This window comes from Streptomyces sp. KM273126 (assembly GCF_004337435.2).
Classification (GTDB): Bacteria; Actinomycetota; Actinomycetes; order Streptomycetales; family Streptomycetaceae; genus Streptomyces; species Streptomyces acidicola.
Genome location: NZ_SJXB02000002.1, coordinates 2584363 through 2639900, shown reverse-complemented (window position 1 = coordinate 2639900; position 55538 = coordinate 2584363). Strand labels below are relative to the sequence as shown.

Sequence of the window (55538 nt, the reverse complement as noted above, 5' to 3'; positions counted from 1 at the left end):
CACCCCGTCACCGTCCTCGAACGCGATCCCGCCCCGACGCCCGCCCCCGGGCGGCACGCTGGACCTGCACGAAGGGCTCGGCCAGCGCGCGCTGGACAAGGCGGGGCTGCTGGCGGAGTTCCAGGCGCTGTCCCGTCCCGAGGGCCAGGCCATGCGCATCCTGGACACGGACGGGACCGTCCTGCGCGACTGGCGACCCCGTCCGGGTGACCGGGCCAATCCCGAGATCGACCGCGGGCAACTCCGTGACCTGCTGCTCGGCCCTCTCGACGTCCGGTGGGGGCGGGGCGTGACGCAGGTGGTGCCTGGGACCCGGGACGGCGTACGGGTCCGTTTCGCGGACGGGCGACAGGAGACGTTCGACCTCGTGGTCGGCGCGGACGGCGCCTGGTCCCGGACCCGTCCGGCGGTCTCGTCGGTGACGCCGCACTACACCGGCGTCACCCTGGTCGAGACCTCCCTGGACGATGTCGACACCCGCCACCCCCGCCTCGCCCGGTTGATCGGCGACGGTTCCGTGGCTGTGTACGGCGTGAACCGAGCCCTCGTCGCCCAGCGCAACAGCGGCGGCCACGTCAAGGTGTACGCCCAGTTCCGCGCGCCGCTGGACTGGCACACGAACCTGGACCTGGCCGACGTCGAGGCCGTGCGATCGAGTCTGCTGGCTCTGTTCGACGGCTGGGCCGCTCCCGTCCTCGACCTCCTGCGCCACGGCACCGCTTTCGTCCACCGCCCCCTCTACGTCCTGCCCGTGTCCCACACCTGGACCCACGCCTTCGGGGTGACGCTACTGGGCGACGCCGCCCATCTGATGCCCCCGCTGGGGGCGGGCGCGAACCTCGCGATGCTGGAAGGCTCCGAACTCGCCGAGTCCATCGCCACCGGCCCTGGAGATTTGGACGAGGCCGTCCGCGCCTTCGAGGAACAGATGTGGGCACGGGCCGGCAGGTGGGCGAAGATCACGACGGCCGGTCTGGAACGCCTCGTGAGCCCGGACCCCGCCGAAGCCCTGGCCCTCTTCGACCAGGTCCAGCACTCCTGACTGCCAAGCGCGAGAGCACCAGCACCAACGGCTCGCCACGGCTTCACGGGACAGTACGGCACTGCCACGGTCCCTTCCGGCAAAACCACCGTCAGACGAACGCACGGACGCCTGCACCGAACGCAGCCCTCAGCCCGCTACCGCCAAAATACGGTCCGATCTTCCTCGCCGGCCGGTACAGGCCGAGTGCCTCACGGCGTGGTCCCGGCTGATGGCGGCGCTGCTGGCCGAGCGCCGCCCCGACCGGCCGGTACCGCCGATGGCCGGTACCGCCGCGACCGGGGCGGTTGTGCATCTGCCGGCCGCCACATCGAGGAGGGCCGGGACCTGTCCTCGACAAGCGGCATCCTGGCCTGCACCGCCTAGCGTCTGCTGCCGGCCTGACGGCTCAGCCTCACTTCAGGTGCCGGCCGAAGAACCGGTCCCCGTCCTCCACCTCGAACCACGGGGTGCCGGTGTGCCCGCCCATATTGGCGTGCAGCGTCTTCTCCTTGGTGCCGAAGGCGTCGAACAGGTCCAGGGCCCGCTGCCGGGGGTTCCCTTCGTCGTCCCACTGCAGCAGGAACAGCAGCGGGATGGTGACCCGCCGGGCCTCCTCGCGCTGGGCGCGGGGCACGTAACCCCCGGCGAAGAAACCGGCGGCCGCGATGCGCGGCTCGGCCACCGCCAGCCGAATGCCGACGGCGGTCCACCCCGAGTAACCGACCCCGCCGCCGATCTCGGGCAGCGACATGAGGGCGTCCAGGGTGGTCCGCCATTCCGGGACCGCCTTTTCGACCAGCGGGCCGATGAAGGACTCGAAGATCTCGTCGACCGGCTCGCCGGCCTGCATCGCCCGGCGGAGGTCGGCCCGGGCCTGCTCGTCGGCGGCGGAACGGGGCCGGTCACCGCACCCGGGGGCGTCGATGGCGGCCACCGCGTAGCCGTACGCCGCGGACTGCCGGGCCCGGGACACCAGCCGGGGTTCCCTCTTGGGCAGGCCGTTGTTGTGGGCCATCAGGATCAGCGGGGCCGGTGCGGCGGATCCGGGCGTCCAGAGGGTGCCGGGAATCTCGCCGAGGGTGAATTCGCGTTCGAGGACGCTGTCGTCGAGGCGCTGTTCGGAAGTGAATTGCATGGTCGTGCCTTTCGGGAGTGCTCTTGAACGGCGCTCCCGGACGACCTATCGCCCGACCATGACCCCGGAGGGGAGCACCCATGTCGATACGTTCACGGGTACCACCTCCTCGTTCTCTCGCACGGCCTCCGGAAACGTAGCAGCGGTCGCCGTGGTCCGCCAACAGGTTTTTGCGGAGGCTCTGGGGCGCGCCGCGAAGGCGGTCACGCTCAGCCGGCAAGATCCAACGGATTCACCGCCACTCGCTCGACAAGTGCAGAGAATCCATGGAGACGCCACTGGTTTGCCGACAGCCGCTGACGCGCTGCCGCCTGTAGTTCAGAGCAGGACGGTGTACATCTTCGTCGTCAACTGCCCGCCGCAGCCGCCCGACAACAGCCCGCACCAGAACGTAACCCCCGGTGCCGCTGCGGGAAGACATCCACCTCGATCGCCTCCAACGGCAACAGCAGCGGCACCTCCGACTCCGCACCCCCCAACACCGCCGTCTGAACACACCTCGTATCCCCTGCAACGAGACCCCCAACTCCTCAGCACGGAAGCCCTGTTCATCCATCGTGCCACCGACCCAGCACCGATAGGCCCGCTCGGTTCCAGGCAGCCACCGAAGCGCCCCGCCAAGGTTTGGGAACCATCCCCGTGCCTGCGGGGATGGTCCCGTCCTGGTCATCATCGACCTGAAGAAGATCGAGTGCTCCTCGCGGACGCGGGGATGATCCCGCGTGCCGCGCGTGGCCTGCTCCTCGCGGACGCGGGGATGATCCCGCGTGCCGCGCGTGGCCTGCTCCTCGCGCGAGCGGGGATGGTCCAGGACCGATCGACCTGCCGAACCTGCCGCAGGTTGGTTCTCCAGTACGCCGCTACCAGCAGGATGCGGTCCTCCAGAGGCAGGCTCCACGGCCGGCCTCGACGGCCTCGTGACCGGTGTGGTCGTGGCCTGGCGCATGCCCGCCCCCGCTCCCGCAGCGGACATGCAGAAACAGACCGGGTGACCTTCGCCCCGCCCGGGGTCTGCCGCCCCGACTGCTGAGGCGGCACACCCCGGCGGGGATTGCTGGTCAACGCCCTCTACAGCCGAGCGAAGGTCACGTGCCCGTCCTGCCCTGGGCCTACGACGAGGCCATCGGCCTGGACCTCGAGAACCTCGTGGTGGACGGTTGCCTGGTGAAAGCCCCTGGCAGCGGCCAGAACACCGGGAACAGCCCGGTGGACCGAGGCAAGAGCGGTCTGAAGCGCTCGGTACCGGTCGACGGTGGAGGCTTGCCACCGGGGTGGGTACTGGCCGGCGCGAACCGCAACGACTCACCGCTACTGCGCCCCACCCTGGAGCCCCTGCGCCTGTTCGGGTTCCGTCTGCCACCGGCGATCACGGTGCACCTGGACGCCGACTACGACTCACAGCCCAACCGGGCGCTGCTGGAAGAACTGGGCTGCACTGGGCGGATCACCCCGAAGGGGCAGTTCGTACCGATGAATTACACCCACCGGTGGGTGATCGAGCGGACCAACTCCTGGCTCAACAACCGGGAGTTCAAGGCTTTCGCGATCGTGATCGACCGGCGCGCGGTGGTGCAGGACGCGTGGATGGCGTTGGCCAGTGCGGTCACCGTTATCCGCAGACTGCTACGCCAGGCCTGGACGACCTACCGATGGGATACCCGCCTGAGCCGACGGCGTCCCCACGACGCCACGACGGCCCGCACCGCATGAGTTCTCGTACGCGGCCGCGGTTGGGAGCCGGGCTGACGGAAAAATGTTCTTCGGCACACCGAACCTCCCCCGGACATTGCACATCTTCAGGTGCGTAGGCGCGCACTGACCTCGTGCGCCGATTCTTATTCGAGGGGAACCCGAAACTTCATGAAGAGCAAGCTGACCGCCGTGGCTCTTGCGGCGATCGTCGTCGCCGGCACTGCCGCTGCCGCCATCCCGGCCTCGGCCGCCCCCAAGGCCGAGCCGACCCGCTGCCACACCGCTGACCTGAAGGCCGGCTTCGCCATGGGGGATGACGCGAAGCCGGAGATGGAGCAGACCGAGAAGCAGACCCAGGCGTACATCTGGTTCACCAACCAGAGCGAGCGCACCTGTACCCTGTCCGGCTTCGCCGGTGTCGACATGATCGGCGCTCAGGAGACCGACGGCACCTGGTCGCTGGCGCGTTCCTCCAAGACGCCCGGAAAGTTGGTCCTGGAGCAGGGGGACACGGTGGACTTCAGCATCACCCTGCTCCCGGTGGCCAAGTCCACGCCGCAGAAGGAGAAGTTCGTTCCCGCGAAGTTCCTGGTCACCCCGCCGAACGAGACGGAGCACTTCACCCTGAAGTGGCCGTTCGGCGGCCAGATCCTCAAGCAGGACGGCGCCACCCGCCCGGCCACCTACCTCAACCCGATCGGGCTGTAACCAACTGGACAGCCGCTGAGCTTCCCTTCAGCGTCGCTGGTGGCCACCGCAGGACTCCCGGAATGAGTTGAAGCCTCCGGGTGGTGCGGTGGCCACGTCTGACACGCGGCATGCACCGCCACCTGCAATTCCTGGTCATGGAGCACGTCGAGGGCACCAGCCTCGCCCACTACCTGCACTGTCAAGGCCCCCTGAACCTTGACCGGGCCCAGGAGATTGCCCAGGAGATCTGTGCCGCCCTCGTCGCCGCACACGAGGCGAATGTCGTCCACTACGACATCAGGCCCTCCTACTTCATGCTCACCGCCAACGGCTCCATCAGGGTCGTGGACTTCGGCATCGCAGGCTTCACGCACACCTTCACCGTTGCGCCAACAACCGCTCTCTGCCCGGTCGGACCCGCCCAGTACGGAGCGCCGGAACAGTGAGCGGTACATCAACGCCTCACCAACCTCCGTACGGAAGCTACCGGCCACGAGGCTGAGACCAAGCCCGTGCCGCCGCCTGCGTCGACGCGCAAGCTCGACCCTCTGCGTCCGCCAGTTCCCGACACAGCTGACAGTGCGAACGCCGGGCCGGGATCCCAGTGCCCGTCGGGCGGACCACTTGGGGCAGACGGGTGAGTTCAGCGGGGCAGGGTCTGTTTGGGCAGGGACGGTTCCTCGCACCGTTTCAAGCCAGACTGAAACACGGGAGGCGTGATTGCGTCGCAGTCTGCTGACGGGAGTGAAGGGCACCCCACGCATGAGTTACAGTCAAACTGAAACGTTCGTGACCGAGTGAGGTGCCGTGACCGTCCCGCCCCAGCCCACTGGTGCCACCTTCCTGCTCGCCGCACCAGGGCCCTTCTGATGGATCTCTGCGGGAGAAGAAGCGGCGTCCGGTGTGTGCTCTCGGCGTGCCAGGCGGAAGCCACGGCCCATCCATGTCATGGCGGGCATCGTCTCCAATCCTGTGCCGAGCGGGCCACTCACGGTGACCGCGTACGACGGGAGGCACGGAGCGCATGAGTCTCCGGCACTATTTCCGACGGCCGCCGGCCGTCACCGCCGCCGAGGCGGTCCGCCTTGTCGCGGACGGCGCGCTCGTCGTCGACGTCCGCCGCACGTTCGAGTGGAACCGTGTGCACATCCCGGGTGCCGTGCACATGCCGCTCGAAGTGCTGCCCGAACGCTGCCTGGAGCTGCCCGACGACTGCCTGCTCATCACCTTCTGCACCGGCGGTATCCGCTCCGCCGGTGCGGCGAACCTACTGGTGGAGAACGGCTTCGACGCGGTCAACATGAGCCGCGGCCTCGTCGACTGGCGCACCGTCGGCGGACCCCTCATCACCGGTGAGGGGCATCCGCCTCCGTGAACTTCTTCAAGCGACCGCATGCCGGTCGATACCAGCAAGGTTGGCAAGAGTCCCGTATGAGTGGCCAGGCCCTGCTGGGCGATCACATGCGAAGCCGGATGACCGGGGCTGCCGCCTGGGCGGTGCCGAGGAAGACGTAGCCGCGCTGGTCGTAACACAGGGCGCTCATAGTCGTCGTATGACGAATTGCGCACGCCGCCCGTCGGCCTACGTATGGGGTCGGCGTCGGTTCACCATCGCCGCTGCCTGCACCCTGGCAGCGGTTGCACTGCTCACCGCCCGCCTTCCGCAGGCTCGGACAGCAGCGAGGGGGACGGCGCCGGACGGCACCCCGAAGCGATGACGTGACCTCTGTGACCAGATCCGGACGGGCAGAGCAAGAAGGAGTCTCAGGCTCCGCAGGACGCCTGGGGGCGCCGCTCGTGCGGACAGGACCCTGCGATGTCGTCGTCGGCGAGGGGGAAGACCTTGCCGCAGGCGTCCGGGACGGATGGCGGGCAGCAAGGTCGGTCGCGGGATACAGCAGCCACTGCCCCGCCGGGACCGGGCCGTTCTCTCGCTCCGCAGCGCGGCGGACGGTCACGGCGGCGAGCATGGCCCCGCACTGTCGCCGCCGACCACGATCCTGTGCGGATCGATGCCGAACTCCTCGGCCGTGTGACAGCGTTGCCGAACGCGGACAGCGCGTCGTTCGCCCCGGCAGGGAACGGGGCATCGGGGGCGAGCCGGTAGTCCACCGACAGCACGCGGTGACCCGAGTGCTCGGTGAGAAAGCGTCCCACGTGGCCGTATCCGCTGCGGCTGCCTGTCACCCGGCCTCCGTTGTGGGGGAACAGCAACGCACCCGATGTCCCGGGCGGGAGACCGGCACACAGGAGGTTGCCTCCAGGGCGTTCGGTCCACTTTTCAGGCATGTCGGACGCCGTCACGGCCCGCGTCGGCCGCCTTCCGGCACGCAGCTTCGGCGTATTGTGCTCCAGCGTCGCGCGGTACAGCTCCGGTGGGTCGTCGACGACCAGTGCCGAATCGCGGCCTCCAGGGAGCGGATCGGCAGCCGCGTGTCGACGTGAGTGACTCACCGTCGACAACGGCCTCCGGTCGTGCCATTGCCGACCGCATCAGATCCGGCAACCGGCCAGGCACGGCAAGCGGCACCGGCATCAGGCGGGCTGAGAAGTCCCGCAGCAGGCGCACCGGAGGCAGCGGCCTCGACCTGTCCATCGTCCGGCGGCTCGTCGAGGCCCACAAGGGAACGGTCTCCGTGACGAGCGCGCCCGGCACGCAGACGGTGTTCACCCTGCGGCTGCCCGCTGATCGGTAGGCGGGGGTGGCCGCGGGTTGCGCCGAACCGGCAACTCGTTGAGTGGCGTTATGCAGTTCCACCTGTCGAGGAACGCGAGCAGGGTGCCGGTGAGCCGACGCTGTCCCACTCGCTGCCTGGCGGCTGGTGTCTGAGCTATGACTTTGGGGCCATATCGGACTGGCCGCCACAATCATCGCCCTGCCACTGACCACTTTGTTCCCCCTTTCCGAGGTTGAAGTTTGACTGCAACCAAGTTTCATGCAGACTGTAACCCGTCAGGAGATAACCACGTCGGTAAATGCCCACACGCCCAGGCCACGCCGCCTGCACCGAACCACGCGCCCGGGGCGTCGACGCGCGAGGTGGCACTCAACCGTGTCCACCACAGCGAGGACCACGATGTGACACGCCATCACCATGCGCTGCACCGTTCCCACGGGCCGATCGCACGAGGGCCCCGACGTGCCACAGAAGGTCACCGAGCACAGCTTGTTGCATCCCGGAGTGTGCCCCGTCGTAGCGACAGGGAGAAAGAGGAACAATGAACCGGCGCGCGCTCGTCACAGCGGGAACTGGCGGAATCGGTCTGGAGACCGCGGTGGGCCTCGCCGCGGCCGGATACGCGGTGACCGTGGTCGGCCGCGATGCGGTACGGGGCGGCAGCGCCGTCGAGCGCATCAACGCCGTCGGCACCGCCACGGAGGCCCGGTTCGTCACCGCCGATCTCACATCCCTGTCGGAGGTACGGGATCTTGCCGACCGCGTGGCGGCGGACGGTGCCCTGAGCGTGCTGGTCAACAATGTCGGAGCGATGTTCGACGACCGGCGCGTGACGCCGGACGGCATCGAGGCGAGCTTCGCGCTCAACCATCTCAGCCCCTACCTGCTGACGGAGTTGCTGCTCCCCGCCCTGCGCGCCGGCGCTCCCAGCCGCGTCGTGAACGTCACCTCCGGCTCGGTCCGCATCCCCACTGGCCGCATCGACACCGCCGAGCAGCAAGGCGGGTACTACGGCCTCCACGCGTACGGCCGCGCAAAGCTCGCCAACCTCGCCTACACGCTGGACCTGGCGCAGCGTCTGAAGGGCGACGGCATCTCCGTGTTCGCCGCCGATCCCGGCGGCGCGGTCACCACCATGACCACCCGGACCATGTCCTCGTCCCGAGTCGTCGCCCCCTGGCTGCGGCCCTTCTGGCCGCTGGTCCACAAGGCCTTCCAGCGCACCACGTCCGGGACACCGGCGCAGGCCGCCCGCTCGTCGGTCGCAGCTGCGACCGACCCCGCCCTCGCCGGCCGGCCGGGACTCGTCGTCGGCCCTGACGGCCTGCCGCTCTCACCACCGCGCCGTGCGACCGACCCCCGCCTGGCCGAGGCCGTCCGCACACTCAGCCAACGCCTCGCGCCGCCGACGGACGGAGACTGATGGCAGCCCCGGCCCGCTGACACGTGGCCGTGGCTGGCACACGTCAGCGGGCACCACGTCCCCGTCTCGCCGTGGAGCTGACCCACCACGTCCGCAACACCATCTCTTGAAGTGCTCTCCCGGCTGAAGCCGGGAGATTCCCTCCTACCTTGCGGTGGTGGGCTTGACGCCTCGTGGGCGCCTGACGACTGCCCTTCCGGCAGCCGGGACACCGGTCGGCGTGTGAGGCCCCTCGGTCGGATCTTTATGTCACAAGACCGTTCCTACCAGGGGCCTTACGGCTGTGCGGGCTTGGAGACAGTGGGGGCGCGGCATAGCCCATCGATCACAGCGAACGACGACCAATTACCGGGAAAGGCTCAATGCCGGCCGACGGTCGCCCAGGCATCTGCCGCAGGGGGGATCCCCCGGCCGATGAGTTCTTTCGAGCCGGGAGATGCCCTGCCGATCACGCAACCTCAGACCGCGCCCCACCGGGACACGAAGCTCAGGTCGAACCCGTGAACGGAACGGTAGAAGTAGTCCGCGGTCGACAGATGCGGCGCCTTGACGGGGCGGTTGCGCTCGGCCTGTTCGATGATCAACTGGCCGATGGCCGTGTTGATGTCCAGACGGGGGAACGCTTCATTGATCACAGCGGCCTCCTCGTCGGAGAGGAAGTCGGACTCGTATCCGAAGTCGACCCCGGTGCCGGCGCTTGCGAGGTCGCAGACGATACTGCGGCGCTGTGTGATGCCAGGGCTGGTGTGGAGCGCGATCGCGTCCCAGACGACGTCCCTCACCTCGGACGGAACCCCATGGCGGGCCAGGAGTTCCACGGCCATGTCGGCGCCGGCGACCTCGAAACGGTCCGGCCGGGCCTCGCCCTGGTCCGACAGGCCGAGGTCATGCAGCACCGCCGCGAAGAACAGCGCGTCGTCGTCGTAATCGACATCCCGGCGCAGTCGGCGGAAGTCGGCGACCTTGAGAGCGAAGACATAGCTGCGGAGGCTGTGATGCGCGATGGAGGGGGCCTCGAGCTCAAGGACATGCTCGACGACGGCTTGGCGGAGGGGCGAGGAGGCGAGGTCCGGAAGGGACAGCCCTGATGCGTTGCTGATGGTCATGCAGCCACAGTGGCTGACCCTGGCATGGCTCGACGACTGGCAGGACTGCCATTCAGCGATAGGTTCTTGACATGACAGGTCATCGCGTCTCGATCCTCGCTCTCGACGGGGTGCTCTCCTTCGAACTCGGTATGCCGCTCACGATCCTTCAGTCCCTGGGTGACCTCTACTCGGTGTCCGTGGCGACACCGACCGAAGCGGGTGTCACCACGGACAGCGGACTGCGACTCTCCTCGGCCGGTTCGCTGACGGAGTTGGCGACGGCAGACACCGTCATTGTCCCCGCCTACGCGTTCGAACGCGGCATCCCGGAGGACGTCGCCGAGGCGCTGCGCACCTGCCACGAGCGGTCCAAGCGGGTGGTCTCACTCTGCGTGGGCGCCTTCGCACTCGCCCAGTCCGGCCTCCTCACGGGACGGAGGGCGACGACCCACTGGATCCAGACGGAGCGCCTCGCCCGGGAACACCCGGACATCACCGTCGACCGCAACGTGCTCTTCGTCGACGAGGGGACCGTGCTCACCGCCGCCGGCACCTCCGCCGGAATCGACCTCTGCCTGCACCTGGTCCGCGAGGACTTCGGAGCGGCCACCGCCAACCAGGCCGCGCGCAACACGGTGGCCGCACCCCACCGCGTCGGCGGACAGGCACAGTTCATCGAGCATCATCTCCCCGCCGCCGTCGGTACGTCCCTTGCCGACACCCGCACCTGGGCGCTGAAGCACCTGGCCGAACCTCTCCTGATCCGCGACCTCGCCGACCACGCGCACCTGTCCCAGCGCACCTTCATCCGCCGCTTCATCGCCGAGACCGGGCTCCCCCCGATGAAGTGGCTCCAACTGGCGCGGATCGACCATGCCAAGCAACTCCTCGAACGCAGCGACGCAACAATCGACACGATCGCCCGTCTCAGCGGTCTCGGCACGGCAGCCAACTTCCGCACACACTTCACCCAGCACTGCGGACTGCCCCCTTCGGCATACCGCGGCATGTACTCCCGCGGCGGTGCCAGACCGGCGTCGCCGGAGCAGCCGACATCTCGTGGTCGTTGACGTTCATGAGCGAGTCGGCAGGTCAGGCCGCGCTGGGGATGAGGGTGATGTTGCGGCCGATGGTCTTGAGCCAGCCGACACGGGTGCGGGGCCAGGGCGTGACGATTCGCTCGTAGAGCTGAGGGAGGTATTGCCGCGGGCGGCGGACGGAGCGGCCGCGCCGAGGGCGCTTCTGAACCAGGGGTTTTCCCTTGCCAGTCGGCCGGGTGGTGATGATCGCCACCCAGCAGTCGGCCCTCGCCCTGGGCGGGGCCACCCTGGGCACCCCGTTCCTGTCCGGTCCTGTCCGTGGTCCCGGACATGGGCATGCGCGACGCCCTGGCCTGGCCACTCCTGGCCCAACTCGCGGGCGTGGCCGTAACCGCCCTCTGCCTGCGGCTGCCGCGCAGGATCGGCTGGGGCGGCGCGGCAGAAGTGGACCGTGATGGGGGCTAGTGAACCGCCGGGGAAGCCGTGCGTGCCGGGTCCGGGGCGAGCTCTCGCAGGAGGCCGGGGGAGAAATTGCCGCCGGTGAGGATCGTGGCCAGGGAAGCCGCACCGAGGTCGTGGCGCAGTGCGGCGGCGATGCCGACCGCGCCCGAGGGTTCCAGGATCAGGCCCAGGGTGTCCCGCACCAACCGCAGCGCCCGCCGGATGTCGTCCTCGTCGACGAGGAGGACCTCGTCGACGACCTCGCGCATCCAGGCCACCGCCGCGGGCACCGGCACCCGTACGGCGATGCCGTCCGCGATGGTGTCCACCGGGCCGGTGGCCTCGGGCACGCCGGTGCGCCAGCTCGCCGCCATGGCGGGGGCGCCCGCCGCGCACACCCCGATGATCCGGGTACGGGGTGAGCGGGCCTTCGTCCAGCAGCCGATGCCGCTGATGAGTGCACCGTTGCCGACCGGGACGACGATCGCGTCGAGAACGAGCGGGGCCAGTTCCACGGCGATGGTGCCGGCTCCCTCCGCGATGAGCGGCTCGTCGCCGTCCTCCACGAAGACGCACTCCGGGCGGGTGCCGGCATACTCCCGGGCCGCGTCCTTGGCGGCGTCGAAGTCGGCGCCCGACAGCAGGACTTCGGCGCCCAGTTCCCGCATCCGTGCCACCTTGTTGGGGTTGGCGTCATGGGCGGCGAACACCGTCACCGGGATATCGCGGGCCCGGCCGACATACGCCATGGCCTGGCCGAAGTTGCCGGCCGAGGCGCAGACGACATGCCGCGCGACCGCCGCTTGCCGCAGAAAGAGGTCCACTCCGCGGCCCTTGAAGGACCGGAGCGGGTTCAGTGTCTCCAGCTTGACCACGGTGTCCCGGCCGAGTGCGCGGGAGAGCGAGGTGTCCGAGAACTGGGGAGTGTGGAGGAAGGCGGGGTCGATGAGCCGGGCGGCCCTGTCGATGCCGTCAGGAGACAAACGCGTTACGGTCATGACTCACCCTAAGCCTTCACTCGACGTGTCGGAGGCGTGGTTCCACAAAGGGCGCCGCCGGCCGTTGAAGCCGACGAGACGCGAGGCCGGGCGGGCAATGGCGGCGGAGCGGGTCCGCTGCTTCTTCGACCGCTTTGGTAAGACGTGCGGCTCGTTGAGGATCACGTTGGAATCATGGGAGGAGGGTCGGCAGGTGTCGGCCTGCAGGGCGGCAAGCCGCCTCGTCGGCGCCGTCCGCTGACCCGTCCCGGTAAGCGGAAGATCACCCCTGACTGCGAAAGTGCCACCTTGGTGGGTGACCGGCACAGCTGGAACGCCAGATCACGGGTGGTCCGGTTGCGGCGGTCAGCAGGTGGCAGCGCCTCCGGTGCCGATGTAGATCGCGGCCCCGGTCGTAGGCCTGGCCCTGTCGCGCCCGTGCCCGCGCTGCGCCACCGCCATGTGGTGGCGAGCGGTCGGTCGACGCGGGCATTGACACGGACGGCAGGTGCGGTCCCCTGTGGGGCAGGCTTCCGCGGCCAGTGCGGGGCCCGTCCTCAGGGTTCTGTCTCCTCCGTCCCGTGTGCACTGTGCGTTCGGGCGAGGGGCGCCAGTCCCGCCAGTACCAGGCCGACGCCCGTGGTACATGCGAAGGCGACTCGCAGTCCGGTTGTGTCCGGAGCAGTACCGGCTGAGGCGAGGGTGGCGATCGTGACGGATGCGGCGGTGCCGAATCCGGCTGCGGCTTGTTGCAGGGTGTTGAGAATGGCGCTGCCATGGCTGTAGAGGTGCTCCGGCAGTGCTGACAGCGCTTCGGTGATCAGCGGCGTCATGAGGAAGGCGACTCCGGTCATGAACAGCACGTGGACGCCGATCGCCGCGGCCAGACCGGTGCCGTTGCCGAAGGTTGTGAACGCGGCCAGGGCTGTGGCGATCGTGATCGCCCCGGGAACCACGACGGAGCGAGCGCCGACGCGGTCATAGAGCGTTCCGGCGGGGCGGCCGAGGATGCCGAGCATCAGTCCGCCAGGCAACAGTGCCATCCCGGCGGCGAAGCTGGTGTGGCCCAGCACTGTCTGCAGGTAGAGCGGTAGCAGCACGGAACCAGCCACGATGAGTGTCAGGAACATCAACGCCGCGAGCACCAGAGCCACCGAGAATCGACGGAGTGCCAACGGGCGAAGGTCGAGCAGTGCACGATCGGTGCGTTGCAGGCTCCGTTGCCGCACCGCGAAGAACAGCAGCGCGCCTGCTCCGGCTGCCGCCGGCCCCCATACGTCGAACGGTATGGCTGTGCGTCGTTCTCCCAGGGCGGACAGACCGTAGAGGATCCCACCGAACCCGATCACGGACAGGGCGAGGCTGGGCAGATCCAGCGATACGACGCGCAGTGGGGAGGGCGCCCGCACGACGACGGCTCCCACCGCGAGGGCGGCCAGCGCGAGAGGGAGCGTGATCCAGAAGATCCAGCGCCAGCCGAAATTGTCGATCACCGCGCCGCCGAGTGCGGGGCCCAGGGCGGGTGCGACGGCGACGACGATCGACGTGGCGCCCATGGTCGCGCCACGGCGGTGCGCGGGCACGTATCGCATCACCGACGTCATCAAAAGGGGCACCATCGTCGCGGTTCCCCCCGCCTGCACGATCCGTGCGGTCAGGAGCAGACCGAATCCCTGGGCGAGCGCGCCGATCAGCGCTCCCGCGCTGAAGACGGTCAATGAGCCGATGAAGATACGCCGCACGGAAAACCGGTCAAGCAGGTATCCGGTGACGGGCAGCACGATCGCCATCGCCACGAGATACCCGCTGATCACCCACTGCACGGTTGCCGTGGTCAGGCGCAGGTCTCGGGTGAGCGCCGGCAACGCAACGCTGAAAACCGTCTCGTTGAGGAACATCACGAATGCTGCCACCACGAGCACACCGATGAGCAGTCCGGTTCGGTCCTCCTGTCGTGCAGGCGGTGTCGTAGCCGCGCTTATGCTGCTCACCACTGCGCCACCCGTTCGCGCAGGCCGTTCACGGCATGGCTGCATCGGAGTACCAGGTCCCCGGCGCTGCCCGGGGCGGCCTGAACAGCGTTCAGGCCGCGCGTATCGGTCACCTGTGCGCTGGGGCCGAAGCCCGCGCACGGCACGTACATGGAAATGAGTGAATCGCCGTCATGCCAGGGAAACCGGGGCGCCCGTGGCGCTCCAGACCGTGCCGCGCCGTTCATGCCTGATGAGTCCCGAGACGGCGTGGGCGATGCGGGGTCCGACCTCGCGTTCGACCAGGTACAGGGCGAGGTCGATGCCGGAGGTGACATTGCCGCAGCTGAGCAGGTTGCCGTCGTCGACCATGCGGGCCTCCACCGGGACAGCCTTCGTTCCGGCGAGGTCCTGGCCCCGCTCGTGAGTGACCAGCGGACGGCCGTCCGCCAGGCCGGCGTGGGCGAGGAGGATGGAACCCCCGCAGACGGTGGCAACGGTCATGTCCGGGCGGGCCAGCGCCTCGCTCAGCCGGCCCGGCAGATCCGTGGACCCCGCCTGGCTGAGAATCCAGCCGATGCCGCCGGCGACGCCGGGATCCAGCGAGAGGCCTCCCGCGGCGCCGGGGACGACGATCACGCTCTTCTTGTTCACGTCCACGGCGGAGGTCGCGGTGAGCTTGATCGACGGGAATCCACTGGGTACTTCCCGTGCGCCTTCGGCACTGACGAACTCGGTGGACACCGCTCCGCCGGAGAACTCGCCTGCGGAGTGGAAGACTTCGAAGGGTCCAAGGACATCGAGGGGGTCGAAGCCGTCGTAGAGCGCGATCTGTACGTGCATGTCACATGTCCTTTGGATAGTCATAGTCAGGAAGAGCGGTCGGTGAAACAGCGCCGGAGGTAACCGGAGTTAAAGGGGAAACCGGTCAGCCCAGCATCCGGCGCAGCGCATGAGCACTTGCGGTGACGGCCTCGTTGAACCGGGGGCCGAGATGGACGAACGGCAGGAAGCCGTGCGGCAGGTCTGCTTCGCGGACGGCTGTGACCGTGACACCCGCGGAGCGAAGCTTGTCGGCGTAGGACTCGCCCTCATCACGCAGCGGATCGAATCCCGCCGTGACGAGGTGCGCCCGCGGCGTGTCCGGGGCGACCTCGCCGTAGACGACCGACACATGCGGATCCGTGCGGTCCGCTCCAGGGGGAAGGTAGTGGTCCTGGAACCAGCGGATGTCGTCGTCGGTAAGCAGGAATCCCTTGCCGTATGTGTCCCGGGACGGGTGACGAGTGGCCAGGTCGGTGGCGGGATACAACAACCACTGCCCCGCCGGGACGGGGCCGTGCCCCCGCCCGGCGGCACGACGGGCGGTTACCGCGGCGAGCGTGGCCCCCGCGCTGTCCCCACCGACCACGATCCGGTTCGGGTCGATGCTGAATTCCTCTGCCCGCGAAACGGTGTCGTCGAATGCTGCCAGTGCATCGTCCACCGCAGCGGGGAACGGGTCCTCGGGGGCGAGCCGGTAGTCCACCGACAGCACTCGGTGGCCTGAGTGTTCGGCGAGAAAGCGTCCCACGTGGTCATATCCGGCGCGGCTGCCGATCACCCAGCCTCCGCCGTGGAAGAACACCAGCGCCCCGGACGTTCCGGGGCAGGACGCGGGTTCGTACAAGGTTGCTTCCAGAGCGTTCTGCCCGCTCTTCAGGCATACGTCGGACACCGTCACCGCCCGCGTCGGCCGCCGGCCGGCGCGGAGCATCGGTGCGTTGCGCTCCAGCGCCGCGCGGGACACCTCCGGTGAGTCCTCGACCACCAGAGCCGACTCCTTGTCGCCGAGGGAGCGGATCAGCAAGCGGGCATCGACGGCCAGCGTTTCACCATCCACGATGATCTCCGGTCCCGCCATCGCCGACCGCATCTGATCCGGCAGGCGGCCCAGCAGCCCGACCATCACCTCCTGCGCCCGCACCCCCATCGGCACCGAGGTATCCCTGGCCATGCCGGCTCCTCCCACTGAGTTACAGCTTGACTGAAAGAACGTTTCAGGCAGACTGTAACTCAACGAAGAGGGTCACGCCAGTGAGTGCCAACGCGACGCGGAGCCGCTTGCAGGACACGATCCGGCTGACGGCGCCGGGCGTGACAGAGGTGGGCCACCGGCTCCGTGGCTCCGGCAGGCCGGGCAAGCGGTGATCGTCCACATGGATGCTGCCATCGCGCGGCGTGCGAGCCGGCGAGCGGCTCGGCGCTTCTCCGGCGCGGCTTACGCAGTGACAGGAAGAAAGAGGAACCAATGACGGTACCCATGGACACCGAGATCGCGGCCGCGCTGTCCCCGATTATTGCGGCGGCGGAGGCTGCTCCCCCGCTGGCACCCGGCGACTGGCAGACCCGGCGGGAGGTGTTCGGCACGGCAATAGCCGCTCAGGCCGCAGAGCTCAACGCCCCTCCCGGCGTCACGGTCACACCCTGCTCGGCCACGGCCGGCGACGGGACTACGATCCCCTTGCGCCTGTACCAGCGGCAGGACACCCAGAGGGCGTCACTGGCCGTCTACCTTCACGGCGGCGGGATGTTCCTCGGCAGCCTTGACACCCACGACACACAGTGCCGCATCTATACACACCTCTCCGGCGTCGCGTTGCTTTCGGTCGGCTACCGCCTCGCCCCCGAGCATCCGCACCCGGTCCCCGTAGAGGACTGCTACGCCTCTCTGCGCTGGGCCGCGGCGAACGCCGCCGACCTCGGCATCGACCCCGCTCGCATCGCGATCATGGGAGACAGCGCCGGTGGTGGCCTCGCAGCCGCCGTGGCCCTTCTCTCCCGGGACCGCCGCGGCCCTGCCCTGGCAGCCCAGATCCTGATCTACCCCATGCTCGACGACCGGACCATCGTCGCCCAGCCCGACCTCGCCGACACAGCAACCTGGAGCGCAGAGGACAATCTCACCGGCTGGCGCTGCCTGTTGGGTGATGCCGCAGGCGGCCCTGACACCCCCGCCTATGCCGCCCCCGCCCGCGCCGACAACCTGGGCTCGCTGCCACCCGCTTACATCGAAACAGGCCAGCTCGACATTTTCCGTGATGAGAACATCGCCTACGCACAACGGCTCAGCCGCGCCGGGGTACCCGTCGAGCTCATCCAGTACCCCGCCGTACCCCACGCCTTCGACACCTTCGACCCCGCAGCAGCCGTCAGCCGCCGCGCGGTCGACAATCGCGTACGGGCACTGGGCGCCCTGTGAGCGCCGGCCAACGGCTCTTCAGGCCGGGCGGGTGCTGGAGCGGGTGGAGGCGACTGGAGGTGCCGGCCTCCACATTCGATCCTTTGCCGGCAGAGGGGAGGTGACGTATCAGTGGTGCCAGGCATGGCCGCCGGTGTTGCGGGTGAAGCGCTGGAGGACCTTGAGGGTCTGGACGTATTCCTCGTCCGGGATGCCTGCGTGACGCTGCTCCCGAAGCTGGTCCATGACCTTGCCGGCGCGATCCAAGTGGCGACGGCCTGCGGGGGTGAGGCCGAGAGTGCTGCTGTCGGTCTCGGTCGCCCAGCCGAGGGCGAGGAGGATGTCGACGGCTTCGCCGGTGGGGCGGTCCCCGGGGCTTTGGTAACCGTGCAAGAGGGAGGTCAGCAACCAGCGCCAGCAGCCGGGCCACCCCGACCTCACCCAGGCGTTCGACGGCTCGCGCACAGAGCACCCGCTCCCACCGGTTGCGGGCATGGATGTGTCGTGATCATGAAGCACTAGTCACGAAGCACTACTCCGCCGAGTTCGAGACGGATGCGGTCGCGCGGTTGGCGGCTTCCCACAGGGCCGTGCCGAGCTCCTGGCTCTGGAGCTGGGCAGAACCCTTGGCGCGGCGGGCGTGGACGAAGTAGGCGCCGGCAAGGGCCTGTTGGCGGGTGGCCAGTTCAACCAGCCGTTCGGCGCCTTGGCGAGGGGTGCCGATGAACGGGCGGGCGGCGGTCTTCAGGAGGCTGCCGGTGCGGCCCATGTACCGGCCGAAGTCCGAGGCCATGATGCCGGGGTGGAAGTCGCCGACGTCCACGCCCGGGTTGCGGCGGTGGAACTCGCGTAGCAGCACTCCGGCGGCGAGCTTGGCCCGGGCGTAGGTGCGGTGACCCGATACACGCGGCTCTCCGGCGAGGGCGGCGGCGAGGTTGTGCGGGGAAAGGACGGCGTTGTCGTGGGACCGGGAGTTGGTCAGAAGTACGCGGCCGGTACCGAGCTTCCCGGCCAGCTGTGTCATCAGCAGCCACGGCGCCAGGGCGTTGGCCTGGAAGTTGGCGTCGATCCCGTCGTCGGTGAGGCGCGGGGGCATGACGCCACCGGCGTTGAGGGCCAGTACGTCGATGTCCGGCACGGCGTCGGCCAACTGCGCGGCCAGACTGCGGGTCTGGGACAGGCTGGTGAAGTCGGCCGTGTAGGTGGGCGCGTGCACTTCCTCGCCGATGGCCTTTGTACGTTTCTCGTCCCGGCCCACGAGGTGCAGTATGGCACCTTGGGCGCTGAGCAGACGGGCGGCCTCGGCACCCAGACCCGAGCTCGCCCCCGTCAGCACAATGGTCTTGCCCGTGAGGTTCATGGGAGCGTCATCCTTTCGGCGCGCCGCTGACCGAGAGGCGGTCGGCGGTGGGGCTGGGGGATTCGACGGCGTCCACCAGGCACTGGGCCAGGTCGGCGCGGCTGATCGCCAGGGGCGAGGGGGTTTGACGTCGGGGTGGGCGGACCAGGCACGTGAGGCGGGCTGGTCGGTCAGCGAGCCGAAGTAGGCGATGGTGAAGTCGAGCCCCGAGGCGGCAAGGATCGCCTCCGCGGTGTCGAAGTCCTGGTAGTCGCGGCGGATGAGCAGCCGGGTCAGCACCTTGAGCGGCCACGCGGTGTGCTGTCGTGAGGCGCCGCTTCCCCAGGCCAGTGGCATGGCGATACGCCGTACCTGATGCAGATGCATGGCGGCCACCAGATTTGCGGTGGCCCGGGCCATCACCGCGGAGCCGGTACGTGCCTTGAGCCAGAGCGGATTGCCCAGTGCGCTGACGATCGCGTCCTGCCCGTCGACAGCGCGGCGTACGGCGGCCAGGTCATCGCCCACAGCCCCCTCCACCATGCGCAGCCCCGGCGTCTCCACCTGCCCTGCACCCCGTCGTACGAGTGCGGTCACCTGGTGTCCGTGCTCCAGGGAGTGGGTGACCACCTGCCTGCCCAGGCCGCCGTTGGCGCCGACCACGAGGAGCTTCATCTCCGTCATCTCACTTCATCTGGATCACCAGGCATCTGCGGTGATCGTCCTGGGGTGTTGGTCGCTCAGGGACAGTCCTGGTGCTCGTCGCCCCGGCAGTGTGATGTTCATGATCGACCCATCGGGAATCACCAACTGTTTCGGTCTCCCCGGGGGGGTGCAGGGGTCATTGCAAGGTCCACTCCATTCACGTTTCAGCTGGCCTGAAACTCGGGGCCCGGCCTTGCGTCGCACCTGCTGAAACTGGAGAGTGCCTGGAATTCCAGTTAAAGTCAAACTGAAACTTTTCGAGGAGGAACGAGGAGTCGTGACCGCCCAGCCACCGCCCACCAGCACCGCCTTCCTGCTCGCCGCCCTGGGACGGCGAGCACGCCATGACGTCGAACGGGCACTCGAGCCGACCGGTTACACGCTGCGCCATCTCTCGGCCCTCGGTCACCTGATGAGGGAACCGGGAATGTCCTACAGCGAACTGGGCCGCAGAGCAGGGATCACCGCACAGAGCGCCCAAGCCACCGTCCGGCAACTGGAAGAGCGCGGTGCCGTCGAGCGCCGCACCGACCCCGGACGAGGCCGCACCGCAGAACTCCACGTCACGGCAACTGGCCAGGAACTCCTGCGAGCGGGGCGCAATGCCTACGCCGACGTGGATGCCGCGTTGGAACGCGTGCTCGGGAAGCAACGGCGCCAAGACCTCACCGGGCTTCTCCTGTCGGCGTTGTCCGGAGGCCCTTCAGGGAAGGACTGAGCGGGGGCAACCACCCCCGTTCCGCCCTTTCGGTTGGAGTGAGCAGCCTGGTCGCCGCCCGGCTAGGCCTTCGGAGGCCTGGGCCGCATCCGGGACACCCGCCAGTTGATGGAGTCCAAGCGGCATACGGGCAAGATCGTCGTACGGGTGTGAGGGCCATGGGTCGGTTGGGGTAGTCGAGGAATAGGCAGGGAGGCACCGGGGTTGACGCACTCCAGGCATATGCGCACGCATGAAACATGGAACGATCTGGACCTGGAAAGGCTGTCATGAAGATCGGCATCATTGGCGCGGGCAACATCGGCGGCAACCTCACCCGGCGGCTCACTGCTCTCGGCCACGACGTCTCCGTCGCCAACTCCCGCGGCCCTGAGACGCTCACCGCGCTGGCCGAGGAGACCGGCGCGACACCGGTCCTGGTGCAGGAGGCGGCGCGCGACGCGGAGGTCGTGGTGATCACGATCCCGGTCAAGGCGATCCCGAACCTGCCGGCAGGCGTCCTCGACGGCGCGGCGGAGAGCGTCGCCGTGATCGACACCGGCAACTACTACCCGCAGCAGCGGGACGGCAGGATCGCGGCGATCGAAGACGAAGGCCTCACGGAGAGCGCCTGGACGGCACGCGAGATCGGCCACACCGTCGTCAAGGCGTTCAACGGCACCTATGCCCAGGACATCCTGGACCGCCCCCGCCCGGCCGGCGACCCCGACCGCCAGGCGGTTCCGGTGGCGGGCGACGACGAGGCGGCCAAGGCGAAGGTACGGGCCCTGATCGACGAACTCGGCTTCGACACGGTCGACACGGGCACCCTCGCCGACTCCTGGCGTCAGCAGCCGGGCACACCGGTGTACGGGCTGCGCGACGGCATCGACGCAGTGGCCAATGCATTGACGGAGGCGTCGCCGGAGCGCCCGTCGGACTTCCGCGGCTAGGGTAAGCCCCGAGCCCGCACTGTCGACCCACCGACCACCACCCTGGTCGTCGCCGGGGAAGGCGCCGAATCCCAAACGCACCAAGGCCGAACCCCTCGGCATCCGCCTGGCCACCCCCGACGAATTCGCCGTACTCATCCCCCACTTCGTCGGCTGATCCCTCCCTACAAGTGTGTCCGTAGCAGTCCAGCGAATGGGAGCAGGCATGCCGGAATGGCTGCGGGCCAGAAAAGGGCAGCCACACCTTGTCCGACGCGCACGTGGGGCCCGGAGTTGAACTCGGGGCCCCACCCTGTTCCAGGCGCTGCGGATGGCAGGAGTCGGCCGAGAACGGACGCCGAACCACCGCATCCCGCCCCCGAAGCTGTGGGTGGCGGCACCCCGCCTCCGGGATGTTCCCGCAGGATTTACTCCGCCCCTGGCGACTGCCGGTCCACTGAGTACGAGCGCAGCTACCTGGCCAGGGCGCAGGCCTTGAGCTGGTGCCGCATCGGACAACATTCGCCCCGTTCTCGGATGACGGTGCCGGCCCGCGCTGAGTGTCGTGGTTACTCAGCGTCGAGCTGGTGGTCGGCCCAGACGTAGCTTTCGGGCAGCAAGTCGGTGATAGGGACGGTTCGGGCGCGGTCGCCTTCGCCAACGATGACCTTGAGGGCGGGGAAGTAGTCGAGAAGGACCTGCCGGCACCGGCCGCACGGGGGAACAACTCCCCGGTCGCGGTCGCCCACAGCGACGATCGTGTCCAGGTCGTAGGCACCCTGGGCGGCTGCCGCACCGATGAGGACCAGCTCCGCGCACGGTCCTCCCGTGAAGTGGTAGGCGTTCACCGCGGTGACGATCCCGCCGTTCCGGGCGCGGGCTGCCGCTGCCATGGTGTGGTTGTCACCCCGGCAGCGAGTGCGAGCCACGTGCGCCGCGGCCTGGATGAGTTCGTGATCGACGTGGTGGGTCTGCGTGGTCATCTTCTCTGCCTTCGTCAGGTGTCAGGCGACGTTGACCCGGGTGACGATGGTGCGCAAGCGAATATCGGCGGTGTGCTTGTTCCGCCAGATGACTCGCCCTCGGCGATCGCGTACAGGTGCTCGACGCGGGCCTTCTTGGTGGCGTAGTCAGGGTCGCGGGAGGTCTTCCAGTTCTTTATGCGTTGAAACGACACGCCCTCCTCACGGAGCAGAACCCGCAGGCCCTCTTGGCTGATGTCGTCGACCACCCCCTCGGCGACCTGGAAGTCTGCCAGCTCGGCCGGGCTCCAGTCGAGAACGTCAGGCGTGCTCGGCCGGCCTGGACTTGGCGATCTTCTTGATCCCCCGGCGCTCCGGAAGCGTGAAGGTCTTCGGGTGGCCGCCCTTGTACTTCGGAGCGAGTCGAAGCCGTCGGCATTGAAGTTGTGGAACACGTCCCGGATCCGGTCGGAGCTGGTGAAGGTCACCTCGGCGATCTTCGCTACAGGCACGCCCTGCGCGGACAGCAAGACGATCTGGGCCCGGCGCCAGGTCACCACCGACCCGGTGCCTCTGCGGACGATCCGCAACAGGCGCTGCCCTTCATCGTCATCGATCTCGCGGACGCGTACTCGTTCTGCCGACCCGGCAAGCCTGACGACACCATGCTGCCCGGACCAGCATCCGAACAGCGCGTCATGTCACTCCAGGGCACAGGTTCTGTGATGCGGCACTTGCACCGGATGAGGCGGGGGTTCCTGCGTCTCCCCTGTCCGCGATGATGGGTGCCGGATAGGGGGGCGAGATGACGCAGTTGTCGCGTGGGGACCTTCGAGAGAAACAGGGCACCGCACCGTCGTCGGTTTCGATGGCTGTGCTGTGGGTGGAGGGCTTCGGCCTGATTCTGGCGATGCCGCTTTTCGGAGTGGTACCAGAGGCGAGGTCAGTCTTCGTGCTGCCCCTGGTTGTGCTCGCGCTGCTCTTCATCAGCTCGTTGGTATCTGCCGCCTTTGTACTGCCCTCCGTTGCCCTCGGCCATTGGCTGGGAGAGCGGCGGGGCAGCGGAAGGCGTTGGTGGTGGGTGGTGACCGCAGCCTTGCTGGTACTGGTGCCCGTGGGGATCCTGTCGTTGGTCGTGGCCTCCTATGAACGAGGACCTGTGTTCGGTTCGTGGCAGGACATCCTCGACTGGTCGCTGTACGCGTCAGCCGTCTACTGCATCTCCATACCGGCGGTGCTGGCTGCGCACAGAGCGGTCCTGCGCTCGGACGCGGGTCACCGACTGTGGTCTGCCGGTCAGATTCTCGGATACGGCTCACTCTTGTTGCTTGTGGAGGCGGTAGGAGTCCTGATGGTGTTGACGGTGCTTGACTGAACCCACGGAGACGCTGGGCCAGTTGCTGATTCTCACCTTCTTTGCCACCGATCAACAGCCGTCAGAAGCCTGCTCCTCGGGGCCGCGGCACGTGCCGCGCCGCCACGAGTTCCAGCTCGTCGTCGAGCACCGTCCAGTGCTCGACCAGCTCATCCATCCCCACCGGCAGTCGCCCCACGAACACGCATATTGCCGGACACTCCAGGTCAGCACCGCCGAAAGTCATAAATGATCAACAGCGTTTGCGACTCGTGACACGTTCGTCAACGGCACCCCAAGTGAAACGACGCAGACCCTCCCGGGCCTTGGTTCGGGAGCATTGAAGAGGTTCTCGGTTCGCCGGTGACTGCTGCGGATGCTGCTATCCGCAGGCATGCTGGCAGGTCTTCTATTGATCCGAAACGGTAGGTGTTCTGGGGTCGTTGATCCCTGCGTGAGTGAAGTGGCGGGGGATGCACGACAGTGAAGCTTCCCCTTGTGACCTGCGAAACGTCGAGGGCGTTGCGGGGAGCCGGAGTTCGGCGACCGGGCACAGGCCGGCCTACCGCGGCAGCTGCGCCGCCCGGGCCGTCTGCCGACCGTGCAGGAGTGCGGGAGTGCGCCGGCAGGCGGCCGGTGTCCCAACGGAGCAGGCTGATGGGGTGGAGTGGCCGGTGGAAATCGCCCCCGCGCGGCCCGTGACGCTGCTACCGACGGGTCCGTCGTGGGCCTCATGAGTTCGCGGTTGGCCGCGCGGGCAGCGGCGAGGTCGTCGTCACGGTCCTGGATCTTGAGTTCCAGGTCGACGTCCTGCTGTTCGCGTGTGGCGACCTGGGCCCGGAGCTGTTCGGTGCCGTCGGGACCGCCGATACCGGACTCTCGCCAGAACTGTTCGCCCGGGCGGTGCGTGGTCCGGCCAGTGATTGCCCTCTGGGTCAGGTGGTCTGGTCGGGGGCCTCGAGGGAGTCGAGCCAGTGGAGGAGGCGGGCTCCCTGGCGGGCCATGATGTCCGGGTCGCGCAGGGCGTTGGCCAGGAGCGACATGCCCTGATAGGCGGAGATGAGGGTGAGGGCGTGGTCGTCCGGGTCGGGCAGGCCCAGGGCGCGGAACTGGTGTCCGGCCCACTCCAGCAGGCGCCGGATCACTGTTCCGGCCTCCGCGTCGAGGGTCCCGTCGGCGCGCTTGTCGAGTTCGACGGCGAGGGTGCCGGTGGGGCAGCCGTAGCGGGCGGCGACTTCGCGCTGGTCGATCCATGCCTCGATCAGGGACTTGAGGCGGTCGCGGGGGTCGGGCAACTGGTCCAGGCGGTTGGTGAGTTCGTCCAGGTGTGCACTGTGCTCGGAGAGCGCGGCCAGAACCAGTTCGTCCTTGGTCTTGAAGTAGTAGTAGACGTTCCCGACGGGAACGTCGGCCGCGCGTGCGATGTCGGCGAGGGTGGTGCGCTCGACGCCCTGCTCGTGCAGGATCCGGGCCGCTTCGGTTGAGAGTCGTCGGCGCTTGTCGGCCGCTCGCGCCCGGGGCTTCGCTGAGTCAGTCACCCAACTCACTATAGACAACGACCCGTGGAGCCGTGCTACGGTCCCCGAAGTAAGTCAGTCAACTAACTAATTCGAGGAGATCGTCATGATCGTGGTGACAGGCGCGACGGGCAACATCGGACGGACCTTGGTGCCCCTGCTGGCCGAGAGGGGCGAGGACGTGGTGGCCGTCTCGCGGCGCCCACAGCCCGAAGGGCTCCCCGCAGGGGTCCGGCACGCTCAGGCGGACGTCGGCAACAGTGCGAGCATGCGGCGCGTGCTCGACGGCGCAGACTCCTTCTTCCTTCTGCTGGGAGGCGAGCTCAACAGCCACGGCGAAAGCCCGGACGCCCTGATCGGCGCGGCACTGGACGCCGGGGTCAAGCGGTTCGTCCTGCTCTCCTCCCAGATCAACTCCACCCGCCCCGAGGCCCTTTCACACACCCGCCTGCGTGACTTCGAGGCCGCCGTGCGCGCCTCCGGAGCCGACTTCACAATCCTGCGTCCGGGCGGATTCGCCTCAAACGCCCTCGCATGGGCCGAGTCGGTACGCGCCCAGCGCACGGTCTTCGCCCCGTTCGGCGATGTGGCCCTGCCCGTCATCGACCCGGCGGACATTGCCGCGGTCGCCGCAGCCGCACTGCACGAAGAGGGGCACGCGGGCCGTACGTACGAACTGACCGGACCCGAGGCCATCAGCCCGCGCCAGCAGGCCGCAGTGATCTCCCAGTCCCTGGGCGAGGACGTCGCCTTCGTGGAACTGTCCCGCGAACAGGCCCAAGCCCACATGGCGCAGTTCATGCCCGAAGAGGTCATCGACGGAACCCTGGACATCCTCGGCGTCCCGCTGCCGGCCGAGCAGGCGATCAGCCCCGATACGGAGAGCGTCCTTGGCCGTCCGGCCAGGCCCTTCGGTGAGTGGGTCGCCCGCAACCTGCCGGCCTTCCAGTAGAACCTGCCCCCGGCCCGCGGAAGGCAACGCGCGCCCGGGGGCATTCTGGCGGCCGGACCGGAGCCAGGCGTGGCCGTGGTTTCTTGGAGATCACTGCGGGGCCGATGCTGCGTCAGCCTCCGGCCATGCCGGTCTGATCATCGACCCGAAGGTGGTTCGGTCGAATCACCTGGCCGCGTGTTCAAGTCGTGCTCATGGTGTGAATCTGCCTTCGCTGCCCTTGTTGCACGCCCCCGGAAGCACGTTGCACGCCCCCGGAAGCACATCGAATCCGCCAGCGGAACCGATACGGACCACGCCCACGAGGGCCGCGGATTGCGCTGGCGGACTTGAGGACGACGGGCTAACGGATGAGCCCCTCGGACACGGCCCACAGTCGAGCCGTGTTGTCGGGGTCCAGGGCATAGGCCGCGACGCAGGCGATGGCACCGGCCCGCTCGCTGACCGGGACGGCCTCCGTGCAGGTCCTCGAAGTATTGGCCGGTGACGCCCTGCACCGTGGGCGAGGCGGCCATCCGCCCGGCACCGACGACCACGACAAGCTCCGGCGGCTGTCCATGGTCACAAGCCAGCCCCTGGCCACGTGATCAGGACCGGCAGAGCGTCCCGTGCGCGCCGAATGAAGATCAGGATGCCTCGGATCCGCTCTCGGCGGTGTCTTCCTCCTCCTCGTGCCACGTGGTATGCCACAGCGAAACCCCATGGGACGCCAGGGAGGAGGACCAGACCCAGGCCGAGGACGACGACAGCCCCGGCTGCACACGTCGGCGCCGACGTCGCCGGTGCCCTGGCGCACGGCGCGGTGAGATGCCCGTGGTCGGCGCGGCCGCGACGTCGGCCGCGAGGCGGACGCCGCCTTCCTGCCACCGATCAGCGGCCCGGCCTGGGCGCCGCGGATGCATGCGCGGGATCCTCGGGGCCGATAGCCAGAGGGCGGTGGGTGGTGCTCATGCCCCATCTTTCCAGTTCAGCGTCACGGCTGGGGAGCCTGACCGATACGGTCGGCGCTGGTGAGTTCGGGCCCGTCCTGTTGCGTGAACTTGACCAGCTTCCAGCCTCAATCAGCCCGGACTCCCACGCGCGGGTCGACCGGTGCGGGAACTCCGACCCGGTCCTCGATCGCCTGGGCCGCGCACAGGCACAGGTCCTCCCGGAACGCGCGCCCGACGATCTGCATTCCGGAGGGAAGCCCGTCGCGGCCGCACCGGGCACGCCCACGAAGCTGGTCACGCTGCACAGGTGCATTCCCGACCCGACCCGACCCGGTCCTGGCCTGCCCTGTCGCGCGACTCCAGCCCCGGCTCGACCGGTGGCCAGGTGAGCGACGGGCCGAGCAACAGCGGGTATGTGTCGAGGGATTCGGCCCACGAGGGGCCCCGTCGCCCGCACCACCAGTCCCCTCCCTGCGCGCGACGCCCGCCTCGCTGCGCGGGCCGACCGGCAAGTACCGCCCGCGGCAACCTCTCGCCCGTCTGAGGGACAGGGCTGTCGCTCGGCCGGGACTGGCGCCTCGACGCCGCAGCCCGGAAGAAGCGTTGGCCGATGGGTGACATCGGCATGGGAAGATCGTGTGTTCTGAACCCTGGTTGTCTTGCTGATCTGCGCCCTCGGTTACAGGCCGCAGGAGCCGCGGTCGAGGTGGAAATACCGGGCGTTGGCCCAGCGGCACAGCCGGATACCGACGGTCACGCCGGCGATTGTGATGAGGGCGGGCAGGTATCCGCTGGCGACCTGGGTGATCGGGATTGCCGGGCACCCGCCTGAGATCGCCCATCCCGTACCGAACAACACCGCGCCGGGGACCACGCCGGCGTGGATGCGCCCTGGGGTGCGGCGGACCCGCAGCAGAGCGAACGCGCACACGATGATCACCACAGCGCCGGCGAAGGAGAGGAACATGCGCAGGTCCTGGAAGGTGAACATGCGGTTCAGCTCGGCGTAGTCCCCGTAGCCGATGTTGGTGACGGTATAGCCGAGGGCCAGTCCGGTGACGATGTTGGCCAGCAGGAGAGCGCCTCGGGTACGCATCAGATCACCTTCCACAGGAGGAACGACACCGCGACGGCGGTGCCGAAGAACACGGCGGTCGCGACGATGCTGACCGGCCGCAGCCGGCCGCAGCCGTTGAGTCCGTGGCCGGAGTTGCACCCACCGGCCAGCCGAGTGCCAAAGCCGACCAGCACGCCTCCCACGAACAGCAGGGCGATCATGGTGATCGGATTGGCGGTAACCAAGTCCCGAAAGCCCGGGCCCATGTCGTACCGGAGTTGGAACCGCCCGGAGGTGACCGCGGCAATAAACCCGCCAAGGAAGATCGACACCAGCAGGGCAGCCTGGGTGACCAGCGGGGCCGGGCGCAGGCTCGTGGTAGCGGGGCTCTCACTCGCCGCCGGTTCGGCGTCCAATTCGAGCGGCTGCGACTTCCCCTGCGGAACCTGCGGCACGGTGGACGCGCCGGTGCCGGTGCCGAAGTGCTCCGCAGTAGCCACGGCGAGCGCCTCAGCGAGAGCTTGATCGTCGGCGAACTCCTCGTCCATCCGCTCAAGGCGGCGTTCGCTGCGCCAGTGCAACACGCGATCCCACGCGGACGACACCCCGAAAGACCGATCGGTGATGAGGGCGTAGTTGATGGTGACCAGAGCGAGCCCGATAGCGCCCGCCCACCAGGGCCAGTAGGTACTCATGCGGGGCCTTTCATCCAATCGGTGATTTGAGCCCACCATCCACGCTTCGAGCTCGCATGATGTGTGCGTGGAGTGGGGTGGCCTGAAGGCTGGGGACTCTGTGCGGGTGGTGACGGTTGGTGATGCCAGGCCGGGTCCGGCGGGGCTGTTGACCCGAACCGGGCCATGGTTTGCGGTGTCGCGGGCACAGGTCCTGACGGCTCAGGTGGCCGTGTTGCTGCAGGCTGAGGGGCGGCGGCGCCGGACGGGTCCGCGCCCGCCATGTCTTCGAGGTGTCGCGCCTGGGCCCCATTGGGCAGCAGGCTGATCGGCACACGCTCGCCGGTGAGTGCCATCTGGTAGCGCGCGCAGCTGCGCCACTGCCCCTCGCTGTCGCAGTAGTAGTTGCGCCAACCCCGCAAGCTCGCCCTGAGCAGGGGGAAAAGGGGGCATCCTTCGGCGTGCGAGCAACTCACGTTGCTCCCTCCTGACCGGCGCACACCACCCGTTCGGGAAGGCGGTTGCCATTCTCGGTTCTTGTTCTTGCCGCGCCTGGTCGACGATCTCAAAGTGTCGAGGAATGCAGGCACGACGTCGTTCTGTGACTGCCCGTCACTGCGGTCAGCCGTGATGCAACCATTGATTCGGCGTCCCGAGCAACCTCAGGAAAATTTCCAAACCCACTACTTGACGCGCATTTAGCGAGATACGTCCAGCGACAGATATGCCCGTCTATCCCACATGTCTGGATATTCACAGGTCGACGAAGAGGTGTTTGGATCGTGATCGACGCCGTGGTCACGGCCTCTGCTCGCACGATTCCCTTCTGGAGAAAGTGAAATCCTTGAGGTTAGTTGTGGCGAGGTTGTAAATATTGCAGATCGTAAATGAAGGTGCTGATGGAAGGGAACCATGTGCCCGACATGCTGCCCGCCGGTCGTGCCGGAAGGTGACCTATCAGGGCTGCCGGCACGTGGAGCAAGTGCTCGCGGGCGTGCCAACGCCTCAGCGGTGCACGTGTGAGTCCGAGGACCGCAGGCGTGCACGCACAGCGGAGGCCATGGCGCTATCGCAACCGGTGCCGGCCCGACGGGGGGCGTCGTCGCGATGCACACATGTTCCTCCGGCGCCCAAATACTCACCGGGCCGAACGGAGGGTGGTTGGTGTGCTCGGCTCGTCGATTGGATAGATAGCCCGGCATGAAGTCCTGAGCCGGAACCATGCCGACGGCGCCGACGTCGCGGCGGCCGCGGGGACGTGAGTGGGACCGGCCCCATGGACGTCGACAGGCCGAACTGGAACCGGCCCCGGAGGGACGACCTCAGCACCCTCCCGCACACGGGCCCGCTCACGCGGCGCAGTCCTACCCGGCGCCAAATGCAGACCGCGGGCGAGCGAGCAGGTCCGCGCTCGCGGCATCGAGCCGGCCATCGCCCGCCGCGGAACCCGGCACGGCACTGAACTGGGCACCTGCCGTTGGGTGGTCGAGCGCACCTTCGCCTGGCTCCATCGCTTCCGACGCTTGCGCATCCGCTGGGAACGCAGGGCTGACATCCACGATGCGTTCCTGCGCCTCGCATGCTGTCTCATCACATATCGCCAAATGCTGGTCCTGACCCGCCCATCTTCCAAAACGGCCTGAGGAGGACGGAGCTGTCGGCGCGGCGGCAGCGATCGGGTCCAAACGGCTGATCACCATCCGGGCTTGACTCTGACGCCGCTGGAGACTTGACGATCGCGCTGTAGGCGACACGCGGATTCTCATCGGAGGCACAAGGCATGCGAGGCAAAGGCATCCACTACGACACCGGCACCTTTCCCAACGGCGATACCTCCCGCCCCGTCTTCGACGCCGACGCCGTCGCGCGGGACATGCGGGTCATCGCCGAAGATCTGCACTGCACCGCGATCCGCATCACGGGCGGCGACCCGGACCGGATCGAGACCACCGCGCGGCATGCGGCGGCCGCCGGGCTGGAGGTCTGGTTCTCGCCGTTCCCCTGCGAGATGACCAACGAACAGATGCTGCCGTACTTCGCCGACTGCGCCGAGCGAGCCGAACGTCTGCGCCATGATGGCGCAGACGTCGTCCTTGTCACCGGCTGCGAACTGAGCCTGTTCGCCCGCGGGTACCTGCCCGGCGACACCTTCAACGAGCGCATCCCGATCCTTGCCGGCCCCGACCGCGAAGCCGCACTCCGACCCATCCCCGACAAGGTCAACGCCTTCCTCGGCGACGTCGTCCGCACCGTCCGCCCTCTCTTCGCCGGCCCGGTCAGCTACGCCTCGTGCCCCCTGGACGGCGTGGACTGGAGCCCGTTCGACATCGTCGGCCTGGACGCCTTCCGGGGCCTCCGCAACGCCGCCACATACCGCGACGACCTGCGCAAGGAATTCACCCACGGCAAGCCGGTCGCCATCATGGAAGTCGGCTGCTGCACCTTCCATGGGGCGGGCGACTACGGCGGCTCGGGCTGGTACGTGGCCATGGAGCCGGACGGTGTCACCCCCAAGCCGGATCTGGTGCGCGACGAGGGCGAGCAGGTCCGCTACCTCGACGAGCTCATGCCCATCTTCGAAAGCGAAGGCGTCGACTCCGTCTTCTGGTTCAGCTTCGCCGGCTACGGCACCCCCCACCGTCTGTCCGGACCGGACCCCGACCTCGCCTCCTACGGCATCGTCAAGATCCTCGACGAGCACAGCGGCTACCCGACGGACGCGCGTACGTACCCGGACATGCCCTGGGAACCCAAGGAGGCGTTCCACTCCCTGGCTAACCGCTACCAGGCCCTCAAGCAGCATGGAACCTCCCACGAGCACTTCGATAACCGATAGTGCCTGTGGGGCGACTGAAGATCAGAACAGGAGGCTCCTGCTGCATTGGCGAGATGGGTGCAGCTCTGCGGTTGGGAAGTGCTGAGCTGTCAGTTCGCTGATCGGAGCTGCCGTTCGATTGTCGCCCTCCGGATCGGTTCCGTCTCCGGTGTCCGGGGCGGGGGAGGCTGCGTGGCAGGCGGCAGCGGTGGTGGGGGCGAAGGGGGTGGGGACGGGGGTGACTCCAACGCCGGCAGTACGGGGCCGCCCGTGTGCAGGCGTGCGATGGTCAGCTCGGCCCGGCGGCGCGCGGGCGACGCGTCGTCGCGTTCGTAGAGATAGCGGATGCGGGCGCGGCCGACGATCTCGGTGGACAGCAGCCGGTAGCCAAACGCGTGGGCGATCTCCTCGACGTTGCGCTGAAAGACATTCTCCAAGCGGCCGAGCAGCAGCTCGACCCGGCCCCGGCCGTCGAAGCGCGCTACGACCTCCTCGTCCTTCACCAGCCCACGCTCCGCCCGGAAAGACCGTCAGCCCCGTACTGATGTGCGGGGCTGACGAGGCTACCGGAACGCTCAGCCCACCCGCCGGGCCCCTGGCCGCCGGCACCGCCTTGAACACCCGCGGCCTGGTCAAGCCCGCGGTGGCGAAGGCTTCCCCGACCGCCTTGGTCTTCGTCTCCACGTCGGCCACCTCCGTCAACACGATCACCGAGCTGCCGAAGCCGCCGCCGGTCATGCGCGCGCCAAGGGCGCCGGCGGACAGGGCGGTGTCCACGACCAGGTCCAGTTCCCGGCAGGAGACGCGGAAGTCGTCGCGGCGCGAGGCATGGCCCGCCACCAGCAACGGGCCGACTGCCCGCTGGGCTTCCTACGGCCACTCTCGCTTCGTACGGTGGCCGTATGCGCAGGGACGGGGCTCCCCGGCTGCGGCTGGTCGTGCTCACGGACGACGACCCCGGTCCGCGGCTGTGCCGTGGGTGCGGTGGTCCGCTGATGCCGTCGGCGAAGGCAATGCCCTCCAGGGCCGAGAGCTCGGCCGGGTCAATTGTGACGCCGTGGACGTGCTGTGGCGGCTCTCCGGATGTCGGATGGCATGGGGTCATGACGCAGCGTCGCCCGAGCTGTCGTCGGACCCGGCGATGCCGTCGGCGCGGCGCGGCCCTGGCGCGTTGAGCCCGTAGTGGTCGCCGATCATGCGCAGCGTGAAGCAGGCGACGGCCGCCCCCAGTGCGGCGGGCACACCGTAGACGCCGGTGCGTTCGCATGCAACGGTGATCCCGGCCCCCAGCAGCGCGGGGATCGCGTACAGGTCTGCGTACAGCACCGTCGGCAAGCGCAGCACCAGCATGTCGCGCAACGTGCCGCCGCCGATCCCGGTCACCATGCCGAGCAGCACCGCCTGCGGCGCGCCGATGTGATACTCCAGCGCTGTGGTCGCACCGGTGACCGCGAACAGACTGAGGCCGGCCGCGTCGAACACCGTGATCAGGGTCGTGTAGCGCTCCAGGTGCCGCCACAGCAGGAACGTGACCATGCCGCCGGCTACCGCGACCGCCAGGTACCGCCAGTCGCTGAACGTCGCCGGGGGCAGTGCGCCGGCGAGCACGTCCCGGAGCACGCCACCGCCCAGGGCGGTCACCATGGCGAGCCCGAGCACGCCGACGATGTCCAGACGTGCCACCCGCGTCGCGGTGAGCGCGCCGTTCAACGCGAACGCGAAGGTGCCCAGCAGGTCGAGTACGAGGTGCAACATCCCATAGCCATGCCACGTCGACCCCTCACCTGTCCCGCCGTCGCTCGTCTTGAAGCCCTCGGCACTGTCTCACCAGGTCACAGTGCGCGCACCGCGTTGACCCGAACGGCCGACACGCGATGCGCGATCTGTCGCCCCACTGGATCCTGGACCCCGGCGGACCGATGGCGAGCGATTGATACCTGGTGGGGCGCAAGCGGAGGGTAACGCTGTGACAAGACGTGGCTGTGATACGGAACAGGGCGCGGTAGTCCTGATCGCCGACCGGAGCTGGGACGGACTCGCGGACCGGCCCTCCGGGCACACCGAGGTGGCGGTGCGCGACGGTCGGATCGCAGAGGTGGGGGCGGCCGTCGACCGCGCCGGCGCCGAGGTGGTCGAACTCGGCGATCGCATGCTGCTGCCGGGACTGATCGACTGCCACATCCACACCACCGTCGATCCCAGCCGACTCCTGCGGGCCTTCGTGTCCGACGGGTCTGCGGCGATCGCGCTGAGCGCCTTGCCGGTACTGCGTAACCTGCTCCACCGTGGCTTCACCACGATCCGCGATCTGGCCACCTTCGCCGCCGAGCCGGTCACACTGTATCTGCGCGACGCCATTGCCCGTGGTCACATCGTGGGGCCGCGGATGATCGTCGCGCCGTACCTGATCTCCGCGCGGGGCGCGCATGGCGACGCCTCGACGCTGCTCGCCTCACACTTCAACCGCGAGATCGGCGCGCTGGCAGACGGCGCGGACGAGATCACGCGCAGGGTGCGCGAGAACATCCGTGCCGGCGCCGACTGGATCAAGTTCGGCGCCACCGGCGGCTTCGCCACTCCCTCGGACGATCCCACACAGACCACCTACACCCAGGAGGAGATGAACGCGCTGGTCGCCACGGCCCGCGAACTGGGCATCCCCTGCACACCGCATGCCTACGGCGACGAAGGCGTCTCGCGTGCCGTCACCGCCGGTGTTCGCTCGATCGAGCACGGCAACTTCGCTTCGGCGTCGACACTGACCCAGATGACAGAACGGGGCGTGTTCCTCGTGCCGACCCAGTTCATGGTCCTCGACGCGCTCGACCACCTCGACGACGACAGCTACTGGGAGGGTAAGGATCCAGCGGAACGGGTGAAGTTCACCCGCTACGCCGACCAACTCCGGGAGTCCGCGCACAACGTGGCCGCGAGCAACGTGCGCATCGCGTTCGGCACCGACGCCGGCATGTTTCCGCACGCCGACAACTGGCGCGAGTTTCCGGCGATGGTCAAGTCCGGTATCGCCACCGTGCGGGCCCTTCGCGCTGCCACCAGCGTCGCCGCCGACCTGCTCGACCGGCCCGACCTCGGACGCCTCCAGCCCGGCGCGACCGCCGACCTGGTCGCCCTGCCCGCCGACCCCTTCGACGACATCACGGCCGTTGCGGGCGTCGACTTCGTCATGCAGGACGGCACCGTGCACCGCACTCCCACACCTGGGGCCGCCAGGTAAGTCCCCACGGGCCGCCAGGTCGCCAGCTCCTGTGCCATCCCCCGCACCAGCACCGTCGCTCTGCGCCGTGCCGTGCTGGGAAGTCCTCCGTCGCGCACATGACTACGGCCAAATCGACCGTAGTGCAGGCGACTTCGGGACGTCCGAAGAGTCCGCACTTCCCTGCGCTCGGCGATGAGTGCCCAGCTCATCTGTGCACGCGTGTACGGGCATTCACAGCAGGGCGTTCTTCAGAGAACGAAGGTTTTTGAAGAACGTCAGGGCTGGATCGCGCTTGGGGCTTCGCTCTCCAGGCAGTTCAGTGCCTGCATGGCCGCCCGCTCTATGCGTGAAAGATCGCAGAGGACGGTGCCTGCCCGTACGAGGCACTGTGCATCGCTCGATTCACCGGCTTCTGTGATCAGTGCTGCGACTTCCGTCCACAGGGTGGCCGCCTCGGCGTACAACCTGTGGCCGGTGCGCAGGTGGCTGCTGTCGAGCAGTTGGGTGCATTCGGCGAGGAAGTCGCGGTAGAGGTTGCGGAACAGGGCGCCGCCGGTGCCGGCCTTCTCCATCAAGAGGGCAGCCTGCGGAAGGTCCCGCTGCGGGTTGTCAGTGCGCTGGAGCCAGGTGCGTACCCGCTTGCCGGCCTTCTCGATGCCCCGGTGACCGAGGTTGGCGATGGGCGGGTTGAGGAAGGCGTCGGCGCAGGCAGTGATGGCGGGAATGATCTGGCCCTGTGGGGAGGGCGGGCTCTTCGGAGCGGTGAGGGTGAAGGACCGGTGCTTGGCGGTCATCGGGCCGCGCGCGGCCCTGGCCCGGGCGAGGCTGGTCAGGCTGGTGGATACGGCTCCGCCTTGCCGTTCGGTGTCCACCAGGTAGGCGTCGTGGTCGTCGTAGCCGTACATGGCGACGACATGACCGCCGAAGTGCACCTTCGACGCGAAGTAGTCGAGGTAGTGGCTGTCGAGTTGCAGTCCGACGGGGTGACCGGCGGCGACGGCGGATGCCACGTGCTCCCATGCCCTGCGGGGGGAGGTGGTCTCCCGGACCAGGAGCTCCAGCCCGAGCCTGGTGGTCAGGTTTCTCGTGAGCTCGAAAGGCTTGACCCGCCCCCCGAGGAAGGGAAAGCCCATGTTCTTGCTGTCCCAGTAGATGAAGGACAGACCGGAGCCGAGGCCGAAGAGCATGGGCTCGGACAGATCGAGTCCCTCGTGCCGCAGCAGCACCCCCAGAGCTGTCGTCTCGCAGTGCTGCGTACCGCGGGCATCGATGTCTCTCACCTTCGTCATGCCATGCTCTCCTGAACGGGGATGATCAGCCGGGTCATCAATTCTTCTTGCGGTGCCTCTGCCGGCCCGACGAGACCGGCCTCACGTACGGGCGCTTGCGGGCGCAGTACACGCTCGTGGATGGCGGCGAAGAGAGCGTTGCAGGCCAAGGGCAGCTGGGCACAGAACCCGATGTGCACGGTCTCGGCCACAAGTCCGCCGAGCAACAGCTCGAGCTCCAGGCCGGGCGCCCCTCCCTCCTCCAGCGTTTGCACTCCGACGGCGATCTCCATCCGCTCTTCCAGATCCAGCGGGTACAGCGCCCACAGCGGCAAAGGGCAGTTCAACCAGATGACTGTAGGGGCCCACGGGTCTGCAGCACGCCAGGTTTACAGACCTATCAGTGTAGGGACGTGGAAAAGAGAAGTACCGCTGGTGAGCGGCTGCTGGAGACGGCTTCGGCGTTGTTCTACGCCCAGGGCATCGGGGCGGTGGGAGTCGATGCGGTGGTGGCGCAGTCGGGTGTGTCCAAGCCGACGCTGTACGCCCAGTTCGGTTCGAAGGACGGGCTCATCGCCGCGGTGCTGGACCGGCGGCGGTGGACCAGGCAGGAGGCGCTGACCGAGTTCCTGGCCGGGGTGTCGTCGGGCCCGGAGGAGAAGCTGCTGGCGGTCTTCGACTGGCTGGCCCTGGGCCATGCGAGGCCGGGGTTCCGCGGCTGTCCGTTCACCAACGCCGCGGTGGAACTGCCCGACGCCGACCATCCCGGTCGGGCGGTGATCCTGGCCTACAAGAACTGGCTGCGCACCGCCCTGGCCGGGCTGGCGGCGGACGCCGGCCTGGCCGACCCCGAGGAACTGGGCTCGGACCTGTTGCTGCTGATCGACGGCGCGAACGCCCGCGTGGTCCACAGCGGTGACAGCGACGCCATGCGCCGCGCCGGATCGGCCGCGGCCAGGCTCGTCGCCGCCGCCCGCACCCCGCGCGGCCGGGCCGTTCCCGGCCCGGGCATCAGCACACGACCGAACAAGCACACGGAGGACTGAATGCGACCGACTCTCCAGCCGAAACTGACCGCGAGGGCGACCTACACGGTTCCCATCGAGCGCACGGTGCCCCATCTGCTGCCCGAAGCAGGCCACTTCACGCAGATGCCCCAGGTGCCGGCAACCGGCTACCTCGTCGGACTGGTCGAGTGGGCCTGCATGCAGGCCCTGGACGGACACCTCGACGAGAGCGAGCGCACTCTCGGGGTCGAGGTCGACGCGCCCGAATCCCGTGGCTTTCACCTTCACTCCCTGCTCGACCAGCTTCAGCAGGTGCGGGAGCCCGTCGCGGTGCAGGCCCAGATGATCGACGCTGACCGCGGGCAGCGCCGCCAGGGTGCTCGCCACATCGGGAAGCGTCCGCGCGTCGATGTAGAGCTCGCTGTGCCACCCGGCAACGTCGTGGACACGGCGTGCGAGACGGTCCAGTTCGTCCAGAGACGCCGACCCGCCTCGGCGCACATTGAAGCGGACAGCCCGCACACCCGCGGCGTCGAGATCGGTGATCTCCTCGTCCGTGACGGTGGCCGGCACCTGCGTGACCCCGACATAGGCGAGGCCCAGCCTGGACAGGGCGTCGAGTAGATAGCTCCGGTCGAAGTCCTGGAACGAGCCCGAGACCACCGCCCCGCCACGGATGCCCGGTGCTCGCGGTGCCGCGGAGCGTGCGCTGGTCCGGCTCCCGGGGAGTATCCGAACGGAAAACAGCGGTAGGCGTCAGGTGATGGGTCCGGCAGGAGACCCTGTGCCGCTTCCGACGCCTGATCGTCAGCCGGCGCGCCTGGCCATGACGACCAGGCCCGGCCCGCTGTACTCCTCCGGGGGGAGCCGGAGTTCGGCGACCGGGTACAGGCCGGCCTGCTCGATCAGGTCCACGAGTTGTTCCGGCCGCCATTTGTGTGTCGTCCAACGAACGGGTACGCCCCCGTAGGCCTCGGTGCGCACCGCGTCTTCGTCGCCGACGTGTGTCGCGGTGATGAAGTGCCCGCCCGGCTTCAACGCGCGCGCGAACAGGGCGAGAACCTGGGGAAGGACGTGACGGGGAAGGTTGAACAGTGACCACCACCCGAGCACGCCTCCAAGGGACGCTTCACCAAGGTCGAGGTCGGTGGCAGAGGCGACACTGAAGCGGCAGTGCGGATGAAGACGGCGCGCATTCTCGATCATGCGAGGAGAGAGATCCACCCCGGACACGTCGAGTCCGCGTTCGGCGAGGTAGGCGGTCACCGTTCCGGGTCCGCAGCCGACGTCGAGGACAGGCCCATGCTCCCTCACGGTGTCGGCGAAGGCATCGATCGACGCCTTGAGCCATGGATGGCGACGGATGTCGCCGACTCCCGTCGTCACCACCATGTGGGCGTAGTTGTCGGCCACGCGGTCATAGGACTCACGAACCACGTCGAGATCGGCCGGGCGGTCAATAGGTTGTGCGCGCATCAGCCAACGATAGGACTGTCCAGCGGACTTGGGACTGGCAAGGGGTTAACGCCAAGCCTTTGATCACGGCCCGGTTGTACTCGTGAGGGCATTGACGCGGTTCTCGTACGCGCGGCGTGCCCTGTGCTGTGCCGGGTACACCGGGACGCCCTGGGTGCCGTCGAGGGGCTGGCAGCGGGCAAGGCGCTGGCGGTCGACCGCGGGGGGACGGCACTGACGCGCAGGGTGTAGCCCTGGCCACCCCGTACGGTCACGCCCCGGTCGAGCACGGCCCGCTCTGCGGGCTCCAGCTCGGCCGCGCGAAGGAAGTCGGCGAGCCTGCCCGGCATATCGGGGGTGACCGGCGGCTCCGGGGCCGGGCATCCTCGCGGCCGGCGGCGGTGTGCTCGGGCATGAGGTCGGCCCCGGCCCTACGGATGGCGCCTCGGCTGACGCCGTGCTCGCGGGTTAGGGCGTCGATGGACCGTCCCCCCAGGTACGCGGCGCGCACGGCCTCGGTCTTTCCCCCTGTGGCGGCCAGGCGGTGCCCGCCCTTGCTGCCCTTGGCCTCGGCGGCCCGCAGCCCGTCGTAGGTCAGCTCGCGCTTGAGGTTTCGCTGAAGTTCGCCTGCGGCGGCGAGGGTCTGCACCATGGACTTCACCGTGGACAGCCGTTCTCCGGGTGCGCGGGTGGCGGACGGTGAGGTCCATGGCGGAGAACGTGCCATCGTGGATGCGCAGGGCGTGACGGTCATGGTGGAGGACGTCGAGGATGTGCTGGGTGCCGCGCACGAGGCGGAACATCTCAGAGATGTGCGCGGTGTCGCCCGGCCGCGCGTAAGTGAGCAGTTCGCCGAACTTCGGGCGCTGGAGCGGGTGGAGGTGCGGGCGTTCTCCTCGAAGACGACCGGGTCCTCGGTCCCGGCCTCGGTGAGGACGAGGTTCTGCCGGGGCGATCGACCGCTGGTCGGTTGAGACTCGCTTGTAGACCAGGTTCGCCATCGGGGCCCCTTCCCGCTCGGGGGAACGGAGTCCGTCTGTCGCGCTGTCGTCAAACGATTCCTTCGCCGACAACAGCCTGCGGCTGATCGAGAGCAGTCACGTCACGTGGCCGAAAGGCGTTGAGCAAGTGCTCCCCGAATCGAGGACATCGGGGATCATGAAGCATGCTCCCGGATGACTGGCACCTCACCCAAGACGTCGACGACTTCCTCGCCCGAGCCGGGGACTTCCTGCGCTCGCGCCCCGCCCTGCACAACACACCACTGACGGACATCGAAAAACTGCGGATACGCAGGGCGGCCGAACACGACGCTGAAGCCGCCGTCTTCGGCCGACTGGAGTCAGGAGGCGAGGTGCGCGCGATCTTCTATCTCACTCCGCGCGGCCGCCTGGGCCTCACGCCCCTCTCTGTCGAGCAGACCGACACCCTCGCTGCTCACCTGGCCGGCCTCGGCCACTCCCCCTCCACTGTCATCGCGGACCACGACACCGCCAGCGCTTTCGCCGAGTCATGGCGGCGGCACACGGGCGGCGCCGCGCCAGTAATTTTCTGGCGGACGCATCTTTACCGTCTCGGCACGCTCACCGCACCGCAGCGGCGCCCAGAGGGCCAGGGTCGCATCACGGGCGGTGAGGATCATGAACAAGTCGTGTGCTGGTGCCGTGAGTTCTGCGTCGACGTTGGGGAGCAGTCCTCCATCGACTTGATCGACGCCGGCTCCTGGGGCGACTCGCGTTTCGGCGACAGGCACTTCACGTTCTGGGAGACCCCGGACGGCACCCCTGTGTCGATGGCCGCCGCAACCTCGATCGTCGGTAGCATGGTCCGGGTGGATCCCGTCTACACCCCTGCCCACCTCCGGGGCCGCGGCTACGCGGGGGCCGTGACGGTCGAGGTGAGCAGGGCCGCGCTGGCCGCGGGGGCGACGGACGTCGTCCTGTTCACGGACCCGGCCAACCCCACCAGCAACGCCCTCTACCAGCGCATCGGGTACATCCACGTCGCCGACTTCGCCGGGTACAAGTTCTCCTGAGGCGCACCACAAAGCGGGTAAGGGCATGATCGGCGCAGACACACCTGCCGCCGGTACCGGCTGAGACCGCCGCGAGGCGGCTGACGAGAGCGGTGGCGCATGCCGACGTCGAAGGACAAGGCCGTCAGGAGGGCCTGTGCGCGAACCCGTGTGTCGGTAGGCTCCTTGTGCCGTTTCGGCCGGCGAGTTTTGAGTGTGAGGCGAACTCCGCTGTCGTCGCGTTGGCGTCCGACGAAGCGGTGTCGTGCCAGGAGGCCTGGCGCCCCTGGGGCAGGATGCGTCGTTCAATAGTTTTGGGCTGCTACGCGTCAAGGAAGTGCGTGGTCAGCTCGTAGTGGCGACTCACGCGTACGCCGGTGTGGTCGAGTTCGAAGTTGACCTGCCAGATCTCGACACCGCGTTTCACGGCCTGGACGACCTGTGCTTTGACTTCGCTGTGGTGACTGCTCTTCTTGACTTGGAAGCCGGGGTTGTCGTAGAGGAAGCAGACCAGGAGGATCGCACGTTCGTGGGCTTCGAGGCTGCGGCCGAGTTCGCCGATGTGCCTGACGAGCCGGTCGGTTGCGGCCAGGGGCGGGCGTGGCCGGGTGCGGATGTGGTCGCCGAGGGGCACCTGAAGGTGATCCAGGGGGGTCTTCACCTCGATGTAGGTGTCGTCGTTGACGAGGAAGTCGAGCCGTGACCGGCCGAGGAACTTCTCGCGTTGGACCGTTTCCGCGGTGATGATATGCGGCAGGAGCCTGCGGCTGAGGGCGTGTTCGACGTAGCGGTTGGCTGCGGTCTGGTTGATACCGATCCATGTGGGGTCAGGGGTGCCAGGCGGATCGACGCTGACCGCCTCGACCGTGTAGGGGGTCTTGCGGGCGCTGCTGTGGCTGCGGGACAGCAGGCAGGGCAGGCCGTCCAGAACCAGGTGGCCGATGCGGCCGGTGGTCGGGCAGTGGCAGGCGACTGCCACGTCCTCAACCTGGACGTCGATGATGAACCGGTTGGGGCGCCGGATGATCGTGGCTTGTGCGAGAGGCTCGGGGAAGTAGATCTTGTCGTCCCTCGCCTCGCGTGCCGCGGCGGTGTCCGTCATGGTGCCTTCGCTCATGTGTGTGCGGGTGACACGGCGGGCACGGGCCGTTCGAGGGCCGTGCCCCCCGTGAGGTTGTGGGCTGAAGATCAGCCCTGGTGCTGGGCGAGGGCCTGGCCGATCGCCTCTTTGACGGAGGTGGTGGGGCGGCCGAGCAGGTTCTGCAGTTCCCTGCTGTCGGTGTACCAGGCGCCGCGTGCCGCGCCGGCGCTGCTGTCGGCGATGGCGTCGGTGAGGAACTGCGGCAGGCCCACGCTCGCGAGGGTCTTGGAGTACTCGGCCTGCGGCATGTCGGCGTAGGTGACCGTGGTGCCGGTCTGGGCGGTGGTCTCGGCGGCCAGGTCGCTCATGGTGAATGCGCTGCCGCCGAGCTCGTGGATTCGGTTGTTCATCGGCTGGTCGGCGGTCACGAGGGCGGCGGCTGCGGCGAGGTCCGCGCGGGTCGCGCCGGAGATCTTCCCGTCACCGGCGGAGCCGATGACGGTGCCGTACTGGAGCCACATGCCGAGGTTGGCTGTGTAGTTCTCGATGTAGGAGCCGTTGCGGAGGATCGCGTACGGGATGCCGGAGGCACGGATGAGTTCTTCGGTGCGGGCGTGCGGCTCGGCCATGGCGATGCCGCTGCTGTCGGCGTTGAGGTAGCTGGTGTAGATCAGCGCGGTGGCTCCGGCCTCTTTCGCCGCGCGGATCACGTTGGCGTGCTGCTCGGCCTGGCGACCGAACTCGTTGGAGGAGATGCACAGCAGCCGTCCTGCGCCGGTGAACGCGGAGGCGAGCGTCGCGGGCTTGTCGTAGTCCGCCTCGCGGACGTGGATGCCGCGCCCGGCCAGGTCGGCGGCCTTCTCCGGGGTCCGGACAGCGGCCACGATCTGGTCGGCGGGTAGGCCGCGCGCGAGGAGTTCCTCCAGGACGAGTCGGCCGAGCTGACCGGTGGCAGCGGTGACGGTGATCATGATTGAGGGCTTTCTTACCAGTGGGTGGGGCGGTTGAAAGGGGCGGGGCCGCCGCCGTGGCGACGGTCGGCGGACCCGCTTTCGGGGCTGGTCAGTGCTCGGGGTTGCCTCCGGCCTGGATCACAGGGCTGAGGTCGAAGACGCTGATCACATGGGTGATCTTGCCGTCCTTGACAGTGATGTAGTCGATGCCGCGGAAGTCCTTCGCGAAGGGCGTCTCGGTGGTGTAGACGGTCGCCGCGTGGGTGTCGTTGCCCAGCACATCGATCACCGTGCCGCTGATGAGTGAGCTCGCGAACGGCTCCAGGAACTCGCGGTAGCGGGCCACGCCCTCGAAGCGGCCATTCGGGGCCTCGCACGCGACGTCATCGGCGAGGAATCCCAGTGCCTTCTCGACGTCGCGGCCGAGCCAGGCACGGGCGAACTCGTCGGCGACCTTCTGGGCGGGCCCAAGGGTGGCAGTCATGGGAGATGTTCCTTTCAAGTGCTTCATCCCCCAATCTGCGGCGAGTGCGGCTTGGGCGCACCGGGGGTCGCAGGCTGGGGGAGCCGGATGGCCTGGTTGGCGATCCGGCCGGTCCGTCACACCATCTTGGCGAGACATACATGACAGGGACCGTCATGTATGTCTGAAGTTTCAGGGACTGTTTTCCGCGTTCTCGGAATGGTGGCCTCCGTCTGCCCTGATCTGTGGAAGGTCTCGGGTCGTGAGGTGTCGGCGGGCAGTGGGCGAGTGTTTCCGGCGGGCCCCGGGCGGTGCCGGGGCCCGCCGGTCGACGGGAGGTGTTCCGGGCTGCCAAGGGCTCGGGGCTCACTGCCGTAGGGATCAGGTGCTGCGGCCCTCGGTGTACAGGATGAAGGTCTCCTGTGCTCGGCGAGTCAGAACCTCGCGCAGTTCCGCAGGCTCCAGCACCTCAACCGCGGGGCCGAACGCCAGCAGTTGTTCAGCCGCGCGAAGGGCGGGGAACCGCAGCTCCAGCTCCACCGGTTCCTCCGCACCGGCCTCGGCCTCCACCAAGGCCGGTGCCGCATCCGCGAGTTCGGCTTCGTGATAGCGCAGGAACCTCGCCAGCACCGACCGCCGCACTCGCACCACCACCCGTACCGGGGCCGGGATCCGGTCGACGTTCTGCCGCAACACCTCCCACACGTCCGCCAGCTCCACCCCGTCCCGGCGGCGCACCGGTTCGTCGACCACCGACGCCGACAACATCCGGTCCGAACGGAACATCATCGGCTGACCCCGGTGGTCCGCCACCAGATACCAGGCTCCGGCCTTGCTCACCAGCCCGTACGGATCCAGGGTGTACGAGCGGACCTGAGCGTCACGGCCGTGCCGGTACCGCAGTCGCAGCCGTCGGTCGTTGAACACCGCTGCCTGCAGTACGCCCAGGTCGACCGCCGAGGACCGCGGGCTGCTGCGCCAGCGCACCGGATCGATCATGATCCGCCTGCTGGCCAGATCGGCGTCGCCCCGGAACGGCGCCGGCAGCGCGGCCATCACCTTGCGCAGTGCTGAACCGATCGCCTGCCCCAGCCCCAGATCCGCGTGTGCCTGCTCCGTGACCAGCACGAACAGGGCGCGAGCCTCGTCGGCGGTGAGTCCGGTGACATCGGTGCGGTACCCCGGCAGCAACGCGATGCCGCCCTTGCTCCCGCGCTCTGCGTACACGGGAACCCCAGCCGCCGACAGCGCCTCGACATCTCGGAAGATCGTGCGAACCGACACTTCCAGGCGCGCAGCCAGTTCGCCGGCGGGCATCTGCCCGTGTGTCTGCAGCAACAGGAGGATGGAGAGCAGCCGGTCCGACTTCATGTCTCAAGCATGGGGCACATACATGACGGCATGCGTCATGTATTCCTGTTCAGGGGGCCGGGCGGGGCGGTTCAGCGCTTCTGGTGATGCAGTCCGGGCGGGGACGGTTGTCTCGGGAGCCGGTGGCTGAGGCTGGGGCTGGGGCTGGGGCTGGGGCTGGGGCTGTCCGACCGAAACCCCTTCTCGTGCCCGGCAGGGGGCGGCCGCCCTCGCGGGGTGGGTGTCGGAAATCCGCATGTCCTTGGGTGTTGGTGTCGGTTTTCCGGCGGATTGCGCTGGTGGCTGGCTTCAGGGTGGTCCGTGTTCGAGGGTGACGGCCGGAAAACGTCTGATCACGGTGCACGCGCCGTAAGGGAGAGACCTGTGACCGCCCCCCAGCCCAGCGACCATGCCGGCACAACGGAGAGCGGCCAACGCGGTCCCCGACCCGCGTGAGCGGGGCCTCACCGGCCCCGGCGGGGCTCCCCGTGCCCGAGGCACGCACGGCGCGGCTGTCACAGCGGGCTCCCCACCATCACGGCCTGCCCGGCAACGAGCTCCTGGAAGTTCAAGGCGGCGGAGCAGCGGGACTGGTACCGGCCGGGTACGGGCGCAGTTTCCGGGTCAGTGCCACGCCCTGGGCGGGGTCGTCGTTTACGTATTTGGTCGCGGTGATCTCGGTCGGCGCGACGCCCTGCTCGACCCAGCGGACGATCGGGGCGAGTGTGTCGAACCGGTTGGGTCCGGGGCCGCCGCCGCAGTGGGCCATGCCGGGCGCCATGAACAGCCGGGCGAAGTCTTCCCTGTTGTTCTTCGGGCCGGGCGTGGTGGCGCGGACCGTCTGGCGGTAGTAGTCGATCGTGTCGTAGGCGGAGACGACCGGGTCGGCCCAGCCCGCGTACATCAGCAGCTTCCCGCCGCCGTTTCGGAAGCGGCGCAGGTCCGGGTCGGTCGCGTCGATGACGGGACCGAGTTTCTGCTGGGCAAACCGGATGTCCCGGTGGTAGTCGAAGGTCCACCAGTTCCAGTCGGGGTCGTCGAAGACCCAGTACCGCCAGAAGTTCGCGCGCGCCGGTTCCGTGGTGCCCCAGTAGCCGCTCCAGCCGGACAGCACCTGACCCGCCGCGTTGACCACAGGTGCCTCACTGCCGACCGGCCAGCCCGGATAGATCTGCTCTCCGGTGCGCGGGTCACGCGCGCCGGCGTACATCTTCCGTACGGCCCGGATCTGTGGATCGGTCAGACAGTCCGGCCCGTCGCCTGATGAGCAGCGAAGACTCGCGGGGTCGAACGAGCACGACCGCGGGTCGGTGAGGAAGTCGTCGGTGGCCTGTCCTCCGTCCCGGCCACGGCACCGCCGTACCGCCGCGTCGGTGAGCAGACGGAGTTTCGACGCCGGGATGACCGGACGACTGTCGTCGCCCGGCGCGTGGTTGCTCAGGAACTGCCAAAGGAACCCGGCGTTGAGGCTGATCCGGTTGTTGCCCGGGGCTCCGGCCACGATGCCGTCGAAGTCGTCCGGGTAGCGTTGCGCCTCCGTCAGCGCCTGCTGGCCGCCCGTGGAGCAGCCGACGAAGTACGAGTGACGCGGTGCCGTGCCGGTGAACGCCTTCACCACCCGTTTCGCGTTCAGGACGGACTCGTGCACGGCGCGGTGCCCCCAGTCGACGATGATCTCCGGGTTGGCCGCGCCCTGCACGAAGACGTCCGGGTCGTCGCCGGTGTGCCCGGTGTCCGTGCCGACGGTGACGTATCCGGCGCTGAGCATCCGGCCCATGGAGGCGAAGTCGATGGCCGAGCTGTAGCCGCCGTTGCCGAACATGAGCAGCCTGCGGTTCCAGTCCCGCTGGGGCAGCCAGACCTCGAACCCGATGCGGGAGTTCGGTACCGGATTCGCGACGCCGTGCACACGGCAGAACGCCGGCACCGGCATCGTCCGGCCGTCCGGCGCGGTGTACTGTCCGGCGGGCACGGCCTGGGCGACAGTGACCTTCGCCTGCGGCAGCCGGGCGCGGGACAGGGCGGCACATCTGCTCGCGGGGCCCTCCGCGGTGGCTGTGGTGGTAGCCGAAGCCGTGGCCGGCGGGGCGGCCGGCAACAGGAACGCCGAGGCCACGGCGAGGGCGGTGAGAACGGTGAGAGTACGCCTGAACTGTGAGGATGAGATCATGTTCGGGTGTCCGTCCGACGGCAGACCTAGCGGGACTGGGCGAAGAGCCAGTCGATGACGACGTCGTTCTCGTACGTCTGAGCCCACGCCAGATGCGCACTCACCGGCGTCGTTCCGGCCGGGTAGCTCGTGAACAGCACATGGCTGCCGGTCCGGTGGGCGCGGTTCAGCAGGGCGCGGGAGCGGGCTTCGTACTCCGCTTTCGGCAGGTCGTTGGCCCACTCCCCGCGGGTGACCCGTGCGCCGGCGCTCTCCAGCGCGTTCATCAGCGTCCAGGTGCCGGGCTTGCCGAACCGTCCCTCACGGTAGGGAACGACCGGGTCGTCGACGGAGTGGTCGGCCCAGATCGGGATGTGCGTGATCGCACCCAGGGCGGACGGGTCGCCCCAGCCGGCGGTGGCCAGGGCCGCGGCGAAGGTGCGGGGGCGCTTGGGGAGCAGGGCGTAGATGCCTCGCGCGCCCGACGACAGGCCTACGAGGTAGCAGCGGTCGGTGTCGACGGGGCGCTCGGCCGTGAAGGTGTCGATGAGCTCGGTCAGCGCGGCCTGGACCCTGGGGTCGGTCCAGTCCGTGCCGTCAGGCCCGTCCATGGGGCGGGGCAGCGGGATCTGGGGGGCGAGCACGAACGCCGGGTTCCGGCGCTGGCGTTCCGGCTTGGCGAAGGTGACGGCGACACGGTTGGCAGTGAGCTGGGTCATGTTGTTGTCGGCGACCTCGCCGCCACCGTGCAGGGTGACGACGAGCGGGTACCGGGTGGGCGGCGCCCCTGGACTCCGTACGTATCCGGCAGGCTGGTACAGCCGGAAGTCCAGCTCGAATCCCGTGGAGTCGGTGAACGAGCCCGCGGTGAAGTCGTCGACCACGGGGGTGGTGACGTCGTCGTTCCGGATGGTCAGCGAGCCTGCGGAGAGCACCAGTTGGCCGTCGCCCGCCGTCACGTCGGCCACTTGACGGACGGCGTAGGCGCGGTCGAGCGGAAGGGGGTCGACGGCGCCGGAGGCACGCGCGTTGGTGTCGTCCGGGTCGAGTTCGATGACGAGGTACCTGCCCGGCCGTCCGGCGTGGCGCCGGTCGTCCACCTCGGCCGCGGTGTTCGGGTAGACCCGGGTGACCGTGCGGGCCGTGGTCTGCCCGCCGAGGGTGGCGGTGACCTGGAACGCGGAGGGCGGGATGGTGTCGCCCTGTAGGTCGATGGAGCGCGCATGATGGAGGACGACGGCGATCACCCGCCAGTTGTTCCTCGGGGTCACGTGTGTGATGAGGTCGGTCCGCAGGACGGGATTGGCCCCGGACGTCGCCGCCTGCCCTTCCGGCGCCGTGGCATCGTTCGTCGTCGCACTCGCCGTGGTCACCGCGGTCGTGGTGACCACCGTCGAGGCGGTGACCGTGCCCGCGGCCATAGTGAGCGCCGAACGTCTGGTGATCCGTCTCATGAGTCCTCCTCGCGTCGTCACGTCACGTCACGTCACGTCACGCGTGAGTCTCCGAGTCGCGCCCGAGCGGCGTCCAGCATCAAACCGGGATGTGTCGATGCGTCCTGTGCATCAATCTCGCTGACTGCCCCGCCGAGACCGGCCGGGCGTACGCGCGGCGACGTGCGGCGCTGGAGGCGTTGTTCGCGGATCGCGGCCTGGCGCCGCTCACGTTGTGCCCGTCGACTACGACCCGGCCGTGGCACGGGAGTGGCCGACATGAACGGCGTGGACGGCGTGGACGGCGGTCGGGGGGAGGGGTGTGCTTCAAGCGGCTGGACGATCCCTACAGCGGGGGCGTGCGGTCGTGGCGGAAGCACAAGGTGCGGGTCACCACCGCGGCCCTGATCGGTGCGGTCACCGGACCGCTCACCGCGCCGCGTGGGGCGCTCGTGAGGGGTGGTGAGGTCGTGCCACTGCGCTTTGTCAGCTGATGGTGACGACACGCGCCCAGGGCGGCGGGGCATCCGGGACGTAGTCGGGGGTCTCCTCGTCCACGGCGTGGGCGGGACGCGGGAAGAGACCGACGACGGTGCGGCACGGCGGCTGCGCGGAGGGCCACGGAGTCTGACCATCCGTCAGGGCGACGATCACGTCCGGACGGGGCCGGGAGCGGAGGGCCCGGGCGAAACCGGAGCGCAGATCCGTTCCCCCACCGCCGACCAGTGCGATGTTCTCGGCGCGGCAGAGCGGGACGGCGACCCCGGCCGCCGCGTCGCAGGAGATCACCGAGACCAGGTCGCGGCGCCCGCCCACCGCCCGCGAGATCGCCGCCACTTCCAGCAGCGCGCTGCCCAGTTCGGCGTCGCTCACCGACCCGGAGGTGTCGATCACGACGCAGACCCGGGGCGGCGTACGGCGCAGGCTCGGCAGCAGCACCCCGGGGATGCCGGCCGAGCGCCGGGACGGACGACGGTAGCTGTGGTCCTCGCCCACCCCCGGCGCACCCGCTGCCGAGCGGACCGCCGCGCCCAGCAACTGCCGCCACGGCTGCGGCGGATGGAACGCCTCGTCCGCCCACCGGCGCCAGCCCTCCGGCGCGTCGCCCGGTCGGCCCTTGATCCCCTCTGCGACCCGGAAGCGGACCGCGTCCCGCTGCTGCCTGCTCAGCCCGTGTGCCCCGTCGGGCCCCAGCTCCCACGGCCGGCCCTGCCCGTCGGCACCACTGCCGCAGTCCAGCCAGGCCAGGTCCGCGGCGAGTCCGGACATCGACGCCGTCCGCAGGTACTCCTCCATCAGCAGCCCGTCGGGCAGCCGCAGCAGCGACGGCAGCACCGCCCCGGCAGGCAGGGGCAGACCGTCGCCGTAGATGTCGTCGTTGATCTCGAAGTCGGCGGCGATGTTCCGCCGCAGCCTCCCCCAGCCTTCGGCCGGGGGGACCCCCATCCCGCTTCGCTCGCCCGGCCCGTACTCCTCGTGCTCCCGCGCATACCGCTCGCCCCGACCGTGGTGGTCCCGCAGCAGATGGGAGACCTCGTGCACCCAGACGCCCGCCAGCTCCTCCACCGGGGTGCGCGCCACGAAGCCCGGGGAGACGTAGCAGCGCCAGTGCACGTCCACCGCCATCGTCGGCACCCACCGGTCCTCCACCACGTGCAGCGCGAAGAGCGCGTCGGCCAGGTAGGGACGGACCTTCACCGCGTGCAGTCGGGCTGCCAGCAACTTCTCCATGTCCAGAGGGAGTCCGGGCCCGCCGACCGGCCCGCCGGAGCCGGCCGGCGGGCCCGGCACGGTGGCCCGCACCGGGCGCGGCGGCGCGGGCCGGGGCATCGGGCGCGGTTTCGGGTGCTTCGTGGCCTCCGTCATCGGCGCGTCCCCGTCGCACGCCCGGCGTCAGCCGATGCCGCGGCCCGCTCCACCGACTGGTCCGCCCGCCGGGCGAGACCGACCACCGCACCCAGCCGCTCCACCGCCTCCGGCACCTCCCAGTCGTCTCGCCGCAGCGCGGCCAGCGCTTTCGCCGGGGCGACCAGTAGGTCCGGGGCGCCGGTCTCCAGCGCCCGGACCAGTACCGCCCAGCCCGCCTCCCACCGCTCCCGCTCTGGCCGCGCCCCGACGGCGGCCACCACCGCTTCCAGCGCTGCCTGGCGCAGATCGCCCCGCACCGGCAGCTCGGCGGAGACCGGATCGGCCAGCAGCGACTCCGGGTCCGGCAGGTCCATCCGGTCCAGGTGAGCGAGGAGTTCGAGCCCCGGCCCGTCCCCCACTGCGCCCCGCACCAGCAGCGCCAGCACCTCCCGGGAGACGCAGGCCGCCGTGGCGAAGGCCAACAGGGTCAGCGCAGCCTCCCAGCTCCGGGGCGAGGGCCAGGCACCGCCGCGTCGCGTCTCGGTGCTCGGCAGCCGGTGGATCAGCGTCGGGCGGGCTTGAAGGAAGCCGCAGACCGCGCGCCGCGCGAAGGCCACCGCCTCCGGCAGCCGCTCCGGCTCCAGCCGGGGCAGCTCCGCCCGGGGCCAGACCCCGCCCAGCCCGCGCACCACCACCTCCCGATCGTGCACCCAGTACAGATGCACGAACCGGTTGGCCAGCGGCGGGCTCAGTTCCCACCCGTCCGCCGCCGACGCTCGAGGATTGGCGGCAGCCACGATCCGCACCCCCGGCGGCAGGTGGAGTGCACCGACCCTCCGCTCCAGGACGACCCGCAGCAGCGCGGCCTGGACCGCCGGGGTGGCAGTGGACAGTTCGTCCAGGAAGAGCAGCCCCCGCCCGGCCCGCACGAGCTCCACAGCCCACTGCGGCGGCGCCATCGGCACCCCCTGCACCGCCGGGTCGTCGCCCACGATGGGCAGCCCGGAGAAATCGGACGGCTCGTGGACGCTGGCGATCACGGTCGTCAGCGGCAGGTCGAGGGAGGTGGCGAGCTGCGTGAGGACCGCGGTCTTGCCGATGCCCGGCTCGCCCCAGAGCAGCACGGGCAAGTCGGCCGCGACGGCCAAAGTGACCGCTTCCAGCTGCTCGTCGGGGCGCGGCTCGGTAGTGGTCGTCCGCAGGAGAGTCAGGAGGTCCTCGGCGAGGGCGAGTTGGGAGCCGGTTCCGGCTGTGTCGACGGGGGTGGGTGCGAGCCTGCCGGCGGCCGGGACGGGGGCGGGCAGGAGGGTGCTGGGGGTCATGGGCATCACCTGAGGTCGAATGGTGGGAACGGGACGGCCCGTTCCGGATGTCGTGAGGGCGTGCGGCGCGGAATGCGCAGTGTGGGAAAGGACTTCGATGAGAAGCCTGTCGATGAGAAGCCGGTCAGCGGGTCAGGGCGGTGCGGGGACGGGCCCGGCTGCTCCGCCTGCGGCGGATTGCGGCAGGCGTACGACGGTCGAGCCGGGAACGGTGGCCCGCGTCCGCATGTCCGGCGCCTGAGGCGTTCTGGCCCCCAATCGCACCGGCACCGGGGTGCACGGCGACCAGCCCCGAGCGGAAGAGCCCGTGGTCGATACGGCGAGCCGCGGCCGACTCCAGTTCCTCCCGGAGCGGCCCGTCGCGCAGGACCGCACCGGGACCGAGTAGCCCCTCGACCACGGCCAGCGCCCCGGCTACGTCACCGTGAACGAGCCGCTCCCGGACCGCGGGCAGTGCCTCCGGACTGCGGTGCACCCCGTCGATTGCCCGCAGGCACGGCAGCGCCGGGCCGCCGAACGCCACCAGCAACTCCTCCCGGCGCAGCTCGTCCGGGTCGTGATCGATCGCCGTCAGCACCCCTTCGCGCAGCGCGATCCGGTGGACCTCGCCCCGGCATTCCACCCGGTGCGGATCTCTGCGCTCACAGGTGGGACCGGCCACCGGTGCCGAACGGGACGCCGGCAGTGCTGCGGCGACGAGCGGATGCAGCCGGTCGACCGCGACCAACCCGGCCCGCACCAGCCCCAGATCCGGAAGGATCCGGGCCGCCGCCTCCGGTAGCACCGGAAGCGCCGCGACCTCCTGCGGCGGCAGCCTCTCCCCCAGCGGCCGGCACGTCGGGGCATGGCTGTCGTCGGGCGCGACAAGTTCGAACACGGCGCGGCTTCGCGCACCGAGCCGCACGGTGAAAGCGCCGCGGGCGCGGCCCTCAGACCGCAACAGCAGCTCCGCCTCCGCGGCCCACTGAGCCACCGCCCACGGGGAATCATGAACGGCGAGCCGATCGGACCGAACCGGCAGGACTGGCCGAGTGGGTGCGTGGGTCCGGTCGGGCGGCGCCACGGACGATGCCCCGCCCGCCCCGCACCGCCGCGCCAGTTCGCCGCTCCGCCCGGAGTCCCACAGATGCCGGTGCAGGTCGAGCCGGAAACGCCGGTCAGGATGCGGGTGGGGATGCGGATGGTGTCCGGGGGCGCCGGTCCCGGACCCTTCCCACAGGGCCAGGGACATCCGTTGTCCGGCGTCCGCCCAGGCCGGCGGCGTCCGCACCACCAGTTGCAGCGGCGTTGCACCACAACTCCGGTAGCGGGCCAGGCAGATGGTGAGACCGGGCCGGATCCGCCCGTCGGGGGCGATCCGAGGCATGTGCCAACGCAGCAGATCCGGCGCGAGCCGACGCAGATCTGCACGGAGGTGAGTGACGAGATCGGTGCCGTAACGGTCGCGCACGGCGCGCAGATCGAGATCAACGTCGATCCGGGCGGCGGCGCATGCCCCCGCCCAGTCCCCGACCGCACGCCGCGCGGTCGCGATCTCGATCATGGACAATGGCACGGCGTACTCGCGCACGCGCTGCCACATCAACAGGTGGGCTGGAACCTCGTTCGCGTTGTGATGTGCCATCAGCACTCACCTTGCGCGAACGATTCCCCCAATCCGTACGAGGAAAAGTTCTTCATCTCCAACATCATAAACATCCCGAGGACGATCTGTCTCCAGACCGCCCAACAGCCTTCCTTCGACGCCCGTCGCAACGCCCGAAGCCGCGCGGCGAATACCGCCGCCTTCGCCACGCTGCGGAGGGCCGCCTGCACCTGCGGCGAGGCCGACTCCATTCCCCACCGCCGACGGCGCGTACCGGCAGCGAGCACGACTGGACTGCGCGCGGCCGGCCCGGAGGTGTCGCACGACAGGCTCGCCCCGGTCGCGGGGCTGTGCGCGGCCCTGCTGGACGCCGCCAGCCGCGCGCCCTCGGAAGAGGGGCTGGCACTGCGGCTGGCGTAGGGGCTGTCGTTTGGATCAGCCCTGCGTCGCAGGCGGGGTCAGCCGATCGTCCACTTCTGGTTGGCGCCGCCCGAGCAGGTCCAGATCTGCAGCCGGGTGCTGTTGGCCGAGTTGTTGCCGGTCACGTCCAGGCACTTGTCGGCCTGTGGATTGACGATGTCGTTCGCCCCGCTGACGGCCCACTTCTGGTTGGGGCCGCCGGTGCAGTCCCAGAGCTGGACCGTGGAGCCGTCGGCAGTGCCGTTGCCGGTCACGTCCAGGCACTTGCCGAGCGCGCGGATCGTGCCGTCGGAGCCCACGGTCCACTGCTGGGCGGCACTGCCATTGCACTCGTAGAGCTGTACGGGGGTCCCATTGGCGGAGCTCGCCCCGGCGACGTCCACGCACTTGCCGGCCAGACCCCTGATCGCCGCGCCGGTGGACGTGCCGCCGGTCGTCACCGACACGGAGTCCACCACCAGCTGCTGTGGGAACGATGTGGAGCCGTCCGGGTCACCCGGCCAGTAGCCGCCCACGGCCAGGTTCAGGATCAGGAAGAACGGCTTGTTGAACACCCATGTCTTCCCACCCAGGTCGGCCGGGGTGCGCCGCTGGTAGACGTTGCCGTCCACGGACCAGGTGATCGAGTCGGGCGCCCAGTCCACCGCGAAGGTGTGGAAGGCGTCCGCGAAGGCCTGGCCGCCCGGCAGCGAGTAGCCCGCGCCTATGCCGCCCGAGCCCGAGTAGCCGGGGCCGTGGATGGTGCCGTGCACGGTGGAGGGCTCGTAGCCGACGTTCTCCATGACGTCGATCTCGCCCGAGTCGGGCCAGTTGACCGGCGTGCCCAGCATCCAGAACGCGGGCCACATGCCCTGCCCGCGCGGGATCTTCATCCGGGCCTCGACGTGCCCGTACTGCGCGTTGAACTTCCCGGCGGTGTTCAGTCGGGCCGAGGTGTACTGGCAAGTGCCGTACCAGCACTGGTAGTTGGACGGGTTCTCCTTCCGTGCGGTGATCACCAGGTGACCCTGGCCGTCCAGAGCCGCGTTCTTGTTGCCCGACGTGTAGTACTGCCGCTCGTGGTTGTTGACGTTGTCGCCCGTCTCGATCTGCCACTTCGACGAGTCGACCGCGGAACCGGCGGCACCGTCGAAGTTGTCGGAGAAGGCCACCTCGGCGGCGGCCGCGGGGTTGGGGGAGGCGTCCCGCGGATCCGCTTGCGCCGCGCCGGTCGTGGCAGACGCGACCAGTACGGCGGACAGGGCGGCGAACAGGCATCTGCGGAGCAGGCGTGGGGAGGCCACGGCTCTTCCTTCCATACGGCGGCCGGGCGCACGGATGAGCCGACCGGGTGGGGGGTGAAGGCGTCGCCTCTTGATTTAAGGAGTGAGGTAAGGGTGCGTCAATACTTTGGTACGGACCAACGGTCGGACGTGGACCAGAGGGCGGACCAGACCAATGGGCGGACCAGAGGAAGATGCCTGCCCTCACGCGTGTGGGCCGAGATCGACTTGTTCGGCGAGATGCGTCGCCACGCGCCGTACCAGCCGCTGGGTTCGCGCTTCGTTGTTGCCTGCGCTGATCCCGAAGACATGTCGGCCCGACACCACGGTCGCGTGAGCGACGGGGAGTTGTTGCAAGCCCGTTCTGTAGGTGTACAGATGGACACCGCGCCGGGGCTTCGCGATCTCGGCAGTCACGCAACCGCCCAACGGTGGAGCACAGCCCCAGGGAATCACGCTCGCCGCATAGGTCTCAGCAGCCTTCGCATCAGGCGCCACCCATCGCACGGTGACGGAGAAGATGTCGTGGTCGGATCCGGATTCCGTGGCGAATCGGCAGACACTCGGGCGGGGCAGTTTCGTGCCCAGCACCCTACGGCTCGACGACACGGGCAGCTTGACATAGTTCCGGCCGAGTTCGGAGAGAAGTCCGGCGCTGACCAGCCCACAGGCGTCGGGCCATTCCTGCCGCTCGACTCCGCCCAGCGGGGCAGGCCTCTCCGCGGCCACGGCCCGGTGGCTCGGCCGAAGAGCGGTGTAACGGGTGCCGTCGCTCTCTTCGCTACGGACGATGAGCAGGTCTCCACTCATTCCCACGAACGTCCCGGCCACCGGCCAGGGCACGGGGGCACTTCGCCTGCCCGCGAGGTCCATCAAACTGCTCGCGCCCGGCGCCTGCAGACGCGCATCTCCAGGCAACCAGCGAAGGTCTCCGCTGTACGCGCCGGCGACTTCCACGTCACCGACGATGACCTCACTGGTCAGGCCGTTGTTGGCCTGGAGTCCCTGGGGGCGTGTCCATATGGTTCTCCCGGTGTCCGCTCTTACGGCGTGCAGGGTGTTCGACCCGGACGACCCTGGGTCCGACTGCGCGCCGGGGTGCGTTTCCGAGAGGTACACCACGCCTCGGGCCTCTCCCACGGGCCAGAGATCGGACTTCCGGTCCGCCTTCCGCCGCAGGATCTGCTCGCCTGACTCCGCGAAGAGGCGCAGATCGTTGTCAAGGCTCACACCGATCACACCGCGGACCGCGCTCAACCTGACGGAGTCGCGCGAACGCCCCAGATCCCTCTTCCAGACACTGTCCCCGTCCTCCGCGTTCACCACCTCGAGTTCCGCGGTCCGGCCCGGGCAGCCCTTGAGCACGACGATGTGGTCCGCCGTCGTGGCCACGTTGA

Annotated in this window: 51 protein-coding genes and 9 pseudogenes (2 of these 60 only partly in view); 25 read left to right on the top strand and 35 right to left on the bottom strand. The window is 69.0% G+C overall.

Annotated elements, in window-relative coordinates:
* Positions 1-1042: pseudogene (locus E0500_RS42350) on the top strand (FAD-dependent oxidoreductase); it begins 75 nt to the left of the window's first position.
* A 394-nt stretch (positions 1043-1436) separates the two neighbouring features.
* Here E0500_RS42350 and E0500_RS42345 read toward each other — a convergent pair.
* Positions 1437-2159: a dienelactone hydrolase family protein gene (locus tag E0500_RS42345; RefSeq protein WP_131559444.1), complete on the bottom strand. Its 723-nt coding sequence runs from the start codon at positions 2157-2159 to the stop codon at positions 1437-1439.
* A gap of 1110 nt (positions 2160-3269) precedes the next feature.
* Between E0500_RS42345 and E0500_RS42335 the strand changes: the two are divergent.
* From E0500_RS42335 to E0500_RS42320, 4 genes and pseudogenes are all read left to right on the top strand, one after another.
* A pseudogene (locus tag E0500_RS42335) lies at positions 3270-3869 on the top strand (transposase); the annotation flags it as partial.
* A 150-nt stretch (positions 3870-4019) separates the two neighbouring features.
* The gene (locus E0500_RS42330) at positions 4020-4559 is read left to right on the top strand and encodes a DUF4232 domain-containing protein (protein ID WP_131559448.1); all 540 of its coding nucleotides are present in this window, start codon (positions 4020-4022) and stop codon (positions 4557-4559) included.
* A gap of 110 nt (positions 4560-4669) precedes the next feature.
* Positions 4670-4987 (top strand): protein kinase domain-containing protein, encoded by a 318-nt coding sequence (locus tag E0500_RS42325; protein WP_131559450.1) that lies wholly within the window; start codon positions 4670-4672, stop codon positions 4985-4987.
* 578 nt (positions 4988-5565) lie between these two features.
* Entirely contained in the window at positions 5566-5916 is a 351-nt protein-coding gene (locus tag E0500_RS42320) for a rhodanese-like domain-containing protein (protein WP_131559452.1), read from the top strand.
* 389 nt (positions 5917-6305) lie between these two features.
* Here the strand turns inward: E0500_RS42320 and E0500_RS45680 are convergent, their stop codons facing one another.
* Positions 6306-6830 carry an alpha/beta hydrolase gene (locus tag E0500_RS45680; RefSeq protein WP_399120972.1) on the bottom strand — a complete coding sequence of 175 codons (525 nt, stop codon included), beginning with the start codon at positions 6828-6830 and terminating at the stop codon, positions 6306-6308.
* Positions 6831-6982: 152 nt separating this feature from the next.
* Here E0500_RS45680 and E0500_RS45675 point away from each other — a divergent pair, with 152 nt between their 5' ends.
* Together E0500_RS45675 and E0500_RS42305 are read left to right on the top strand one after the other, a co-directional pair.
* A complete protein-coding gene (locus tag E0500_RS45675; RefSeq protein WP_399120970.1) occupies positions 6983-7237 on the top strand; it encodes an ATP-binding protein in 255 nt (84 codons plus the stop codon).
* Positions 7238-7760: 523 nt separating this feature from the next.
* A complete protein-coding gene (locus tag E0500_RS42305; protein ID WP_131559453.1) occupies positions 7761-8642 on the top strand; it encodes an SDR family NAD(P)-dependent oxidoreductase in 882 nt (293 codons plus the stop codon).
* Positions 8643-9100: 458 nt separating this feature from the next.
* Here E0500_RS42305 and E0500_RS42300 read toward each other — a convergent pair whose 3' ends face one another.
* On the bottom strand, positions 9101-9748 hold the full coding sequence (locus tag E0500_RS42300; RefSeq protein ID WP_131559455.1) for an HD domain-containing protein: 648 nt from the start codon (positions 9746-9748) through the stop codon (positions 9101-9103).
* A gap of 71 nt (positions 9749-9819) precedes the next feature.
* Between E0500_RS42300 and E0500_RS42295 the strand changes: the two genes are divergently transcribed.
* A complete protein-coding gene (locus E0500_RS42295; protein WP_131559457.1) occupies positions 9820-10800 on the top strand; it encodes a GlxA family transcriptional regulator in 981 nt (326 codons plus the stop codon).
* A gap of 22 nt (positions 10801-10822) precedes the next feature.
* Here the strand turns inward: E0500_RS42295 and E0500_RS42290 are convergent, their stop codons facing one another.
* Positions 10823-11023, bottom strand: coding sequence for a hypothetical protein (locus tag E0500_RS42290; protein WP_165934861.1), 201 nt, complete (start codon positions 11021-11023; stop codon positions 10823-10825).
* Here E0500_RS42290 and E0500_RS42285 point away from each other — a divergent pair.
* Positions 10998-11235: pseudogene (locus E0500_RS42285) on the top strand (hypothetical protein); the annotation flags it as partial. The gene E0500_RS42290 and the pseudogene E0500_RS42285 sit on opposite strands and share 26 nt — an antisense overlap.
* Here E0500_RS42285 and E0500_RS42280 read toward each other — a convergent pair.
* The 4 genes from E0500_RS42280 to E0500_RS42265 all read right to left on the bottom strand — a co-directional run bounded on the left by E0500_RS42280 (position 11232) and on the right by E0500_RS42265 (position 16154).
* Positions 11232-12209, bottom strand: coding sequence for a threonine/serine dehydratase (locus E0500_RS42280; protein WP_131559459.1), 978 nt, complete (start codon positions 12207-12209; stop codon positions 11232-11234). The pseudogene E0500_RS42285 and the gene E0500_RS42280 sit on opposite strands and share 4 nt — an antisense overlap.
* A gap of 536 nt (positions 12210-12745) precedes the next feature.
* Positions 12746-14224, bottom strand: a complete 1479-nt coding sequence (locus E0500_RS42275; protein WP_131559461.1) for a DHA2 family efflux MFS transporter permease subunit — start codon at positions 14222-14224, stop codon at positions 12746-12748.
* Positions 14225-14350: 126 nt separating this feature from the next.
* Positions 14351-15001, bottom strand: a complete 651-nt coding sequence (locus E0500_RS42270) for a DJ-1/PfpI family protein (RefSeq protein ID WP_131559463.1) — start codon at positions 14999-15001, stop codon at positions 14351-14353.
* A gap of 85 nt (positions 15002-15086) precedes the next feature.
* A complete protein-coding gene (locus E0500_RS42265; RefSeq protein WP_131559465.1) occupies positions 15087-16154 on the bottom strand; it encodes an alpha/beta hydrolase in 1068 nt (355 codons plus the stop codon).
* A gap of 294 nt (positions 16155-16448) precedes the next feature.
* On the opposite strand from E0500_RS42265, the gene E0500_RS42260 reads away from it, so the two are divergent.
* Positions 16449-17399, top strand: a complete 951-nt coding sequence (locus E0500_RS42260) for an alpha/beta hydrolase (RefSeq protein WP_131559467.1) — start codon at positions 16449-16451, stop codon at positions 17397-17399.
* A 108-nt stretch (positions 17400-17507) separates the two neighbouring features.
* On the opposite strand, the gene E0500_RS42255 is transcribed toward E0500_RS42260, so the two are convergent.
* Both E0500_RS42255 and E0500_RS42250 read right to left on the bottom strand, forming a co-directional pair.
* The gene (locus tag E0500_RS42255) at positions 17508-17843 is read right to left on the bottom strand and encodes a hypothetical protein (protein WP_131559469.1); all 336 of its coding nucleotides are present in this window, start codon (positions 17841-17843) and stop codon (positions 17508-17510) included.
* A gap of 67 nt (positions 17844-17910) precedes the next feature.
* On the bottom strand, positions 17911-19401 hold the full coding sequence (locus E0500_RS42250) for an SDR family NAD(P)-dependent oxidoreductase (protein ID WP_181587430.1): 1491 nt from the start codon (positions 19399-19401) through the stop codon (positions 17911-17913).
* Positions 19402-19699: 298 nt separating this feature from the next.
* Here E0500_RS42250 and E0500_RS42245 point away from each other — a divergent pair, with 298 nt between their 5' ends.
* Positions 19700-20140 carry a MarR family winged helix-turn-helix transcriptional regulator gene (locus E0500_RS42245; RefSeq protein WP_131559473.1) on the top strand — a complete coding sequence of 147 codons (441 nt, stop codon included), beginning with the start codon at positions 19700-19702 and terminating at the stop codon, positions 20138-20140.
* A gap of 269 nt (positions 20141-20409) precedes the next feature.
* Entirely contained in the window at positions 20410-21072 is a 663-nt protein-coding gene (locus E0500_RS42240; protein ID WP_131559475.1) for an NADPH-dependent F420 reductase, read from the top strand.
* A gap of 548 nt (positions 21073-21620) precedes the next feature.
* Here E0500_RS42240 and E0500_RS42235 read toward each other — a convergent pair.
* Together E0500_RS42235 and E0500_RS42230 are read right to left on the bottom strand one after the other, a co-directional pair.
* Complete coding sequence (locus E0500_RS42235) at positions 21621-22034, bottom strand: cytidine deaminase (RefSeq protein ID WP_131559477.1); 414 nt, start codon at positions 22032-22034, stop codon at positions 21621-21623.
* Positions 22035-22087: 53 nt separating this feature from the next.
* Positions 22088-22705, bottom strand: a pseudogene (locus tag E0500_RS42230) (transposase); the annotation flags it as partial.
* A 113-nt stretch (positions 22706-22818) separates the two neighbouring features.
* Here E0500_RS42230 and E0500_RS42225 point away from each other — a divergent pair.
* Both E0500_RS42225 and E0500_RS42220 read left to right on the top strand, forming a co-directional pair.
* Positions 22819-23388 carry a hypothetical protein gene (locus E0500_RS42225; protein ID WP_131559479.1) on the top strand — a complete coding sequence of 190 codons (570 nt, stop codon included), beginning with the start codon at positions 22819-22821 and terminating at the stop codon, positions 23386-23388.
* The gene (locus E0500_RS42220) at positions 23381-23620 is read left to right on the top strand and encodes a hypothetical protein (RefSeq protein WP_131559481.1); all 240 of its coding nucleotides are present in this window, start codon (positions 23381-23383) and stop codon (positions 23618-23620) included. The genes E0500_RS42225 and E0500_RS42220 overlap by 8 nt, the downstream gene beginning before the upstream one ends.
* A gap of 682 nt (positions 23621-24302) precedes the next feature.
* Here the strand turns inward: E0500_RS42220 and E0500_RS42215 are convergent.
* Complete coding sequence (locus E0500_RS42215) at positions 24303-24905, bottom strand: TetR/AcrR family transcriptional regulator (protein WP_131559483.1); 603 nt, start codon at positions 24903-24905, stop codon at positions 24303-24305.
* An 85-nt stretch (positions 24906-24990) separates the two neighbouring features.
* Here E0500_RS42215 and E0500_RS42210 point away from each other — a divergent pair, with 85 nt between their 5' ends.
* Together E0500_RS42210 and E0500_RS42205 are read left to right on the top strand one after the other, a co-directional pair.
* Complete coding sequence (locus tag E0500_RS42210) at positions 24991-25836, top strand: NAD(P)H-binding protein (protein WP_131559485.1); 846 nt, start codon at positions 24991-24993, stop codon at positions 25834-25836.
* A 422-nt stretch (positions 25837-26258) separates the two neighbouring features.
* Positions 26259-26423: a hypothetical protein gene (locus tag E0500_RS42205; RefSeq protein WP_165934865.1), complete on the top strand. Its 165-nt coding sequence runs from the start codon at positions 26259-26261 to the stop codon at positions 26421-26423.
* 470 nt (positions 26424-26893) lie between these two features.
* On the opposite strand, the pseudogene E0500_RS44745 reads toward E0500_RS42205, so the two are convergent.
* From E0500_RS44745 to E0500_RS42195, 3 genes and pseudogenes are all read right to left on the bottom strand, one after another.
* Positions 26894-27227, bottom strand: a pseudogene (locus E0500_RS44745) (indole acetimide hydrolase); the annotation flags it as partial.
* 220 nt (positions 27228-27447) lie between these two features.
* Positions 27448-27864 (bottom strand): YeeE/YedE thiosulfate transporter family protein, encoded by a 417-nt coding sequence (locus tag E0500_RS42200; RefSeq protein WP_131559487.1) that lies wholly within the window; start codon positions 27862-27864, stop codon positions 27448-27450.
* Positions 27864-28520, bottom strand: coding sequence for a YeeE/YedE family protein (locus E0500_RS42195; RefSeq protein WP_131559489.1), 657 nt, complete (start codon positions 28518-28520; stop codon positions 27864-27866). The genes E0500_RS42200 and E0500_RS42195 overlap by 1 nt, the downstream gene beginning before the upstream one ends.
* 1379 nt (positions 28521-29899) lie before the next feature.
* Here E0500_RS42195 and E0500_RS42190 point away from each other — a divergent pair.
* Both E0500_RS42190 and E0500_RS42185 read left to right on the top strand, forming a co-directional pair.
* Positions 29900-30142: pseudogene (locus tag E0500_RS42190) on the top strand (transposase); the annotation flags it as partial.
* Between the two features lie 137 nt (positions 30143-30279).
* A complete protein-coding gene (locus E0500_RS42185; protein WP_131559493.1) occupies positions 30280-31335 on the top strand; it encodes a hypothetical protein in 1056 nt (351 codons plus the stop codon).
* 89 nt (positions 31336-31424) lie between these two features.
* On the opposite strand, the gene E0500_RS44740 is transcribed toward E0500_RS42185, so the two are convergent.
* From E0500_RS44740 to E0500_RS42175, 3 genes and pseudogenes are all read right to left on the bottom strand, one after another.
* Positions 31425-31817 carry a hypothetical protein gene (locus E0500_RS44740; protein WP_258573807.1) on the bottom strand — a complete coding sequence of 131 codons (393 nt, stop codon included), beginning with the start codon at positions 31815-31817 and terminating at the stop codon, positions 31425-31427.
* A gap of 72 nt (positions 31818-31889) precedes the next feature.
* A pseudogene (locus tag E0500_RS44735) lies at positions 31890-32175 on the bottom strand (galactokinase); the annotation flags it as partial.
* A 240-nt stretch (positions 32176-32415) separates the two neighbouring features.
* Positions 32416-33069: a trimeric intracellular cation channel family protein gene (locus E0500_RS42175; RefSeq protein ID WP_131569999.1), complete on the bottom strand. Its 654-nt coding sequence runs from the start codon at positions 33067-33069 to the stop codon at positions 32416-32418.
* Positions 33070-33280: 211 nt separating this feature from the next.
* Between E0500_RS42175 and E0500_RS42170 the strand changes: the two genes are divergently transcribed.
* Positions 33281-34549 (top strand): amidohydrolase family protein, encoded by a 1269-nt coding sequence (locus tag E0500_RS42170; protein WP_131569997.1) that lies wholly within the window; start codon positions 33281-33283, stop codon positions 34547-34549.
* A gap of 257 nt (positions 34550-34806) precedes the next feature.
* Here E0500_RS42170 and E0500_RS42165 read toward each other — a convergent pair whose 3' ends face one another.
* Both E0500_RS42165 and E0500_RS42160 read right to left on the bottom strand, forming a co-directional pair.
* Positions 34807-35820: a BtrH N-terminal domain-containing protein gene (locus tag E0500_RS42165; RefSeq protein WP_131569995.1), complete on the bottom strand. Its 1014-nt coding sequence runs from the start codon at positions 35818-35820 to the stop codon at positions 34807-34809.
* Positions 35817-36146: a hypothetical protein gene (locus E0500_RS42160; RefSeq protein WP_181587426.1), complete on the bottom strand. Its 330-nt coding sequence runs from the start codon at positions 36144-36146 to the stop codon at positions 35817-35819. Before E0500_RS42160 ends, E0500_RS42165 begins: the two co-directional genes overlap by 4 nt.
* A 66-nt stretch (positions 36147-36212) precedes the next feature.
* Between E0500_RS42160 and E0500_RS42155 the strand changes: the two genes are divergently transcribed.
* Positions 36213-36845: a TetR/AcrR family transcriptional regulator gene (locus E0500_RS42155; RefSeq protein ID WP_131569993.1), complete on the top strand. Its 633-nt coding sequence runs from the start codon at positions 36213-36215 to the stop codon at positions 36843-36845.
* A pseudogene (locus E0500_RS45670) lies at positions 36846-37007 on the top strand (hypothetical protein); the annotation flags it as partial. It lies immediately after the preceding gene.
* A 168-nt stretch (positions 37008-37175) separates the two neighbouring features.
* Here the strand turns inward: E0500_RS45670 and E0500_RS45665 are convergent.
* From E0500_RS45665 to E0500_RS44730, 3 genes and pseudogenes are all read right to left on the bottom strand, one after another.
* A pseudogene (locus E0500_RS45665) lies at positions 37176-37469 on the bottom strand (amidohydrolase family protein); the annotation flags it as partial.
* A gap of 144 nt (positions 37470-37613) precedes the next feature.
* Entirely contained in the window at positions 37614-38282 is a 669-nt protein-coding gene (locus tag E0500_RS42145; protein WP_131569991.1) for a class I SAM-dependent methyltransferase, read from the bottom strand.
* A 250-nt stretch (positions 38283-38532) separates the two neighbouring features.
* Entirely contained in the window at positions 38533-38913 is a 381-nt protein-coding gene (locus tag E0500_RS44730; protein WP_258573805.1) for a hypothetical protein, read from the bottom strand.
* Here E0500_RS44730 and E0500_RS44725 point away from each other — a divergent pair.
* Positions 38912-39235 (top strand): hypothetical protein, encoded by a 324-nt coding sequence (locus tag E0500_RS44725; RefSeq protein ID WP_258573803.1) that lies wholly within the window; start codon positions 38912-38914, stop codon positions 39233-39235. The genes E0500_RS44730 and E0500_RS44725 overlap by 2 nt on opposite strands.
* A 191-nt stretch (positions 39236-39426) precedes the next feature.
* Complete coding sequence (locus tag E0500_RS42135; RefSeq protein WP_131569989.1) at positions 39427-40296, top strand: GNAT family N-acetyltransferase; 870 nt, start codon at positions 39427-39429, stop codon at positions 40294-40296.
* A gap of 301 nt (positions 40297-40597) precedes the next feature.
* Here the strand turns inward: E0500_RS42135 and E0500_RS42130 are convergent, their stop codons facing one another.
* The 6 genes from E0500_RS42130 to E0500_RS42105 all read right to left on the bottom strand — a co-directional run bounded on the left by E0500_RS42130 (position 40598) and on the right by E0500_RS42105 (position 47725).
* Positions 40598-41392 carry a DNA/RNA nuclease SfsA gene (locus E0500_RS42130; RefSeq protein WP_220141515.1) on the bottom strand — a complete coding sequence of 265 codons (795 nt, stop codon included), beginning with the start codon at positions 41390-41392 and terminating at the stop codon, positions 40598-40600.
* Positions 41393-41463: 71 nt separating this feature from the next.
* Complete coding sequence (locus E0500_RS42125; protein WP_131569987.1) at positions 41464-42327, bottom strand: NAD(P)H-binding protein; 864 nt, start codon at positions 42325-42327, stop codon at positions 41464-41466.
* Positions 42328-42418: 91 nt separating this feature from the next.
* Positions 42419-42793, bottom strand: a complete 375-nt coding sequence (locus tag E0500_RS42120) for a nuclear transport factor 2 family protein (RefSeq protein ID WP_131569985.1) — start codon at positions 42791-42793, stop codon at positions 42419-42421.
* Positions 42794-43153: 360 nt separating this feature from the next.
* A complete protein-coding gene (locus tag E0500_RS42115; RefSeq protein ID WP_131569983.1) occupies positions 43154-44143 on the bottom strand; it encodes a YafY family protein in 990 nt (329 codons plus the stop codon).
* A gap of 547 nt (positions 44144-44690) precedes the next feature.
* Positions 44691-46292, bottom strand: coding sequence for a tannase/feruloyl esterase family alpha/beta hydrolase (locus tag E0500_RS42110; protein ID WP_131571910.1), 1602 nt, complete (start codon positions 46290-46292; stop codon positions 44691-44693).
* A 26-nt stretch (positions 46293-46318) separates the two neighbouring features.
* Positions 46319-47725: a PHB depolymerase family esterase gene (locus E0500_RS42105; RefSeq protein WP_131571909.1), complete on the bottom strand. Its 1407-nt coding sequence runs from the start codon at positions 47723-47725 to the stop codon at positions 46319-46321.
* A 338-nt stretch (positions 47726-48063) separates the two neighbouring features.
* Between E0500_RS42105 and E0500_RS44720 the strand changes: the two genes are divergently transcribed.
* Entirely contained in the window at positions 48064-48198 is a 135-nt protein-coding gene (locus tag E0500_RS44720; RefSeq protein WP_258573801.1) for a hypothetical protein, read from the top strand.
* Here the strand turns inward: E0500_RS44720 and E0500_RS42100 are convergent.
* The 3 genes from E0500_RS42100 to E0500_RS42090 all read right to left on the bottom strand — a co-directional run bounded on the left by E0500_RS42100 (position 48191) and on the right by E0500_RS42090 (position 52408).
* On the bottom strand, positions 48191-49435 hold the full coding sequence (locus tag E0500_RS42100; protein ID WP_131571912.1) for a DUF2201 family putative metallopeptidase: 1245 nt from the start codon (positions 49433-49435) through the stop codon (positions 48191-48193). The genes E0500_RS44720 and E0500_RS42100 overlap by 8 nt on opposite strands.
* Before the next feature lie 131 nt (positions 49436-49566).
* Positions 49567-50874 (bottom strand): MoxR family ATPase, encoded by a 1308-nt coding sequence (locus E0500_RS42095; protein WP_181587422.1) that lies wholly within the window; start codon positions 50872-50874, stop codon positions 49567-49569.
* A gap of 124 nt (positions 50875-50998) precedes the next feature.
* Positions 50999-52408, bottom strand: a complete 1410-nt coding sequence (locus tag E0500_RS42090; protein WP_309505339.1) for a hypothetical protein — start codon at positions 52406-52408, stop codon at positions 50999-51001.
* Here E0500_RS42090 and E0500_RS42085 point away from each other — a divergent pair.
* Positions 52289-52879 (top strand): hypothetical protein, encoded by a 591-nt coding sequence (locus E0500_RS42085; RefSeq protein ID WP_309505342.1) that lies wholly within the window; start codon positions 52289-52291, stop codon positions 52877-52879. The two genes, E0500_RS42090 and E0500_RS42085, sit on opposite strands and share 120 nt — an antisense overlap.
* A 38-nt stretch (positions 52880-52917) precedes the next feature.
* Here E0500_RS42085 and E0500_RS42080 read toward each other — a convergent pair whose 3' ends face one another.
* Positions 52918-54162, bottom strand: coding sequence for a ricin-type beta-trefoil lectin domain protein (locus tag E0500_RS42080; RefSeq protein WP_181587420.1), 1245 nt, complete (start codon positions 54160-54162; stop codon positions 52918-52920).
* A 183-nt stretch (positions 54163-54345) separates the two neighbouring features.
* Positions 54346-55538: the 3' portion of a PQQ-binding-like beta-propeller repeat protein gene (locus E0500_RS42075; protein WP_165935234.1), read on the bottom strand. 661 nt of this gene lie beyond the right edge of the window; 1193 of the gene's 1854 nt are visible here — the last part of the coding sequence; its start codon lies beyond the right edge, outside the window; it ends in the stop codon at positions 54346-54348.

What these genes read in the sequence shown, in the direction of transcription:
- E0500_RS42105 (WP_131571909.1), bottom strand. Translation starts at nt 47,725, where the DNA reads ATGAGACGGATCACCAGACGTTCGGCGCTCACTATGGCCGCGGGCACG.
- E0500_RS42235 (WP_131559477.1), bottom strand. Translation starts at nt 22,034, where the DNA reads ATGACCACGCAGACCCACCACGTCGATCACGAACTCATCCAGGCCGCG.
- E0500_RS42200 (WP_131559487.1), bottom strand. Translation starts at nt 27,864, where the DNA reads ATGCGTACCCGAGGCGCTCTCCTGCTGGCCAACATCGTCACCGGACTG.
- E0500_RS42250 (WP_181587430.1), bottom strand. Translation starts at nt 19,401, where the DNA reads ATGACGGAGATGAAGCTCCTCGTGGTCGGCGCCAACGGCGGCCTGGGC.
- E0500_RS42330 (WP_131559448.1), top strand. Translation starts at nt 4,020, where the DNA reads ATGAAGAGCAAGCTGACCGCCGTGGCTCTTGCGGCGATCGTCGTCGCC.
- E0500_RS42305 (WP_131559453.1), top strand. Translation starts at nt 7,761, where the DNA reads ATGAACCGGCGCGCGCTCGTCACAGCGGGAACTGGCGGAATCGGTCTG.
- E0500_RS42280 (WP_131559459.1), bottom strand. Translation starts at nt 12,209, where the DNA reads ATGACCGTAACGCGTTTGTCTCCTGACGGCATCGACAGGGCCGCCCGG.
- E0500_RS44725 (WP_258573803.1), top strand. Translation starts at nt 38,912, where the DNA reads ATGGACTTCACCGTGGACAGCCGTTCTCCGGGTGCGCGGGTGGCGGAC.
- E0500_RS42295 (WP_131559457.1), top strand. Translation starts at nt 9,820, where the DNA reads ATGACAGGTCATCGCGTCTCGATCCTCGCTCTCGACGGGGTGCTCTCC.
- E0500_RS42225 (WP_131559479.1), top strand. Translation starts at nt 22,819, where the DNA reads ATGACGCAGTTGTCGCGTGGGGACCTTCGAGAGAAACAGGGCACCGCA.
- E0500_RS45680 (WP_399120972.1), bottom strand. Translation starts at nt 6,830, where the DNA reads ATGCCTGAAAAGTGGACCGAACGCCCTGGAGGCAACCTCCTGTGTGCC.
- E0500_RS42320 (WP_131559452.1), top strand. Translation starts at nt 5,566, where the DNA reads ATGAGTCTCCGGCACTATTTCCGACGGCCGCCGGCCGTCACCGCCGCC.
- E0500_RS42270 (WP_131559463.1), bottom strand. Translation starts at nt 15,001, where the DNA reads ATGCACGTACAGATCGCGCTCTACGACGGCTTCGACCCCCTCGATGTC.
- E0500_RS42120 (WP_131569985.1), bottom strand. Translation starts at nt 42,793, where the DNA reads ATGACTGCCACCCTTGGGCCCGCCCAGAAGGTCGCCGACGAGTTCGCC.
- E0500_RS44730 (WP_258573805.1), bottom strand. Translation starts at nt 38,913, where the DNA reads ATGGTGCAGACCCTCGCCGCCGCAGGCGAACTTCAGCGAAACCTCAAG.
- E0500_RS42210 (WP_131559485.1), top strand. Translation starts at nt 24,991, where the DNA reads ATGATCGTGGTGACAGGCGCGACGGGCAACATCGGACGGACCTTGGTG.
- E0500_RS42100 (WP_131571912.1), bottom strand. Translation starts at nt 49,435, where the DNA reads ATGGAGAAGTTGCTGGCAGCCCGACTGCACGCGGTGAAGGTCCGTCCC.
- E0500_RS42265 (WP_131559465.1), bottom strand. Translation starts at nt 16,154, where the DNA reads ATGGCCAGGGATACCTCGGTGCCGATGGGGGTGCGGGCGCAGGAGGTG.
- E0500_RS42240 (WP_131559475.1), top strand. Translation starts at nt 20,410, where the DNA reads ATGAAGATCGGCATCATTGGCGCGGGCAACATCGGCGGCAACCTCACC.
- E0500_RS42205 (WP_165934865.1), top strand. Translation starts at nt 26,259, where the DNA reads ATGGCACCGGCCCGCTCGCTGACCGGGACGGCCTCCGTGCAGGTCCTC.
- E0500_RS42185 (WP_131559493.1), top strand. Translation starts at nt 30,280, where the DNA reads ATGCGAGGCAAAGGCATCCACTACGACACCGGCACCTTTCCCAACGGC.
- E0500_RS42110 (WP_131571910.1), bottom strand. Translation starts at nt 46,292, where the DNA reads ATGATCTCATCCTCACAGTTCAGGCGTACTCTCACCGTTCTCACCGCC.
- E0500_RS42125 (WP_131569987.1), bottom strand. Translation starts at nt 42,327, where the DNA reads ATGATCACCGTCACCGCTGCCACCGGTCAGCTCGGCCGACTCGTCCTG.
- E0500_RS42195 (WP_131559489.1), bottom strand. Translation starts at nt 28,520, where the DNA reads ATGAGTACCTACTGGCCCTGGTGGGCGGGCGCTATCGGGCTCGCTCTG.
- E0500_RS42145 (WP_131569991.1), bottom strand. Translation starts at nt 38,282, where the DNA reads ATGCGCGCACAACCTATTGACCGCCCGGCCGATCTCGACGTGGTTCGT.
- E0500_RS42165 (WP_131569995.1), bottom strand. Translation starts at nt 35,820, where the DNA reads ATGACGAAGGTGAGAGACATCGATGCCCGCGGTACGCAGCACTGCGAG.
- E0500_RS42300 (WP_131559455.1), bottom strand. Translation starts at nt 9,748, where the DNA reads ATGACCATCAGCAACGCATCAGGGCTGTCCCTTCCGGACCTCGCCTCC.
- E0500_RS42260 (WP_131559467.1), top strand. Translation starts at nt 16,449, where the DNA reads ATGACGGTACCCATGGACACCGAGATCGCGGCCGCGCTGTCCCCGATT.
- E0500_RS42345 (WP_131559444.1), bottom strand. Translation starts at nt 2,159, where the DNA reads ATGCAATTCACTTCCGAACAGCGCCTCGACGACAGCGTCCTCGAACGC.
- E0500_RS42275 (WP_131559461.1), bottom strand. Translation starts at nt 14,224, where the DNA reads ATGCAGCCATGCCGTGAACGGCCTGCGCGAACGGGTGGCGCAGTGGTG.
- E0500_RS42095 (WP_181587422.1), bottom strand. Translation starts at nt 50,874, where the DNA reads ATGACCCCCAGCACCCTCCTGCCCGCCCCCGTCCCGGCCGCCGGCAGG.
- E0500_RS42115 (WP_131569983.1), bottom strand. Translation starts at nt 44,143, where the DNA reads ATGAAGTCGGACCGGCTGCTCTCCATCCTCCTGTTGCTGCAGACACAC.
- E0500_RS42135 (WP_131569989.1), top strand. Translation starts at nt 39,427, where the DNA reads ATGCTCCCGGATGACTGGCACCTCACCCAAGACGTCGACGACTTCCTC.
- E0500_RS42325 (WP_131559450.1), top strand. Translation starts at nt 4,670, where the DNA reads ATGCACCGCCACCTGCAATTCCTGGTCATGGAGCACGTCGAGGGCACC.
- E0500_RS42175 (WP_131569999.1), bottom strand. Translation starts at nt 33,069, where the DNA reads ATGTTGCACCTCGTACTCGACCTGCTGGGCACCTTCGCGTTCGCGTTG.
- E0500_RS42130 (WP_220141515.1), bottom strand. Translation starts at nt 41,392, where the DNA reads ATGAGCGAAGGCACCATGACGGACACCGCCGCGGCACGCGAGGCGAGG.